At 51.3% G+C, this 44,372-nt stretch carries 21 protein-coding genes (1 of these 21 only partly in view); 10 read left to right on the forward strand and 11 right to left on the reverse strand.

From position 1 onward, the window contains the following. The 4 genes from F5984_RS23490 to F5984_RS23505 form a co-directional block, all read right to left on the reverse strand. Positions 1-314, reverse strand: partial view of a kelch repeat-containing protein gene (locus F5984_RS23490; protein WP_152126662.1) — the 5' portion only. Its footprint begins 832 nt before the window's first position; 314 of the gene's 1,146 nt are visible here — the first part of the coding sequence; the start codon lies at positions 312-314; its stop codon lies off the left edge, out of view. After that, complete coding sequence (locus F5984_RS23495) at positions 271-1,218, reverse strand: dihydrodipicolinate synthase family protein (protein ID WP_152126663.1); 948 nt, start codon at positions 1,216-1,218, stop codon at positions 271-273. The genes F5984_RS23490 and F5984_RS23495 overlap by 44 nt, the downstream gene beginning before the upstream one ends. A 229-nt stretch (positions 1,219-1,447) precedes the next feature. Continuing rightward, complete coding sequence (locus tag F5984_RS23500) at positions 1,448-2,935, reverse strand: RagB/SusD family nutrient uptake outer membrane protein (RefSeq protein WP_246169332.1); 1,488 nt, start codon at positions 2,933-2,935, stop codon at positions 1,448-1,450. Between the two features lie 48 nt (positions 2,936-2,983). After that, positions 2,984-6,313 carry a SusC/RagA family TonB-linked outer membrane protein gene (locus F5984_RS23505; protein WP_246169334.1) on the reverse strand — a complete coding sequence of 1,110 codons (3,330 nt, stop codon included), beginning with the start codon at positions 6,311-6,313 and terminating at the stop codon, positions 2,984-2,986. A gap of 152 nt (positions 6,314-6,465) precedes the next feature. On the opposite strand from F5984_RS23505, the gene F5984_RS23510 reads away from it, so the two are divergent. The 5 genes from F5984_RS23510 (at position 6,466) to F5984_RS23530 (ending at position 12,741) form a co-directional block, all read left to right on the forward strand. Next, positions 6,466-7,170 carry a FadR/GntR family transcriptional regulator gene (locus F5984_RS23510; RefSeq protein ID WP_152126664.1) on the forward strand — a complete coding sequence of 235 codons (705 nt, stop codon included), beginning with the start codon at positions 6,466-6,468 and terminating at the stop codon, positions 7,168-7,170. A 100-nt stretch (positions 7,171-7,270) separates the two neighbouring features. Continuing rightward, the gene (locus tag F5984_RS23515) at positions 7,271-8,197 is read left to right on the forward strand and encodes a carboxypeptidase-like regulatory domain-containing protein (protein WP_152126665.1); all 927 of its coding nucleotides are present in this window, start codon (positions 7,271-7,273) and stop codon (positions 8,195-8,197) included. Between the two features lie 118 nt (positions 8,198-8,315). Beyond that, entirely contained in the window at positions 8,316-9,521 is a 1,206-nt protein-coding gene (locus tag F5984_RS23520) for a sialidase family protein (protein ID WP_152126666.1), read from the forward strand. A 5-nt stretch (positions 9,522-9,526) separates the two neighbouring features. Then, positions 9,527-10,723, forward strand: a complete 1,197-nt coding sequence (locus F5984_RS23525) for an AGE family epimerase/isomerase (protein WP_152126667.1) — start codon at positions 9,527-9,529, stop codon at positions 10,721-10,723. 395 nt (positions 10,724-11,118) lie between these two features. Continuing rightward, on the forward strand, positions 11,119-12,741 hold the full coding sequence (locus F5984_RS23530; RefSeq protein ID WP_152126668.1) for a hypothetical protein: 1,623 nt from the start codon (positions 11,119-11,121) through the stop codon (positions 12,739-12,741). Between the two features lie 383 nt (positions 12,742-13,124). On the opposite strand, the gene F5984_RS23535 is transcribed toward F5984_RS23530, so the two are convergent. From F5984_RS23535 to F5984_RS23550, 4 genes are all read right to left on the reverse strand, one after another. Further along, a complete protein-coding gene (locus F5984_RS23535; RefSeq protein WP_152126669.1) occupies positions 13,125-14,369 on the reverse strand; it encodes a DUF4153 domain-containing protein in 1,245 nt (414 codons plus the stop codon). A 792-nt stretch (positions 14,370-15,161) separates the two neighbouring features. After that, on the reverse strand, positions 15,162-16,667 hold the full coding sequence (locus tag F5984_RS23540) for a replication initiation protein (protein ID WP_152126670.1): 1,506 nt from the start codon (positions 16,665-16,667) through the stop codon (positions 15,162-15,164). A 773-nt stretch (positions 16,668-17,440) separates the two neighbouring features. Then, positions 17,441-17,800 carry a hypothetical protein gene (locus F5984_RS23545; protein ID WP_152126671.1) on the reverse strand — a complete coding sequence of 120 codons (360 nt, stop codon included), beginning with the start codon at positions 17,798-17,800 and terminating at the stop codon, positions 17,441-17,443. A gap of 558 nt (positions 17,801-18,358) precedes the next feature. Next, positions 18,359-31,189, reverse strand: coding sequence for an SdrD B-like domain-containing protein (locus F5984_RS23550; RefSeq protein ID WP_185155628.1), 12,831 nt, complete (start codon positions 31,187-31,189; stop codon positions 18,359-18,361). Between the two features lie 394 nt (positions 31,190-31,583). Between F5984_RS23550 and F5984_RS23555 the strand changes: the two genes are divergently transcribed. Next, entirely contained in the window at positions 31,584-32,306 is a 723-nt protein-coding gene (locus F5984_RS23555) for a LytR/AlgR family response regulator transcription factor (RefSeq protein WP_152126673.1), read from the forward strand. After that, positions 32,303-34,318, forward strand: coding sequence for a sensor histidine kinase (locus tag F5984_RS23560; protein WP_152126674.1), 2,016 nt, complete (start codon positions 32,303-32,305; stop codon positions 34,316-34,318). The genes F5984_RS23555 and F5984_RS23560 overlap by 4 nt, the downstream gene beginning before the upstream one ends. Positions 34,319-35,035: 717 nt before the next feature. Here the strand turns inward: F5984_RS23560 and F5984_RS23565 are convergent. Next, entirely contained in the window at positions 35,036-35,239 is a 204-nt protein-coding gene (locus F5984_RS23565; protein ID WP_152126675.1) for a hypothetical protein, read from the reverse strand. Positions 35,240-36,134: 895 nt separating this feature from the next. Between F5984_RS23565 and F5984_RS23570 the strand changes: the two genes are divergently transcribed. Next, complete coding sequence (locus F5984_RS23570) at positions 36,135-36,518, forward strand: helix-turn-helix domain-containing protein (RefSeq protein WP_152126676.1); 384 nt, start codon at positions 36,135-36,137, stop codon at positions 36,516-36,518. A 2,091-nt stretch (positions 36,519-38,609) separates the two neighbouring features. On the opposite strand, the gene F5984_RS23575 is transcribed toward F5984_RS23570, so the two are convergent. Continuing rightward, positions 38,610-39,095, reverse strand: a complete 486-nt coding sequence (locus tag F5984_RS23575) for a DUF3408 domain-containing protein (protein WP_152126677.1) — start codon at positions 39,093-39,095, stop codon at positions 38,610-38,612. A gap of 1 nt (position 39,096) precedes the next feature. Further along, positions 39,097-39,792 carry a ParA family protein gene (locus F5984_RS23580; RefSeq protein ID WP_152126678.1) on the reverse strand — a complete coding sequence of 232 codons (696 nt, stop codon included), beginning with the start codon at positions 39,790-39,792 and terminating at the stop codon, positions 39,097-39,099. Positions 39,793-40,899: 1,107 nt separating this feature from the next. Here F5984_RS23580 and F5984_RS23585 point away from each other — a divergent pair. Continuing rightward, positions 40,900-41,373: a hypothetical protein gene (locus F5984_RS23585; RefSeq protein WP_152126679.1), complete on the forward strand. Its 474-nt coding sequence runs from the start codon at positions 40,900-40,902 to the stop codon at positions 41,371-41,373. A gap of 10 nt (positions 41,374-41,383) precedes the next feature. Further along, a complete protein-coding gene (locus F5984_RS23590) occupies positions 41,384-44,266 on the forward strand; it encodes a relaxase/mobilization nuclease domain-containing protein (protein ID WP_152126680.1) in 2,883 nt (960 codons plus the stop codon). Positions 44,267-44,372 lie beyond the last annotated feature (106 nt).

Genomic DNA, 44,372 nt, shown 5'->3' on the forward strand with positions numbered 1-44,372 from the left:
CCTACTACCTGCCAGCGTTGCGGAGTACCGTTTATGGGTAAAGCATAGATGGTTCGGTGCCAAACCTTTTGACCGCCCTCCCAGGGGTAGCCATTCGGGAAGTTGGCCCCGCCCGCCAGCAACAACATGCCGCCACTCAGGCCCGCAAAGCCGCCAGCCACCCCCGGATTGGTTTTACCCAAAAGCGGGGGTAGGGCGGGCAGAGCTGTCAACGTCGGGCGGGGCTGAGCCAGCGCCAAAGCAGGGAGCAGCAGGGCCAACAGCCCCACTTTAGCGACTAACCGCGCCCTCCGTAAGAGCCGAACGCGAAGCATACCGGTTAAATTGAATGCGTTCCAGATCCTCTAAAAACTCCGTATAACGCTCGGCCGACATGTTCTGAACGGGTGACCGGAACGCTCCGCAATCCAGACCCACCGCCCGCATGTACGCTTTACCCGTAGCAATACCGCCGTATTTGCCGAGCAACCGGACAATCGCAATGGATTGGTCCTGCATGGCCCGCGCCCGGTCCAGATCACCCGCATCAAACGCCCGCATCAGCTCATGATAAACCGGAGCGGCATAGTTGAAGGTACTGCCCACGGCCCCACGCGCGCCCATAGCCATAGCGGCCAGGAAAATTTCGTCCCAACCCCACAGCAGATCGTACTTACGATCGGCAAAGAGCAGGCACTGCCGGTACTCCATCAGGTCGTTGTGGGTGTATTTGATGCCCCGGAAATTCGGCAGCCGCCCGTCGATGGCTTCGAGAAACGCCAGCATCGACACCGAAACCCCCGTAAGCGCCGGAATGTGGTAAAAATACACGCCAACCTCCGGCGCGGCCTCCCCTACGGCAATGCAGAAATCGGCCAGTACGGTTGCGCTTGTGGGTTTGAAATAGAACGGAGCCAAAACGGCCACGGCATCGTAGTGGTTCTCGGCAGCCAGTTTGGCGAGTTCACAGCTTTCGGCCAGCGACGTACCGCCAACGAGCATAATTTTTTGGAGCGACGGAGCCTCGACCTGACCCCAGGCCCGGAGAAGCTCCGTTTTTTCGGTAAAAGAGAGCGAAACCCCCTCCCCCGTCGATCCGCCGACAAAGGCGCCTTTCACCTCGTTCTGTTCCAAAAATTGGGCATACGCCGGAATCAGGTCCAGATTGAGCGACCCGTCGGGGTGCATGGGGGTAAACGGGGCTGCAACAAGCCCATCAATTTTATGGATGTGTGTCATGTCGAATGTGATAAAGGGTGCCCCCGTTCAACTGCCGGGGACACTTCTAATCCCAACCTATAATTTTTTTAGGGAAATGGAGAATGGATTCATCAAAAGAACTACCGTCAGGGTTTGGGTTGCTTATACCCTGTCAGTGGTCGTAGACCCTGACAGTGGTATGCACGATGCCTTCACCCTGACAGTGGTGAAAAGATCAACAAATACATAACCACCCCAAGTGGCCTACTCAATACCCCGGTGTTTGGGTCAGCTTAGGGTCGGCGTTGAGCATACCGACCGAGATGGGCAGCACCAGTTTATACACCTGATTTTGTTGCAGATACTGCGGACTGACGGCCCGGAACACGTAGGCGTCGCCCGCCCGGCGGAGGGCAAACCACCGCTTCCCTTCGCCAATAAACTCGCGCAGGTTTTCGTCCAGAATAGCTTCCATGTTCGCTTGCTGACTTCCGTTGGTAAAGGCCGGGGCCGCAGCGCCGTAGGCCCGCGTCCGAAGGGCCATAATGTCGGCCGAGGGATCGTTACCCAGCTTGGTATTGGCTTCGGCCAGCATCAGCAACACGTCAGCGTAGCGGTAAATGGGAAAATCGTTGTCGTAGAGTTGCACACCAGCATCTACCCGACCAATAAACTTGGTCAGCATCACCCCGGCCACCGGGTTTCCGGCGGTGGTCCGATGCATGGTACGGAACGTAGCCCGCGGCCGACGGTCGGCGGCATTGGCCGTGAGTCGGGTAATCATCGCTTGCGACAAGCCCACCCGGCTCGCTCCACCCACAAGTGGAAACACCGTACTCACCGGAACCGCCGGACCCGGCTGCGGGTCAAACACAAGCGTACCGGCCTGCGTGGTATTCACCAGAAAACTACCGTAGGCCGACTGGGTGGCCTCGTTCTTTTCGAAGCTCAGGGCAAAAATGATTTCGCGGTTGTTGACCTCTTTGGTCGCGTCGAAAATGTCGGCGTATGTAGCCTGTAAGCCCAGCGTCGGAATGGCTTTTACCTCTTCCAAAGCCGCTTTGGCCACGGCAAAATCGGCCGAGCCTCCACCCATGAGCGTCCCCGACCACAGAAACACATCGCCTTTGAGCGTCAGCGTAGCAGCCCGGTTCCAGTACACCCGCTTGGTTGTGAAGGCATTGCTGCCGCCAAACAAGGTCAGCGATTGCTCGAGGTCGCTTTTGATGAGCTTCATGACGTCTTCGGCCTTGGCCCGCTCCCGATACAGGTCGGTGAGGTTATCAACCGACGAAACCGGCTCGGTGGTGATGGGTACCCCGCCCCAGGTACGGAGCAAGGTAAAATACACGAACGCCCGCAGGCCGTGCATTTCGGCCAGGGCCGATTTGCGCTGTGCCTCGGTCAGCGGAGCCTGCGGAAACAGCTTGATGACCGTGTTGATCCGGTCGATGAGGTTGTAGAATCCGCCCCAGTTAGCCGCCGGTACGTTGGTTGCGCTGATGTTGTGCGACCAGTACTGCTTCAGGCCCGTGTCTTCCGACTCGGTAAAAAGACCGTCGGCCCAAAGGTCGGAGCGCATTTCGCCCAAGTTCAGGAGCGTGCCGTGATAGTTTCGGAGCGAGGCATACACACCCGTGTAGAGGGTCGTGGCCGCGTTAGGGTCCGACAGGGCCAATTGCTGGTTCAGCGACGTTTGAGGCACCACTTCTTCCAGCTGATTCTGGCACGAGAACAAGCCTGCGCACAGGCTCATTCCAGAGAGTATGAGGAGTTTACGGAGTGTCATGGTTGTTTCGACGGATTAAAGAGACAACGTAGCACCCATGGTCACGACGCGCGGCAGCGGGAACCGGCCAACGTCGTTGCCGCCCGTTTCGGGGAATGTTCCGTTGTAGCGGGTGAAATACGCCAAGTTCGAGCCGGTCAGGAATACGCGGAGGCTCTTCACTCGGTCGCGGGTGAGCCGGGTTGTCAGGGCGGGCGACATATCGTAGCTGAGGGTCAACTCGCGCATGGCCAGGTAGTTGCCTTTCTGCCAGAAGTTGGCCGGTGCCGTGGTTCCGCCCCCCGCATCGAGGAAGTAGTTGCGGCCGTAGTTGGCCCAGTAGTAGCGGGGCAAGGTGCCGTTTGGCGTATCGGGCGACCAGGTTTGGGTAACATCCACCGGTCCGTTTTGCGAACCCTGCACCTGCGACATACCCCGCAGATACATCTGATTCGCAATCACAAAGCCGAGTGAGTAATCAAACTGCCCGAACAACGTGAACCCTTTCCACTGCACCGTTGAGGAGAAACCACCCTGAATAGTCGGCGTGGTGCGGCCTACAAAGACAAAGTCGCGGTAGTCGAGGGTATCGTTGCGGTCTACGTCGCGCCAGCGGGCGTCGCCCAGCAGTTTAATCCGCTTGTTGGTGTACGGCAGATACGTGTTTACGAAGTTGGCGCGGGCGTCAATTTCAGCCTGGGTTGTGTAGATACCGTCGTAAGCCGGGGCCCACACTTCGTCGAGACCAATGCGCTTGCCCTCCTGCAAACCGGCTACCCACGCCAGCTTACCCGTAGCGGGATCGAAGGCCTGAATGGCGCTTTGACGGTTCCGCTCCAGCCCGTTGTTTGGGAGTTTTACGGCGTAGTTCTTCACATGGAAGAGATTGGCCCCTACTGTCCACGACAAGCCTCCGGCCCCTTCCGGCTTCAGGATGTTGGCCCGTACTTCCAGCTCGATACCCCGGTTTTGCAACTGCCCGTTGTTGGTCAGGTAGGCACTGTAACCCGTCCACGACGGAATGGGCAGCGTGCTCAGTTTGTCGTACACATTCCGGATAAAATAGTCGGTCAGAATAGTTACCCGGTTGTTCAGCAAGCCGAGGTCCAGACCAAAGTTGAGCGTGTTGGCCCGCTCCCAGCGCAGGTTGGTATTGGCAATGCTGCCAGCGGCAAAGCCCGGCTGCCCGTTGTAAATACCCACGCTGCCGTACTGCGGAATGGTGGCATAATCACCCAGCGGGGTAATGCTGCCGTTTTCGCCCCAACTGATGCGGGGTTTTACCGTAGACACATACCGGTTCAGGCCCGACTTGGCGAAGAAATCTTCGAAATGCAGGTTCCAACCGAGCGACAGACCGGGGAAGAAACCGTACCGGTTGGTGGTTAGCTTGGAGGTACCATCGTAGCGGGCGTTGAGGGTCAGCAGGTAGCGGTTGTCGTAGTTGTAGTTGACCCGACCAATACCCGATGCCAGCCGTTGCCAGCCCGAAAAGGCCGAAAAGGGAATCCCGACGGCATTGGTCGAAGCCGAGAGCCAGGGAATAAAATCGGTAGCGGCTAAGCTCGCCGATGCGCCATACTCGTACTGCCGAAATTCGTAGAATTCAGCTCCGCCCAGCACCGACACATTGTGTTTGCCCAGCGTTTTGTCGTATTGCAAAAATCCGTTGTACTGGTACTGACTCGTGCGCACATTGCTGAACGACGCGTTACGGTTGTTGATGAGCGCCCCGCCCGTTCCCGATATGTATGCTTTGGTGAAGCTGTCGTTGCCGGTGTATCGGTAAAAACCCGATGCCGATCCGAGCAGTTTCAGGCCCGGCATAATCCGGTATTCGAGGTTCAGCCCCCCGCTGTAGCGTTGTTCGCCGGTATTGTTGATGAATTTATCACGCAGATATAGCGGATTGCCCAGGGTGCTGCCATCCACACCGGGCAGAATTGCGCCCGTGAGGTCGTGCGTGAAACGGGCCGTTGGGGCAATGCCCGTAAACCGTTGCACCACGCCCCCGTTTACGCCCCCACCGCCATCGGCCGAGAGGTACGAGGGTGTCGATTGGGTGCTGTAGCCCGCGAGGTTGAGCGACACCGTCAGGTTTTTACCGACGTTAAGCCCCCCGTTGAAGTTCATATTCAGGCGTTTGAAACCCGACCCGATCAACATCCCCACGTCTGACAGGCTCCCGACACCCAGGGCAAAATTGCCCATGTCGTTGCCGCCCGAAACGTTCAGGTAGTGTTCGTTCAGATTGCTTTGCTGCAAAATCATGTCTTCCAGCTCCCGCTGACTCACCGAGCGGTAAATCAGACTATCCATCTGCGCCGGGTTGAACGGGTTTTTGTCCACCAGCAGTTTGTATAGCGGATTGCTCAGCAGGCCCCGGTTGGCATTGTTTACCTGTTGGGTCGAGTAGCGGCCGTCGGGGGCGGTCCAGCCTGAGTTGGTACCCCAGCCCCAGGCCCCGGCCAATTGGTTGCGGGCGTTGTTCATCTCGGCCGTGTTGTTGTCGGCACGGGCGGCTTCAAAGCGGGCTCCCAAACCGCGCCGGTTCCAGCGGATATAATCCTCGGCACTCATGTATTCGAGCGGGTTGCGCCGGATGTAGTTCGTGGCACGTTTGTAGCTATACGTTACCTGCGTACGGCCTTTTTTGCCTTTGCGGGTCGATACGAGCACCACACCGTTGGAAGCCCGCGCCCCGTATATGGCCGTTGAGGCTGCATCCTTGAGCAGGTCCATCGACTCCACGTCTTCCATGTTAATACCAAACAGAGACGGCACAATCACCCCATCGACCACAAACAAGGGCGAACCCGCCCCGCTGAAGTCGGTGCCACCCCGGAACGAAATAGCCGGGGTTGAGCCGGGTTGTCCGGTTGTTTGCTGCACCCGCAAACCGGGCACCGCACCTTGCAAAGCGGTGGCAACGTTGGTGCGGGGTACCGATTTAAACACGGCCGGGTCGACGGTAGCAACCGAGCCTGTGAGTGTCCGGCGGCTTTGTTGCCCGTAGCCCACCACCACTACTTCGTCGAGGCTTTTACTGCTCTCGGCCATCAGAACGGTGAGGGTGGTTTGGTTGCCCACGGCTACCTCCTGCGTGGTCATGCCGATCATCGAAAACACCAGCACATCGGTTGATCCGGCACTGATCGAAAACCGGCCTTCAGCGCCCGTCACGGTGCCGCGCGCCGTTCCTTTCACGGTTACGTTCACGCCCGGCAGCGGTTCCGATAGTCGGGCATCTTTTACAAGGCCCTCCACCTGCCGGACTTGTGCCCCTGCCAGGAAGCTCCCCAACAGAGCTATAATAAGTATGACATAACGCCCCAAGTGCGCTCGTCTGGTAAAGATTGTGTCCATAAACATTCGTACCAATTGATTATGTATTACCTGACAAAGGTATTATGTATGATTTAATACTTCAAAATAGTCGTAGAAATTTTATTTAAGCCGGTTATTTTTGAATTTTACATATTCATTCTACTTTTGCCATAAATCAAGTAATACATAATATGGATTACGCAACCATGAATGACGATCTGCGGCTTGGCGAACAGACATCACTGGTCGACAAAGCCGAGACTGATTTGCTCGACTTTTTTCAGGATAGGCAATACAAAATCGGAGATGTGATTCCGAAGGAGGTGGAATTGGCCACGCAATTGGGCGTTAGCCGGACGGTGGTACGGGAGGCCCTGCAACGCCTACGGATGCGGGGGATGGTCGATACCAAAAAGAAGCGCGGTACCGTGATTACCAATCCCGACCTGCTGTCGTTGCTCGAAAAAACGATGTACCCCGGTATTCTGGACGACGAAACGCTGCGCGACATTTTTGAGCTGCGCATGGTTCTCGAAATTGGCATGGGCGACCTGCTGTTTGAGCGCATCACCCAACGCGACATTGACGAGCTGTACGCCATTGTGGCCAACGAGCCCACCAATACCGAAGAAACCCTGTTCAACGCCGAGCAGGAGATTCTGTTTCATGGCAAATTGTACGAGATTACGGGCAACCGAACCCTCAAGCGGTTTCAGCGGATGTTGCTACCCGCCTTCGAATACGTTCAGCAAAGTGGGCTTCTGAAGAAACAGGTGCAGCGCAAGAAGTTCGTCTCGCACCGGGGCCTCGTCGATGTACTGCAACACGGCACGCCCGAGACGTTCCGCAACGCCATGCGCAACCATTTCGAAAATCATTTCCAACGCCTGTTCTGACATTCGCCATGATCCGTCCCCTACTGTTTGCTTCGGTTCGATCCGGCGACTTGACGGGTAAGCCGTAGAGCGGGGACCAAAACCCGTTGGGTCTTTTCGGATGAACTACGTTTTTCTTTTGGTTTTCAGTTGGGTGTCACTGGGAAGCTGTTTAGCCCAATACACTCTCAAAGGGGTTGTTCTCGACAGTGCCAACAGTCGGCCTTTAGAGTACGCCAGTGTGGTCAATCTTTCGCTAAACAAGATTGCTTTCACAGACGAAGAAGGCCAGTTCCAGCTGGTAGTCAACTCGAAATCTGATAGAATCCAGATTACGAACATGGGGTATAATCCTCGTACCGTGATGGGATTAACAGAAGGTCAGTCTGTTAGAGTCCTCCTAACCGAAGCCCCAATTCTGATCGAGGAGGTATCTGTCCGCAAACGAAACGTACAGAAGCGATCTGTAGAATTAGGTTTCCATAACGAGGAAACCTACAGTACGAACCCGGGGCCGGGTGGCGAAATATCCACTACGTATGCCGTGTTTATCAAAAACGCCCAAAGTATCGATGGCCTAATCGACAGAGCCTATTTCAAATTGGGCAAATACGTAATTGGACGAAATGGTTTCTCTAAAGCACGTGTCCGAATATTTAGTGTCAATCGAAACACGGGTTTACCGGAAACTGACTTACTCCGTGAGAATACGATAGTTCGCATCAATCCATTTAGTCAATCATTTTCTATTGATTTAGAGAAACTTCGCATTCCATTTCCCAACGAAGGCGTCTTTGTCGGGCTCGAATTTTTCTGCTACACTGAGCGTAAACCCACGGGAAAGGGTCGTTACGCGATCAAAACCAATTGTCCGCACATAGCCGTCACAAAAATGAAAAATTACAAAGAAGTCGGCGGGTGTTTTTATCACGTGTACGACTTCGCCAAACGAACCTGGCAATGGGTTGATATCTCGGCTGGTGACTATTCCAAAGCGTTTGTAAACCAGGTCTGGAAATTTGGAATCAAGGTCAGCTATTATGATTAGCGTTGGTCAAGAGCGTTGAAAGCGATTAGTACTGACGGCTTTCCAATTACGGTCCACGGTCTGGTTTTGACGCTTTCCACCCCATGTCTTGAATTCCCCATGTTTAATTTCTTCAACTATGATCCGTCCCCTACTGTTTGCTTCACTCCTGTTGATCAACTGCCGACCTCCGCAGCCCGCAGCAGTTAGCCAAACAAACCTCCCTGTTTCAATCAGCACAACGCCACCCGACGAGGTCGCTGTGTTCCGCAATGGCGACGAAGGCTACGGCTGTTACCGGATTCCGGCCGTTGTGAAAGCCCCCGATGGCGCTCTGCTGGCTTTTGCCGAGGGTCGGCGTACCGATTGTGGCGACTTTGGCGATGTGGATATTGTCTTGCGCATTAGCCGCGACAACGGCAAAACCTGGGGTCCACAAACCCTCGTGGCCGACTACGGCACCGCGCAGGCAGGCAACCCCGCCCCGGTGTTCGACCTCACCGACCCGCGCTACCCGGCCGGGCGGCTATTTCTGGTGTATAACACGGGCGTAGCTTCGGAATCGGACGTGCGCAATGGGAAAGCCATTCGGGAGGTTTGGTACAAAACAAGCACCGACGGTGGCAAAACCTGGTCGGCCCCGGTGAATATCACCACGCAGGTGAACCGCCCTAACAAACCAGCCGTGAATCCGGCGTATGCGTTTGCCGACGACTGGCGTTCGTACGCCAATACGCCCGGCCACGCCCTCCAACTGGCCAAAGGTAGCTACCGGGGCCGCCTGTTTGTGGCTGCTAACCACTCGGCCGGGGCTCCACAAAGTGCCTTCCGCGATTACCGCGCCCATGCGTTCTACTCCGACGACCACGGCCAAACCTGGAAACTCTCGCCCGATGTCGACTACGCGGGGGGCAACGAGAGCACAGCCGCCGAAACATCGGACGGGGGCGTGTTGATGAATATTCGGAATCAATCGGGCGATGTGAAAAGCCGGCTGATGGCCTGGTCGCCCACGGCGGGTGCGGCCTGGAACCCGGTGGTGGTTTCGAGCGACCTCCCCGACCCCGTTTGTCAGGGTTCGATGGTCAACTACCAAACCACCGAAGGTCGTTCGGTGCTGCTGTTTAGCAACCCCAATAGCCAAACCAAACGCGAGAAACTAACCGTGCGCTACAGCACCGACGACGGAAAAAGCTGGTCGCGGGGCCGGGAGGTGTACAGCGGCTCGGCGGCCTATTCCGACCTGGTTGTACAGGCCGATGGTCAGATTGGGGTTTTGTACGAACGCGACAATTACACCCTCATCACCTACGCCCATTTCCCCTACACCTGGCTGACGCAATAACCCTCATGACCAACGATCTTTCTTCATACGCCCCACTCTACCGCGATGCGCTGCTGAACGATGTGATCCCGTTCTGGCAGACCCACTCCATCGACCGGACGCATGGCGGGTTCTTTACCTGCCTCAACCGGGATGGCAGCGTGTTCGACACCGATAAGTTTATCTGGCTGCAAGCCAGGCAGGTCTGGACGTTCGCCATGTTGTACAATCGACTCCCCCACTTCCCGGCCGAACAACGGGAAAGCTGGCTGGCTACGGCGCAGCATGGTGCCGATTTTCTCCAGAAATTTGGGCAGGCAAAGGGAGCGAACCTGGCCGATAACCCCTGGTACTTTTCGCTCACGCAGGATGGCCGCCCACTCGTGCAGCCGTACAACATTTTTTCGGATTGTTTTGCGACGATGGCCTTTGGGCAACTGTCGCTCGCAACGGGCAATGAGCAGCAGGCCCAGCTGGCTGAGGGTACCTTCCGGCAGATTCTGGCCCGGCAAAACAACCCCAAAGGCCAATGGAGCAAAGCCGTTGACGGCACGCGCCCATTGAAGAACTTCGCTCTGCCGATGATTCTGTGCAACCTGGCCCTTGAAATCGAGCATCTGCTCGACCAATCGCTGGTGGAGCAAACCATTGACCAATGCATCCACGAGGTGATGGATGTTTTCTACGACCCGACGTTGGGTCTGATTCGGGAAAACGTTACGCCCGAGGGGCAGGTCTCCGACTCGTTTGAGGGACGTTTGCTCAACCCCGGCCACGCGATTGAAGCCATGTGGTTCATCATGGATCTGGCCCGTCGACGCAACGACCGGAGCCTGATGGAACGTGCCGTCAAGATTACCCTCGATACGCTCAACTACGCCTGGGACAACGAATTCGGCGGGATTCTGTATTTCATGGACGCGAAGGGCTACCCGCCCCAGCAACTCGAATGGGATCAGAAACTCTGGTGGGTACACGTCGAAACGCTCATCAGCCTGCTCAAAGGTTATCGACTCACGGGCAATACCGACTGCCTTACGTGGTTTGGTCGGGTACACGACTACACCTGGGCGCACTTCCCCGACCCGGAACATGGCGAGTGGTTTGGCTATCTCAACCGCCGGGGCGAGGTATTGTTGCCCCTCAAAGGCGGTAAGTGGAAAGGCTGCTACCACATACCCCGCGCATTATTTCAATGCTGGCAGTTGCTGGAGGAGAAATGAGCGTACGGGCAGTACGGGCAGTTGTGAAAACATAAGCACGCTGATGATAAAAGGGGCCGTTTTAGCGGCCCCTTTTTTATTGAATTCACCCAAAGAAATTACCTAAAATTAGCGTGAGTTATGGATAATACGCACTACAAAATCCCTGTTCTACAAGTAGTTGCTGACGCAAGGGCCTTCGACAGGCTCAGGCTGACGGGCAGCTCACAAATTTGCGGTCAGCCCGGACCGCGTGCGGTTGAGCCTGTCGAAGGCCCTTGCGTCAGCCATTATGCATAATTCACGTTAAAATTACTGCTAAACAAAAATTTAAGACATGGATAAGACGGGTTTGTTTGCGCAACGGTCCGGCTTTTCGACTAACGGGTAAATCACCTTTAAACCACCCGATAACCATGTCAACACAAGCCTTTTTTACCGAAAATACCCATCTGGTCGAAGCCATCAACATGCGGGATAAACTGCTTACGCTTTCGCCCGAAAAACTCTACCCGTGGTGGCGCCGACCCTGCACCGTTAAACTCCTGCTGCTCACTGATGGGATCCTCGATTTCGGGCTGGGCGACTTCGGCCTGGCTACGTTTGTATCCATCCTGGCTAATGACGGCCGGGCGTATGTCGATTTTCAGATTACGATTGCCCACCGGGGAAACAACGTGGGCAACCCCAACGTGGCGGTTCACCGAAGTATTCCGAATTTCCGCTTTACAGATGGAAACCACTTCAACGACACGATGTACGATCAGGTCTGGCTGTTTGGCATTGACTCGTCGGCGCAGGGCCTCTCCGACGCGGAACTGGTTATTCTGAGTACGTTTATGAACAAAGGCGGGGGTGTGTTTGCCACAGGCGATCACGGCGAGCTGGGTCGGGCCTTGTGCGGATCGGTGCCCCGAGTGCGTAAAATGCGGCTTTGGACTAACTCAGCCGGTAACGTAGGGATGCAGGACGCCAACCGAAACGATACCAACCGCATCGGCCACGATGCGGGCTCTCAATTTGATGATCAGTCTGACGATGTTCCGCAGGAAATTCAGCCCCGCCTGTACTCCAGCGCATTGGGCGGCTTTCTGCGCGAAACCTACCCCCACCCTATTTTGTGCAGCCCGCTGGGCCGTATTCGGGTACTGCCCGACCATCCGCACGAGGGTCAATGCGTTGAACCGACTGACCTGAGCGGCAATTATGAGAAAGATGGCACTCCGGAGTTTCCGATGGGTATAGGCCCCGAAATTATCGCCTACTCCACCGTTTTGGCCGGTAGCACCGCTGGTACCAAACAGGCTACGCAGGCGCAAACATTTGGGGCTATTTGCGCCTACGACGGCCACCTGGCTAATATCGGTCGTGTCGTGACCGATTCTACCTGGCACCATTACGTAAACGTCAACCTGATTGGGGAGGTCTCCGAACCTGATACCAACATCAAAGGGCGCGGTTTTCTGGCTTCAGCAACCGGGCAACAACACCTGGCTCAAATCAAGCACTACTACATTAACACAGCCGTTTGGCTTTCGCGTCCCGGCAACCACAGCTGCTTTCGGTCGCGGCTGATCTGGCAATTGTTGTTTGAGCACCGGGTCATGGAAGCCACCATGGATAACCCTGCCCTGCGCTTCGAACGAATCAGCCCGTCGTTGCTCTACAGCATTGGTACGCACGCAACGGATGTTCTGGGAAAGAAAGCGAGTCAGTGCCGGCGATTGCAACTCTTGATCGATATTATTCAGCCCATTTTGCCCGACCTTATTCCGCATATTGACCCGTGGCAGAACGCGCGCAAGCAGGAGGTCAATCCTCCACTTCCATTTTTCGACGTTAACCCGTTACTGGCCATGGCCATGGGCGGTGGATTGGTGCGCCTGCGCGACAAATACATAAACGACAATCTGGGTGATCCGAATCGAATTGAATCCAAGGAGATTTTGGCCCATTTTGAGGAAGGGGCCAAACGGGGGCTTGAGGTGGGGCTCAAAGAACTAAACACCGAGATTCGTAAGTTCAGCGCCCTACGTTAAACGAATGCAGTTTGTTCTTGGCCGTTAACCTGTTCGGGGTTAGCGGCTTTTTTATATTTCATTAGTCTATATAGTCTATTAATTTAAATAAATGCTTTGTCTGAAATACTTTAGAGTATGCATTTTGTCATGCTTCCTTCGTCAGCATGACAAAATGCACGCCAACATATAACCTAAACTACTTTAGGCGACCTACTTAAATAGTACAAAGATTAAAGAAAGAGCACGCAGATAGCCGTACCAATTCACTTACATTTGGGCGTTTTTTGAGTTTTAAAATTTCCCTTTAAAACCAAAACAGGCATCCTCACTTGTAGAAGATGCCTGCCTTTTTTTATGCACATCGACCTCCGGTCAGGGACCATGGCCAATCACTCACGAAACTATTTAAACCCGAATAGTACCGGAAAAATAAACACAACCACCGCACTCCACAGGCTGTAAACCGGCAGGAATAACGCAATAGAACGGCCTACCAACGATACGTCAGATTTTCGGGTGAGCGCCCTAAACAAATGGAAAGCCACAATAAACAGGTGTATGAGCATCAATAGATTGGCTCCTAATACCGCGGCCCGGTTTGGTGTGATTCCCCACTCAGAAATTCGAAACAACACCGCCGATAAAACCACCCCATTTACCAAAATGGTAACGGCTGAAAGCAGGAAGAGAATAAGAACCTGCGTTGCATTTTTGTTCTCCGTGTGGCTTCCTGTGACCGAAAAGAAAATAAGCGCCATTACGCCAACTAATAATGCATTGAACAGCAACAGGAACTCCCGATCGTGGTATGGATCTTTACCCGAAAACAACGTAGCAACCAGATAAACCACCAGCATGACCAGCACAACGGGGCTAAACAGATTTGCAATCAAAGGCGAGACCTTGTTGACAATTGCAGGCTGAGTTTGGGTGAAAAAGGTAGCGACTAAAGGGAGCGCCGATGCACCAAAGACCACTACATACCCGAAGTACACTTCCTCAATGTTTACCCCAATCAGCCTGAACAGGTTAATCGTAATAGCCGTAACCAGTACACCCGATATAACCAGCAGGGCTGTCATAACTACCAGATTCCCGTTGTATTGCAAAAATCCGAGACGGCTCTGCCAATCCGTTGGTCGACCCTCCCCAAACGTAAAGCCGAGTATAGACCATAGCCAGAACGGCAGGTGAATACAAGCCAAAACGAGTGTATCGCTCACCTTATTCTGGGGCAAGTAGTTGATGTAAATGAGGGAAAGCAGAAAAATACCCGCCACCATCGCAATTACTTTAGCCGATACCCCCTTTTTCCAGGCGAAATAGGCCGTCAATGCCGGAAACACAATGAACCCTATGTTACGCGTGTAAAAGAATTCCTCGTCTAGCGAAAAGAGATCAGGAAACTTGGCAAGCGTTCCTGCCAGTAAAGCGGCAATGATCACAAACAGCCGTTCGGCAGGCGTCCCCCAGGTTGTGTCTTCACCTTCAAAGTTCAAGCGCTGATACCAACCTTCGGTTAGGGGGTTGTTGGCTAACTGCGGATATAACTCGTTAAAGGCAACCTTAAATGAAGGACGGTTTTCACGGTATAGCCTTTCTAATTGCCGCGGATTGTTCTGGTTTAAAATTATTTCGTCGCGCATAGCATAATGGGTAAAAGTTGTGTAATACGGTTAGTTACAAGTTTACAGTGGTACTTACTTTCTTCATGTACTCAGATATGCAGCCGGTCACCTGCCGATTGATACGTAATCAAGCAATACTATACCGGCAAATATAAAAGTACTTTGTAATGCAAAGCTACAAGTCGTTTTGATAATTCCATGACATCGTAAAAAAATATTTGGCTTGCCACAGCCGACAAAACCGACTGGGGTTCCGTCATAGCTCCCCCCCTGCGCAACTGTCAGTACTCACCGGTTTAACACAGCATTTGTGGCATACGCACTCCCGATAGGACAGGCTGTCCTATCGGCTCTTTGAAGTTCATTCAATTATGTTGAACATGTATTTGCATCGATAGGACAGGCTGTCCTATCGCATCGAGATCTTACTTAAGTTTCAGTATATATTTTTTTCAGCTGAGCGCATACAGTAGTTAATCTACTTAATACATTTACCATAAATACTATTTTATAATCCTTCACAATCGCCCTATCATTATGGTTAAACCTATTAAGGTTTTTTGTATTGCTACTAAGGATAGATTATGCTCAAAAACCCCAAAAAGTATTTAATAAGTACTTTTTGGGGTTTTTGTAAAACTTTTCAAGAGAAATCGTAGTAACTCATCCCAATCTACTTACTATTACTGGCTACGATATAGAGCCCATATTAGGTCCCTCCTACTCTATTTTCTAATAAGCATTCTGGTGATCATGCGCAGCATTTGTCCAGCGGATACGTCATGCGCGACAGCTGAATTAAACCCAGCGCTATTTCACAAAATACGGGTTGTTCTTATCATCAAACTCGATGCGGGTATTGTAATCTCGCTCGGCAATCCGCTGCAGGGTCATGCGTCGGTTATAGGCAGTGAAATTATTGACCCAGTAACTACCGATTTCATATTTGGCAACCTCAGTCGGTTCACCGTCGGCACTAAAGAATACTTCGTTGCCTTCGTGCGTGTCCCAGAGTTGCTTTAACAACGGATTCCGTTGTTCGTCAGAGATTTGTTCGTACACCTGCAAAAAGTACTGGTATTCCCGACTTTCGAAATAGGTCAGAATTTCCTGCATTCGCTCTTTGTCCTGTTGCTCCTGCTTCTTACTGTTGAGCTGCTCCAGTTCACGTTGCCGCTTCTCTTCCTTACGGCTTTCGTAACCAGCATAACGCCCAAACACTTCGGGCGTAAAAAAAGCGACACTCCGAACCCGGGCCTTCGTGTCGATTACCCCATGAAATGCATCAATCACCGCTTGCTTACCATAAGCAGCCACGTACCCTTCAATCAGCAACTTACTGGCAATGGCATCGGGACGGTCATCAATGTTTATTTTCTTAAACAACTCAAAAAGCTGCGTAAACTCTGCCGACGTCAACTCAACCGAGACCGGCTCATTCTTGACTGGTTTATCGTCAACTACTTCGTACTCGGTGTCAATCTCCAGCTCCTGAATAAGTGGTGCACCGGGCAGTGCCGGTGCTTTACCCTTCCCTTTTACCTTTGACTTGATAAAAAAGATCAACCCGGTAACTCGTGGTTTAGCCCCATCCAGATTTTGCCCGGTTTTCTGGTACGACAGCTGAATATCAGTCTTGTTGTTGATCTCGTCCAGGGCCGGCATGAGCACGTATTTTTCGAGTGCTGCAAATCGCTGATAACCCGAGGTGTTATAACCAAAGTTTTCTTTGAAACGAATCAGGGTGGTTTCGTAGCGACCATAATTCGACCAGGCCTTGAAAAAAGGATACAGCTTCAACGCCTGCGCATTCTGGAGCTTGTGCACATTGCGCTTGAAAAAACCAAAGTTCCCTTTTTCTTTAACGTCCAGAATTACCTTGACCAGTTTCTCATGTACTTGCACCTGAATGGTGCTGCTGTTACGATCATGCGTTGAGAAGGCAACTATAGGGCTTCGATGTTCGCCTTTTTCGTCGCGCCATTTCAGGATAGTCGTCTGTAGGGTCTCAATGGACGTAATCAGATGCTGATAATTACGCGTCTTCTCCGCCCCTATTTCTTTCAGGAAATCCTTGATGACAATATCAATCGTGATATTTTGGTTATTGGCCACCCCAAGCAAGTGTTCTGGCTTCAGCTGCGACACAATCTCGTAGAACACTTTGGGCGTGTAAATTTCTGTGATTGTCTTTTGCTCTGACTTTGAGATGTTCCGTACAAACTTGGGACTCGCCAGCGGATTATTCATAATGATATAATCCGGGTTTTGCTGAAGAGCCTCTATCTCTTTACGGTTGTCGGGGGTCTCGCTCATATCTAAAACAGCTGGGCCAAGCGGGCACTACGCAAATCTTAATGTAAGAATAGCGAAATTTCTTACATTATGTTCTGTTTTGTTAGGCAAAGTGCAATAAACCGCCTTAAAATTCTTATTTAGAGTAGGCGAGATTGCAAATTCGGGCAGAAATTGTTGTACCAATGGACTTACATTACCCATAATAGTATTTATATAGCACTATTAACGTATTTTTTACGTACTATTATTTTAAGCTTTATCCTTTGTCGTAATAAGTTTTGGTGGTTCAATTTAATTAAGTCTACCATATCCTTGCCACTCTACTATTACTCCGGCCCTATTTTTCATTTCCCAAAGTACTTACATTACGTCCCAATGTACTTACACTGTGTCCCAAAGTACTTACATTTCTGTACCAATAGACTTACATTCTTGTACCAATGGACTTACATTACGTACCAATAGACTTACATTCTTGTACCAATGGACTTACATTTCTGTACCAATAGACTTACATAATATGCTTGTAATAAATTGATTATCAAGGTGTTTGGAGGGGTCTAAAAAGCTTTATTAAAAAGCTTATCTAAAAACGTTTTTAAAAAACTTAATAAAAAACACACACTAAAAAATGAATCGTGTGTGTGTGTTCTTCTAAATAATAGAAGAGGAAATACTTTTCCTCTTTTCCTTTCCCCCCGTTGCGCGGCCCCCCCAATGGTTTTTCTCCTTTTCAATTAGTACTACTTAGGTATGAAACGTTGAGTGGGCAAATTTGAAGGAAGCAGTCATCAAATGATGGGCGGAAAATCAGCATCGATAATGATGGGAGTAGCCGGTGGCGGTGTGCCCGCACCTGTGTCTGTACCTGTATGTGGGGTGGTGTCGGCTAACCGGCGCATATACGTCATTTGACAAAGGGCAAAGACTTTTTCTGGTGGGAGATTATAGGTCATCGCGAATTTATTAATATTCTCGATGGTAAGGCCGTACATGTGTTCCCGCTTCAGTTTAAACCAGTGCGAGCGACTCACCCCGAAGGCTTCCATTGCTTTCACCTGTTTGATGCCCATAGCGTCGATGAATTCGAGGATATCCTGATACAAAGGCGGAGCGGGAAAGCCAGGTTTTGTACTGAAGTTCGTTCGCATGGCAGACATTGAAAATAACTTTTAGAATGAAAAACGGCCGAATTAGTTGCGGTCCGGATGCCCGTATACAAACTCGGCTGTGCATGTAAAATAAGCAAAAATGGGCCTGACATGAAAGATTAGCCGGTATTATGCCGCTTTATATTGACACGTACACCACTATAATATAGGGAAAGTAAGCTGATTAGGCCTGGTAAAGCTAGCCCGTTTTTTTTAGCCCCATTCAGACACGGTAAAGGAGTTAGAGATTACGTATGGGGTATATGAAGAACGTAAGTTCACGATAGGACAGCCTGTCCTATCGTGAAATCTTGCGGTAGAAGTAGTTAGACACTGTAAAAATTATCCGATAGGACAGCCTGTCCTATCGGAGGCTCAGGTGCGTTGCTTGCCTGCACAGAGGGGCTTTGCAACGAAATGGAGAACGTGTTGGGGATTGAAGAAGATATAGAGTCGAGTCAACTTTGTATCGACCAAGTAAATGATTGAAACCAGAACCTGACCCGATGCATCGGTGATTCGAGCAGGTTCTGGTCAACTTTCAAAGTTAGCTATGTCCTAGCGCTTTACTTTTCGTACGGTTATGGGAACACATAACCCTGCCGGACAGCTACAGTTATCAACCAATGCCAGGGACAGATCTCTTGGACACGATGCCTCCCCATTGATCAGCAACCATACGCGAACGGTGTAGTTACCCGGTAAAAGGCCTGTTCCGACCACACCATTCATCGGAACCGCTGCGGCCGCCGTTAACGCCTCGCTTGCACTAAACGAAGTTCCGCGAGACACCTGATACACGTACGGATCAGTTCCCAAATTCGCCAGACGAATCTCACCGTTACCCTGCGGGGTACTGCCTACGCACGAGGGTTGCTTCACCAACGCCGTGTAAGAAGGGACTTCTGTCTCCTCGATAACCACCGGGCAACAAGACCCATTCGGGCATTGGCCGTTATCGACCTGCACATGGTATTCACCCAAAGCGGTAGCCGTGAAACTTTCCTGCCCACTGTCCGAAACTAACGTTGAGCTACTGGCTCCCGGGGCCGTCAGGTACCACTGGTATCGACTGAAACCAACCGGTGCAAGCAGACGCAGTGCAAACGGGAGCCCTTTGCACACCCGAATAGGTACACTCAGGCAAACCGAAACTTCCTGACCCGGAATACTCGCCGTATTGTAGAGAACACCTTCCGCTACCACACTCGCACTATAAGTCAGCGTAGCGGTTGCCCCTGCCGGAATGCTTGTCAGCAGCCATTGGCCTCCGTTTATCCCGGTAGTAAATGTTCCCGAAGCCGTGAACGCAGAGCCCGGAACAAGCGACAGGCCGGCCGAGAACGTATCACTTACCACAATACTTGTGGCGGAAGTGCCACCGCTGTTGGTTAGCGTAATCGTGAACGAAACCACCTCACCTATTTTCGAACGGGTTTTACTTGCCACTTTCTGGAGAAGTACATTCGGTTGAACATCAGTGATTCCCACCACAACCACACTGGCTGAACTCACACAGCCAACTCCACTCACGCACGTCACTGAATAAGTAGCACTGCCCAGAGTTGGCGTCACGACCACCAGAGACTTTCCACTGTCTCCCATTCCGGTTGACCAGTTCAACGTACCACTCGTACAGCCGGATGCAACCAGACTCACCGAACTGCCCACAGGTACCGTTTCACCAGGGATAGCCGCCACCGTTACACTGGAGGCACTCACTGCCGAAACACTCCCTACCGCAATTAGCTGCCCTTTATTATCCGTACAAGTCACCGTGTAACTGGCCGTTTGGCCAGCCACGGAGATACTGCTCGTCTGCACGTTGGTGCTCCATAGGAGATTGCCCTGCGAACAGCCCGTCGCCGTCAATACGGCCGGACTACCCTGACAAACCAAGGCATTGCTCACCTGTAGGTTGTCCTCACCTCCCGGCGTCGTATTGAACGAAATGACCGCGTTAGCCGTACACCCCGTACCCATTGTACAGGTAGCGGCATAGACTGTGGTGGTATTGGTGGGCACCGGTACGGTAATACTGGCGGTATTGGTGGCTCCGGTCGACCAGTTGATACGTCCGCCCACACAGCCGGTGGCGGTCAACAGGGCCGTACTCGTCGTCGTCAGCCAGCGACGGGTAATGCCCAGTGTAGGCGTCGGAGATATGGTCAGCGTGCCGCTGGCTACGTTTGAACAGCCCTGAGCTGATACGCCCGTTACCGAGTAAATTCCTGCCACCGAGACCGAAATTGCGGCCGTTGTTGCACCATTGCTCCAGCGGAAGGTGCTCGCTCCACTTGCGTTCAGGGTAGCTACCCCGCCCGCACAGATGCTTGCTGAGGTGGCCGACACACTCGGTAATGAATTGATCGTCAGAGTCCGAACTATCTGATCTGCCACACAACTGCCCGACCCATCGGGATCGGCACTCATCAGGGTCAAGGTCACGCTGCCCGCCGTGGCATCCGCCAGCGATGGAGTATAGGTAATCAGTTGTACCCCATTGTTTACCAGCACGTTCTGGCTAAAGATACCCGTGCCGCTGCTAGTGAGGGTAGCTGAAGTGGCCCCCGCCACGCCCGCCGTGAAGCTAACCGGCGTGGTGGCGCAAGTTTGCAGGGTTGTGGGTACAAACGTCAGGCTCACCGGCGTCTGGCAGGCACAGTTCACCACCACTGACTCGGTGACTGAACAACTACTGCCCTGGGTCCGTACCACGATCACGGCCGTGACGGTCGTGGGTGCACTCAACGTAAAACTGTTGTTCGTCTGGAAAGCGCCCCCATTGAGACTGTATTCCAGCACTCCTGCACCCGTGTTAATCGCATCTACCGTCAGGCTGGCCACATTGCCCACGCAGGCCGTGCTTTGCCGAATACCGTTGATCTGCGGTTGCCCATTGACTACGACTGTACCGCTGGACACTGCTGAGCAGCCCGCTGTTGTAGTGCCTGTCACCGAGTAAACCGTCGTTGCTGTCGGAGCGACAACCAGCAACGGCCCAGTGACACCGCTGCTCCACCTGTAAGTTGAAGCTCCGCCGACCGTCAGCGTCGCCGTTTGACCCGCACAGATCGTCGCCGATGTCACCGTCAACACAGGCAGCGGATTGACGGTTATCGAAGTGCTGGCCGTATGATTACAGCCGGCTGACGAGGTGGCCGTAACCGAGTAGGACCCCGCTACGCTCACTGAAATAGTGGCTGTGGTTTCGTTGGTATTCCAGCGATAGGTTGTACCGGCCCCACCCGAGGCTGCCAGGGTGGTAGATTGGCCGGTGCAAATGCTTAAGTTACCTGTTATGCTGACGGTAACGGCGGGGCTTACTGTCACCGTGCCTGAAGCCGTATGGGTACAACCTGCATTGGTCGTTCCTGTTACTGAATAGACGGTGGTTTGCGTAGGACTCACCACGTACTGATTCCCTGTCTGGATACTGCCCGCTGAGATAAAGCTATAGCTGCTGGCACCACTCGCTGCCAGCGTAGCTGTTTGACCCGCGCAAATCGTGGCGGAAGTAAGCGAGACCGTTGGAAGGGGGTTGATCGTTAGTACCCGGCTTTGAGTCGCTACAGAACATAACCCAACCCCATCCGGATCATTGGAGATGATGGTCAGCGTGACGCTACCCGCCGACACGTCGGCTGCCGAGGGTGTGTACGTTGGCGTAACCGAGCCCATCACTACCGCATTACTGAAGATACCCGTGCCGCTACTGGTGAGGGTAGCTGAAGTGGCCCCCGCTACACCCGCCGTGAAGGAGACGGGCGAGCCTGCACAGGTTTGAAGGGTGGTGGGCAGCAAACTCACCGTGGCCGGGGTTTGACAGGCGCAGTTCACCGGAATCGACTGGCTGACCGTGCAACTGGTCCCAACCGTGCGAACGACCACCGTCACGGTTGTGGGCGCAGGAGCCGTCAGGGTGAAGGTATTGGCTGGCGTAAAGGCTCCGCCATTGAAGCTGTATTCGAGCGATCCACTGGTAGCAGACGCACTAACGCTGACGCTGGCGGTGTTGCCTACACAGATGCCCGCCGACATGCTGTTGATAACGGGCTGGCCATTGACCGTCACCGTGGCTGTTGTCCAGCCAACACATCCGTTAACGGAACAACTCACGCTGTAGGTCGTGGTGGTGGTGGGTGAAACCGTGATAGACTGGGAGGTGGCGTTGTTGGCACTGGCCGACCACTGTACCGCCCCGGCGCAGTTTTGCACGGTCAGTACGGCTGGTTGACCCGCACAAATCGTTTGTGAGACGACCGTAGGTACGGGCAGGGCTGTTACGGTCACGCTGACCGTTGTTGTTGTCAGACAAACAGGCGAACTACTCACGGTGAGGGTGAACGTGTTCGTGCCGGTAGTCAGGTTGGTAGCTGTAACGGTGGCCGAGCTGGTGCCGGTTAGCGTTACGCCTTGTGGAGCCGCCCACGAGTAGGTATAACTACCGGCTGGGCTGACGTTGGCATAAGCGGTCACGCTGTTATCCTGGCAGAGCGTGGTGGCATTGGCCAGAACCGTGACCGAAGGCGGTACGCAGGTACTCTTGACGATACCGAAATCATACGTATGGTTGGTTTCGCCCGGCCCCCCGGTGGTGAGCCTGATGCAGGGGCTGCTGATGCCACCCACCACATCGACTTTCGCATCGTTGTTGATCTGGGTCAGGCCCGTGTTAACCGTGCCGATCTCGCCCGGCGTGAGGGGCGAAACATCGGTCAGGGCCAGAGCCTGGCTCGAAACCACCGTGCTGGTTCCCAAACTGCTAATGACCAGCGCATAGGTTGTATTGTAAGTGAGGGCCGTCGTGGTGACGGCCGAAGTCGATGTCCCGGCTACTACTGTACCCGACTGAAAGTAGTACTCCCCGGCGGCATTGGTCGTAGCACTGGCCAGAATCGTGGTTTTAGCCGCATCGTAGAGCCGTACCACCGCACTGGGAATAGCCGGCTCACAAGGGTCCTGAATACCGTTGGCGTTGTCGTCGCGCCAGACGCGATTACCGATCTGAATCGGAGCCAGATCGCAGAGCACCTCCAGATCACCCAGGCCATTGGCCTTATTTTGGGTTCCTCCTGTTGTACCGCTATAGAGAGTAATTCCATTTTGTTTGGCCCCGGTCGTGTTATTAAAGCCCGTTAGACCACCACTGTTATAAGCGAGCGGATCACCTACAGACATACGAATTTCCCCGGAGCCGGGCTTGAAGGCAATTCCACCGACACTAATTTCATGATGTCCAAGGAAATTATCGATATAAAACTCCCCTCCGCCAATACCATCTCCGTTGTTTTGTCCCGACGTGGTTGGTTTTGGGCTGCTGGAGCCTTCTTTCCCATTATATTCGAGTTCATAAGAACTACCATTGAAATAAGCCCGCAACAGATCACCTCCAACTACCCCACCTTCCACGCGCCCGTTGCTGGGAGTATAGTCCGGTGCATATTGACCAATATTTGCTCCTGTTTGGTGTTGAAACCGGTCGAAGAAACCCATAATCAGGCTACTATCCGCATCAAAGACGATGTCCGACATCGTTGGCTGAACATATAGAAAACCGCCAGAACAACCAATGCCATTAGGGTAAATACTCGTCCACGGATGCCATTGAAAAAGATCAAGATTACTACAACCATCATAGCTTGGGCCATGGGTATAGGTAAGAGGAAAGCTCAGTATGGGGGTTGGATTATAGCTCCCTGCCACCGGATCAAATTCCAGCACACTCGCCTGCAAATCGGCCCGGCTTTGTGAATGGCTGGCATCACAAACCGCCCCCACGTACACCTTGCCGTTATGCACCGCCAGCGCGAAAGGGCGGGTCTCGCCCGTCGGGGTGCCATTGAGCGTGGTCAGCTCAAAGCCCGACACCATCGCCTGCCCTCCGCCCGTATTAGCGGTGATGGCAATGGTCAGCACGCCATCGGTAACGGTGGTGGTAAACGAGCGGATAATGCCCACGTTGATCTGATTGCCTGCCGCGGCATACACATCGAAGCCCGATAAGACGGTTGTACTTTCCAGAGCCACGCTTGTGTTGCGGCCATTCGATGTGGCGTTGGTGGCCATATGCAGTTTAACCCCAAAGGTGCCGTTGCCCACTGGAAAACTGTAGGTCATCGTCGAACCGGCGTTTACGAACGCCGAGTTGGTATACAGAGCCGCATCGCCAGTACCCGCTGTCACACTGTTGGGGTTCGTAATGGTTTGGTTATAATTGCCCGAACTGCCATAGATGTCGAATAGATACCCTTTCTGCCATTGCTTGCCATCGTTAGCGGTAAAGGTAGCGTTGTTAGAACCCGCCGAGAAATAACCCGTAGAGGGAGTCGTAGAACAGAGTTCTGGTACAGGATATTTACCCGTCAGGGTTTTGCTGGCAATGTCGATGGCCAACAGTTGTTTGTTGGTCAAGTCCATCACATAGAGTGTTTTCTCATCTTCGCTGATGTCGATGTCACCCAGGCCAATGCCTGCCACCAGGCTAAACGACTGGGCGTCCAGGCTGGGCGTTCCTGCATTGGTTAGCCCCCGCTGGGCATCGGTGGCAAACTGCCAGTTCCCGGCAACACCCGCCAACGAGGACACATTGAGCCAGGGTGTGATGGTGGCACTGGCGCTGGTCGGATTGGTCATATCCAGTATATAGATCTGGCCTAAATTCCCATCCTTGAGGCCCACATGCCGCTTGAGAAAAGCAGCTGTGTAGAGTTTTTTAGCGGTTTTGGCATAGGCTACTCCCCAGGTCGAACCAATCTGAGTCCGCATGGCCAGGTGGTAGATGCTGCCCGACAGGTCGTAATTGACACCTACCAGCACATCGTCGAAGGCGGTGGTGTTAGGCGTCACGGCTCCGTCGAGGTAACAGGGCGTCACCAGCATCGGATTGGTCTGGCAAAAATCAGCGGGCTGATTGATCCCTAAGCTGGTGGTACAGGAACCGGGCTGGGTGAACTGAACGGTCGTGCCGTTGTTAAGGCCTCGGTAGGTGGGTTCGTAGCCCGCTGGCAGATTGCTAAACTCCACCCGGTAGGTTGTGCCCGCCGTTAGCCCCGTAAAGCTATAGGCTCCATTGAGGTCTGTCTGCATTTGTGCCACCTGAGTACTTTGATTAGTAGCATCGCAGCGAAACAGCGTGACCGTAATACCCGACATATTCGGGTCGTTGGCATCTGCCGTACCATCACTGTCGAAATCGCGATACACTTTCCCGCCCAGGCTGGTAGCGCTGGCCGTACAGGAGGTACACGGCACGGGCGTTACGGTAAAACTGGCCTCATCGGAGACACAACTGGCCAGGGTTAGCCGCACCCGATAGGTGGTCGTTGCGCTGATGGCGGGCGTTGTGTACGGGTTCGTGGAGCCTACCACGGCCGTTCCGCTTCCGGCGTACCACTGATAGGTAGCGCCATTGAAGGCATTGGCGGATAGCGTGGCTGTGCTGCCCGTACAGACCTGGGTTGGTCCGCCAATTACGGTATTAGGGCGGGGCTTAAGCGTGATGATCAGACTGGCCTGGGGTGGCTGACAGGCACTCGTGGTGGGCGACACCAGTACCGCATAGACGAACAGGCCCATGTTGGCTCCTGTAAGATTGTCGGGCAGTTGGACATTGCTGAACGTTAGGGTTTTGGTACCTGTTGCCGTGCTGGAAGCTACGGAGGTGACAAAGGCGGGCGTAATCGTGGTTGAGTAGGGGTCGGTGGCTGTGGTGAACGCCAAGAGTTTGATACCGGCGGGGGCGGTGGCATTGGTCGATACCGTAAAGGTAGCTGTACCATTGCCGCAATACTGGGTATTGGCCGCTGGCGAGTTGAAGGCCACCGTGACAATAGGGTCAATTTGCAGCGTCACGAATGCCGTGGCGGCACAAGAAGTACTCAGTCCATTCTGACCCATGATGGCGTAATAACGAACCCCGCCCGTGGCCGTTGGTAGCTGAGCCGTTGTGGGGCTAAAGGTTAGGCTGGTAGCTCCGCTAATAGCGGTGAACGAACTGCCGCTGGCATCGGTAAAGTACCATTGCAACCCACTCGTCACCGTGTTGCTGATGATCGTTGCTGAAAGCGGTAAGCTAAAGCTGCCGCCCTGACAAATCGTTTGGGATTTACTAACGGCTATCTCAGGTTTGGCACACTCGGGAATGGTAATACCGAAGTCGTAGGTATGGTTGTTGCTGCCGGGTTCACCGGTGGTCACCCCAATGCAGGGCTTGCCATTGACTAGTATCGCATCGTTGTTGACTTGTGAGCTACCCGAGTTGGCCGTACCGCTTTCGCTGGGTGTGACCGGCGACACATTGGTCAGCGATAAACCCGTTACAACCGTACTGGTGCCCAGGCTGGTGAGGACGACGGCATAACCCGTGTTGTAAGTCAAGGCTGTGGTTGCTACCGATGAGGTTGAATTACCAACCGTAATCGTCGTACTTGAGAAATAGTATTCTCCGGCGGCACTGGTGGTTACTGAAGCATAGGCAGTTGTTTTGGTGGCATCGTATAGCGTGACCACCGCGCCCGGAATGGGTGGCTCGCAGGGGTCCTGAATACCGTTGGCGTTGTCGTCGCGCCAGACGCGATTACCGATCTGAATCGGGGCCAGATCGCAGAGCACCTCCAGATCGCCCAGGCTCGTGCCTTTGGCAAAGTTACCCGTAGCATTATCCATGTTAGGATAAACTTCATACGTCCGGTTCTTTGCTCCAGTGCGGTTGTTAAGCCAGTAAACGCCCCCATCCCGTACAGTTTCTACGTCATATCCATTTGTAGCAACCTCATTCCGACCCGGCAACAAGGCCAGCCCCCCCTGGGTAGCTTCCTGAGCAAGGTCAGCTGCGACATCTCCAGCGTAAAATTCACCCCCGGTGGGACCCTGATTATTGGCGGCATTATTTGGACAGTTGGGACTTCCTGGCTGATGAAACACGCCATTGACATAACATGCCCTGAGAATATCGCCACCGCTTGCACTGTAGATCAGATTTGTTCCGGTTGGCGGATAATTGGCATTCCCTATCTGATGCGTAAATCGATCAAAATACCCCAGAATCATCGAACCATCCACGTCGAATTCAATGTCCGATAAGACAGGTTCCTCGTAACTAAATATATATATACACGTTCCCGGCATGACAGGAAGCCAGGGGTGCCATTTATTCCCATTGCAGCTAGCCCCGGATGTAGCTCCTTTGGCATAGTTAAGCGGCAATGTCAGCACGGGAGTAAACGTGGTTGAGCCATTATCGACTAATTCATAGACCGTACTGCTCAAATGTGCAAAGTCCTGCGATACTTCGGCTGGACAGGTAGTACCCACATACACTTTACCGTTGTGATACTTTAGGGCAAACGGATACGAGCGGTCGGCTAATTGGTTTCCGGTGGCCGACCAGATTTTAATGCCACTCAAGTATGCATTACTTCCTGCATTCCCTGCAGCGACAATATCCAGCAGACCATTGGTCACAATTGCGTTGCTCACCAGCACGGACTGTCTCGAATTAGCTGTGGCCGTAAAACTCTGGGTAGTGCCCGCAACGGTGAAGTTCTGATTCACAGACACTTGAGTGCCGACATATAATTGGATATTATACGTGCCATTAGGTAGTGGAATCCGATAGCTAAAACTGGTCCCTGAACGCGCCTGCGCGTAGGGCACACCCGACTGACCGGTCGTTGTCGGTGAACCGCCAACATAGAAATTATCGCCGACGAAGCCTCCGTTTACCCGGCTGAAATTGGTTCCCCCAGCCTGCACATACAGCGTATCGAAGGCATTGCTACAGGCATTTGGGAGGTTGAAGGTAGTCATACCTCCGGCTGAACCGTCGGCGTTAATGGCGATTTTGTGCAACTGATTCTGCTTCGGATTCACTACCCAAAGAGCCGAATTGTCATCTGAGATGTCAAGATCGCCTAAACCCACCTTGCCTACCAATGGGAAAGAGGTGGGGTCGTTATTGGGCTGGCTGGTGGCTCCTAAGCCCCGGCTGGCATCGTTGCCAATCGTACCCAGATCCAGGTTGTAGGGAGCAGCCGTCAGGTCAGCCCATACAGTATTGATCGAGGTGGTAGAGGTCGGATTGGACGTTTGCCAAATCAGTCCCAGGTCGCCTTTCCCATCATTATTGATGTCGCGCAGTCCCACATGCCTTTTTAGGAAGGTAGCCGTGTAGAGTTGCTTTGTCTGTCGGCCATAAGCCACGCCCCATACCGAGGCTACTTCAGAGGCATGGGCTAATTCAGTCGGTTTGGGTGTTATACCTGTGTTATTATAATCAAACTTGACCAGCGCATCCGCATTGGAATTTGAAGCGCCATTCAGGTAACACGGAATGACCATAAAGGGATTGGTCTGGCAGTAGTCAATCGGTTGATTAATGCCTAAACTGGTGGTACAGCTTCCCGGCTGGGTAAACTGAACCGTCGTGCCGTTGTTGGTGCCCCGGTAGGTGGGTTTGTAGCCAGCGGGCAGGTTGCTGAACTCCACCCGGTAGGTAGTGCCAGCGGTCAGCCCCGTAAAGCTATAAGCCCCATTGAGATCGGATTGCATCGTGGCTACTTGCGAACTCTGGTTCGTGGCATCGCACCGGAACAACGTAACCGTAATGCCCGACATAGTCAGGTCGTTGGCATCTGCCGTACCATCACTGTCGAAATCGCGGTACACTTTTCCGCCCAGGCTGGTAGCACTGGCCGTGCAGGGCGTACACGGCACGGGCGTTACGGTGATGCTGGCATCGTCTGACACGCAACCATCGAGAGTGAGTCGTACCCGGTAAGTTGTGGTAGCGTTGATGGCAGTGGTGGTGTAGGGGTTATTGCCGCTGACTAAGACAGTGCCACTTTCAACAAACCACTGGTAGCTAGCTCTTCCGTTGTAGGTATCGGCCAAAAGAGTGGCGGTGCTGCCTGTACAGACTTGCTGAGGGCCGCCAATAACGGTATTAGGGCGGGGCTTAAGCGTAATGGTCAGACTGCTAACGGGTTTGCAGAGTCCGTCTGCCGAAACCAGTATAGCATACACAAACAGGCTCGTATTGGTGCCACTCAGATTGTCCGGCAACTGAACGTTGCTGAAGGTAAGCGTTTTAGTGCCCAAGACGGTACTGGAAGCCACGGAGGTGACAAAGGCGGGGGTAATCGTGGTTGAATAGGGATCCACAGCTACCGGATAAGCCACCAGCCGAATCCCGTCAGGAGACAGGGCATTGGTGGAGACGGTAAACGTAGCTGTCCCTTTGCCGCAGTACTGGGTGTTGGCTCCTGGCGAGGTAAATGTTATGGTTGGGCACACGTACACACCGGCATCAAACGTATGGTCGTTCTGCCCGGTAACACCCAACGTTACGTTGGCCACTGCCGTAGTTGAGCCCACCGCACTGGGTGCAAAATCGCTGTCTATGGCATCACTTGTTCCCTGGTCGGCGGCCGTCAGCGAGAAGCTGGCAAGAGCTGTCTGTGTCTGAGCGATTCGCAACTGAACGGAAGTCCCTGGAGTCAGGGCCGTTAAATTGTAAATCGCTGAGGTTGTATTGGTGCCCGAAGCCGATGAGAAATAGTATCCTCCATTGGTATTTGTCGTGGCAGAGGCAATCAGCGTGTTGCTTTTATACAACGTGACCACCACATTCGGAATGCCGGGTTCGTTGGGGTCCTGAATCCCATCGCGGTCATAATCCTGCCAGATGCGATTACCAATTTCGATGGGTGCTACATCACAGAGAGCCTCCAGGTCGCCTAAGCCCGTGGCTTTGCCAAAAAAAGGATTTTCACCACTAAAAACTTGGAAGTTACCGGTTTGCGTACCCGTCGTGTTGCTTAATTTGATAATTCCACCCGTACGAACCACGGTGGGGTCCATGGCAATCGTAACAACTTCTCCTTTTCCTTTGACGAGTGCAAGGCCGCCCTGGGCCGTTTCGTAGTGGTCGGTCGAATAAAACTCGCCACTATAAAACTCCAGGGGTGTACCCGTTGTGGTGTAATTCAGCGGTTCAATAGTCCAGGTAGTACCCGATACGGTTGCCCGTAAAATATCTCCGCCTGAAATGTTATTCTCCTGTAGGTTATTGGACGAGTTGCCCGTTGGTTGATAGTTAATGGCTCCAATCTGATGCGACGTGCGGTCAATGAAGCCCAAAATCATACTCCCATCGGTATCGAAGACCATATCGGAAAGGAGTGGTGTCGGATGTGAACTCCAATCGGCTGCCGTAACAGGTGCCCCACTCAACGTCGTTGTATTGTAGGTGCTAACCCAGGGATGCCAGTAGCGAGATTGTTCCTGTGCAGTGAGGAAAGTAGTGTTCCAGGCTTGTGTTCGTCGATAATTCAGGTTGAATTGCAGAACAGGCGTAGTGGAGAAGGTGTTGGTGGCCCCGTCCATTTCGTATACGAACGCTTTCAGATCATCCCGGCTGTTGGAGATGGAAGCATCACAGGTAACTCCCACATAGAGATTCCCATTCCGGTAGGCCAGCCCAAAGGGCCGGAAATCCCCACCCGTACAGCCGGGATCAGGTACGGCCACACTGGTGACAATCGTCTGCGTATCGATATTGATAATGTAGATTCTCTTGTCGTTCAGATTGGTTACGTATAAGTATTGTTCATCCTCCGAAATATCCAGGTCACCCAGACCGATGGCTCCCACTAAAGAGAAGGCGGTCGGGTCAGCATTTAGGGCCGAAGGGGCACCTAACCCCCGATTGGCGTTACTGGCAATAGTACCGGCATTGGGAACGGTAATGAATACAGACGCATTGGTTGAAGTTGCATTGGGGTCTGAGATGTAAATAGCGCCTAACCCTCCAGGGCCTACACCCACGTGACGTTTTAAAAAGGCTGCCGTGTAGATTCGCTTCCGTGTTTTACTATAAGCAACCCCCCAGGCCGAGCCAATCTGGGATTTATTGGCTACGGTTTTTTTGTTAGTTGTCGTTGTGCCAGAATCGGTATAGTTCCAACTGACCATCGCATCGACGGGTGCTGTGGTGTTATTATCCCCATTGATGTAACAGGTGGTTACGAGCCTGGGATTAGCCTGGCAATAGTCGTTGGGCAGATTAACTCCAAAATTGATGGATGCGGCTGCGGCCCCCGCTGTGACAAACTGGACCGACGTACCATTGCCTGCCGAATTGCTCGAAAATGGTCCGCTATAATCACCCGTTGGGAATCCCGTGAATTCGAGTCGAACGGATGTGCCGGACGGGATAGTAGCGGCTGCAAAACTGTACGATCCGGCTGTTGTGCTAATCGCCGACGTCAATGTTGCGTTGAAGTAAGCCGTGACCGTAACGCCGGAAACCCCTCCTTCGCCGGCGTCCTTAATGCCGTTTCCGTTGTAGTCCCGGAACACGGTTCCAGATACCTGCGCGTTAGCCATAAAGGAATAACTAATGCCCAGTATCAGCCATAGGGTGCATGACCAAAGGTTAACGTGAGGAAAGCGTTGGGATAGAGTACACAAATGAGCCATATTATTTTGGTCTGCGGAGAGGTCGCACGCAGGCTCATTGGCCTTAATCAATCTTATGCCCAAAAAATATCTCTATCCAATGATTAGGGAATAAAGCGACGGCTTGAGTACATAACTTGTCGTTTTAATAGCACCAAATATGCTTTTTACATTGTTACATAAGTTCTATTATATCCAAAATAGGGGCATTCGGCATTTCATTTGCTCCGTATAAATGAATGCATATAATTGCTAAGTATATAATTGCTAATTTTCGGCTTAACAGTATACCGGCTTCCTCTTATACTCTCGGACCAAACGTATGATAAACTACTCCTACCTGATAGTCGATGACTCACCATCAGACGCAACCATACTCCAACGGCAATTAGCCCAAATCACCACCCTTAAACAGGTTACTACCTGTGGCTCCATTGAGGAAGCTCTGGCATTTTTGCTCACGCAACCCTGCCACCTACTTTTTTTGGACATTAAGTTGTCAGGGCAGTCAGGCATTGAGTGGTTACGGGAGTCTCCTAATCGACCGCCCGTTATTATCACGACTAATTACCCGGAATACGCTCTTGATTGTTACGACCTCGACGTCGTCGATTTCTTAGTTAAACCGTACACGACAGACCGACTGGCGCGGTCTATACATCGTGCTTTAGCACGCCCTACGGCCGAACGGACCATCCAGTCGCAGAGTATTTTTCTGTACGTGAACCGGAAACTACAGCGGTTCAATTTCAACGATATTACCCATCTGGAAGCCATTGGTGCCTACACCAAAATCCATACAGTCGATGGTACTTATTCGACCAGTGAATCGATCTCCATGGTTGAGGCTCGCCTGCCCCAGAGTCAGTTTCTGCGGATTCAGAAGTCGTTTTTGATTAATCTGGACAAATTAACCATGTTCGAGCATCGGGCCGTCTGGATTGGGTCGGTTAAATTATCGATTGGGCAACAGTACCGCGAAACATTTAGCCAGTTGTTGCGGGGTCGGTCGAAAAAAGGAAATCACAGCGAGATCGAGGGATGACACGGAATTGCTGGGTAATTCTAGGGATTATCCTGATCATCCATGTCTGTTGTCCGGCGTGGGTAGGTGCCCAACCAGCCGATTCACTAACGACCCGGCTGTTGGCTTATGCCGACTCCGCTAAACGGCTGCGAGACACGAATCGGGATACGGAAGCATTCGCGCTGCTTCGGGCAGCGCTGCATAACGCCAGGCATCAGTCATCGAAACGGGGGCTTGTGTCCCTGTATTTTCAGCTTGGTTTAAGCGAACGCAAACGAAATCAGTACGAAGCGGGTACGTTAGCCCTGCTCCAGGCCAACCGATTAGCACGCCAACTAAACGATACCGTGCAGCTCTTTCGGGTAGGGTATGCCCTGGGCATGGTCTATAACGATCAGGGGCTCTACACCGAATCGGCCCGCCACTGCCATGCCACGTTTGGGTATTGTACGCCCGCCTATCCGAAGAACGATTCGCTTCGGGTCTCGATTATGCTGGCTTCGATTTACCGAAATATGGGCAACAAAGCGCTCTACCAGCAATACCTGGATTTAGCGATCCATCTGGGCCGTCGTTCAAAAAATCTTCTTGAACAATTGTTTGCTGAATTCCAGCAGGGTACCCGGTGGGAAGAAGAGGGTAAGTATCAGGCGGCATTGAATACCCGACAGCATGCGATGCAACTGATTCGGAGGCTCCCCACTGCCGACCAGGCCGAGTACATGACCAACAACCTGACGGGTTTGGCCCGAATGTATCGAAAATTACGCCAGTGGCAACCCGCTGAAAATGCTCTGAAGGAAGCGTTGCAGTGGGAGCTTCGCTACAGATCAGTCGCGACACAGGCATTGGTTTACACGGAATTGGCTTATCTGCAAGCCGATCAGGGGCGACAGCAGGCGGCTCTTCAGACGGGTGCCCAGGCTCTGCTCCTGGCCCGGAAAACCAACCGGCCCGATTTAGTACAACCGGCTCTTGAGGGACTGCTTCAGCTACAAAAAAAATACGGTCGGTTTGAAGACGCGCTATCTACCACTCAGGAATTGCACAAATTGACCGATAGTCTGGCTACCGTTGCCAAAATGAAAGCGGTTGCTCAGGTAGAAGCCCGGTATAAGGTGGCGGCTAAGGAGGGGACTATACAACTCCTGAGGCAGGAGGCCCGTATTAAGCAGTTAGAGGCCGAAACCCGGCAGCGCGAATTAGCTACCGTGCGACGGCAACAATATGGGTTTATTGGGTTGACAATCGTTCTGCTGACTGGGTTGGGAGTAATTGGTTATCTGTTCTTTCGCACCCGCCGGCTCCAGCGGCAAGCCGAAGAACAGGGTCAGCTTCTGGCGATGCAAGCGGATGAGCTACAGCAAATTAACGCTACGAAAGATCGACTCTTTGCGATTATCGGTCATGATCTTCGTTCACCGGTAACAAATCTTCAATTTGCTCTGGGTGAACTTGCGCTATACGCTACCCATACGCCCGCTCAGGCATCGTTGATGGGGCAGGTAAGTGATCAGATTGGTCACCTGGGTCGGCTGATCAACAACTTGTTGTATTGGTCGCTCGCTCAACAGGGTATGCTCCGCGACCGGATGGAGTGGCTTTGTCCTGACAGCCTGCTTTCGGATTGTCAGACCCTTTTTGCCGATCGAATCCAGCGCCGGAAACTGACTATAGCTACGGTTGAAACGGCTGATGAAATCTGGGCCGATGAAGTGCAGATGCAAATTATCATTCGAAATCTGTTCGATAATGCCACTAAGTTTTCCCCGGTTGGCAGCACAATCTTCGTCAACTGGGAACGAAGCGGTGCAACCTATTCGGTAACATTTATAAACACGGTAGACGAGTCACATTCAGCCGCAGCCGGGTCAAATTTGGGGTTGAATGTAGTCGATGAGTTAGTCAAGCGGCACAATGGATCGATGACGGCCCAAATACTGCCGGATAAGCAATGGCAAACGCGCATTGTCTGGCCGTTATTAAATGAGGAGTTGCTACGGAAGACCACTATTGTAGAAATGGCTTAACAAAATAGCCATTGAATTTCATTTGCTTAGCGTAAGGCTGTGCTTCTGTCTGCCCACTCTTATTTTCTGAGATACCCGTTCAGCGTTTCTTTAGGCGAATGCTGGTAGCTTTCCTATCAAGAGGGAATAGACCTCTCTTCTATTGTAATATGCCATTAAAAGTGGCGATAAAACTCAAAAGTGTACCGGTAAGTACCACTAAAAGTGCATAAGTCAACTCTCGATTTGTTAACCTGTCCTGCTTGGCGGCAGGACACCTATTTACCAGATAGATATGAGCTGCGGATCGTAGGGGCCGATAATAGGGGGCGGTCCCTTTACCATCGGCTTTCCGGCCGCTGCGGTGAGTTCCCTGCTGGATTGTGATACAAAGATGCGCCCATTTTGAGGGGGGGGGTAATTTTAATTATCTGTCAATGTTTTTTTCTGCAAAAGCAATTTGTTTTTAAAAGCGTGTCTAACGTTTTATAGTTGGCCTGTCAGTATGAGCATAATTAGACAAAAAGCTAACCAATGAATACCCAGCCAGTTCTGAACTTTGGTCTCAAAGCGAATCAGTAGTGTCTTGAATCCATCCAGCCAGGCATGACTCCGCTCCTTCAGCCTACGCCGACGATACAGCTCCTCATCGAAGTACACATACTCATCGCCCCCAGACCCACGGCGAGGATTGGGGCGGATGTTTGCCTGGATGTCTTGTTGAAATCAGACCGTCCGTCACTGACTCGAAGCAAAGCCCGCGTCAGCCTTCAAAAACAGTCCACCCACTCGCAGGCTCACTACTTGAGGTTGTGCACAGAGGTCGCCAAACTGCTCCTCAATGGCAAACAAGTCATTGTGCTGCCCGGCTTTGGGCCTACTACAGGCTAAGGGAATACCCTGATTGTCATTTACAGAGAGAATATTCGTAGTCTTAGCCATCATGCGTCCCTGATAGCCCGTAACCTCTCCCCCATTCTTAGCCGATATTTGGGATGACCTCAACCTTTCAGATAACATTCGTCCAGCCTATCCAGGAATAGGACTGGGCACTATTTTACGTGCACTATTCTTCCCTCTAAAGGGTTTGAGCATGCCATAACTATGGTTCCGTTAACTACGACAAGATCCTCGTAAAAGTACACGTTGACAGTATTTTTATTGGCAGTTTATACTGTAAATAAATGACTACATGTACACCTACCCTGTTATTGAGTTGTTGTATATTTTATTTTATTGTATGCTCAGTAGTAGGCTTTATGACAATCTAAAATATAAATTATTGAAATAGCGATAAATATATTAGTCCATCCATGATCTAAAATTAATTTAGGGAAAATATTCATTCGTTACAGTCTGATATGACAGTAAAATATTCTAAATTATTAATAATTCTTTTATCGAATTAGCATTAGTTTACTCGGCAGGATGTCTCTAGCTATTGTTATAGTTTGACGCATATTTGATTTTAAAAATCAATAATTATAAATTAAAAAATCTACAAATTAGATCGAGAATGAAAGAAGATTCACTTCTATAAAATTGTATATTTCTAAGTTTGTGTAACCTTTCATCAGCCATTTCTTTTATATCTAATTTTTGGTTGTAAACCAGCGCGCATAGCCTGACAAGGATTTTGTCGTAGTTAGGATAGAGATTCGTAATACTTGCATTAAAGCTCTTAAGTGTCTAAATGTCAGATATATAAAGGTGAATTGGGTACAAATTGAAAATCGGGTTTAAGGGATGATAAAATCCGTTAATCTAAATTTTATATCAAGTTCACAGTTGGATTTTAGAAAACGCTAAATTGCATTGACGATAATTTTGAAAACTAATGGTACAAAAAATAGACTTGGGTGAAGTCGAAAATTTAAAAGATAAAATCGGACAACGCTTTGAAATATTAAGACGCGATCTTAACCTTTCACAAGCTGAATTAGCCGAGGAGATGGGAACGACTCAAAACCTGATTTTTCGACTTGAGAACGGGCTTAAGGTATCACAGACATCGCTTTTCTCTGCTTTTCTCTACTTCTATAAAAACAAACAGTTAAATCCTGAGTGGTTATTTTCGCCCGAAAATGAATATGTGCCCCAATATCACGATGAGAAACTCTTGAATATACAACATAATATAGCCAAAAGCAGGAAGAAGCTTGACTTGATAAATGATTTAATCCGCCAATTCAAGGATAATGACCTGATGCCTGATTTGTAAACAGCCACCGGATTTAGACCTTGCCGAAGAGAGACCGGCCTGTGGAGCGATCACCTATTCTATTTACGAAGTATAGTAAATATGGATTCTACATCACTGGTTCTTTATAGATTACCGAGCGGCAGGCTTAAGTGAACCCTTCCCGGTCCTGGCTATCTTGTGCGCTAAAAGGGTTCACCAGACCTTCGACCTGGCCGTTAGTCCATTCCAAAGAGAACGCTTGCCTTTGGGTCGTACAGTCCTATTGCAGACTACATACAATTTGATGGCTTCCTAAGCCAGAGCCGCGCAGCCCTCTACCAGTCGTTCGTTGAGCTTGTCTACTTACTTAGCTTTCATCAGCGCCTTAAAAGACAAGGCTAACGTACGAACCTGTTTTGCATCGGACAGATGTTAAACAGACGTTGCATATACTCTTTAACGGGTTGAGTAGGTCATCTATTCGTAGGCCGCGCCAATCAGCCATTTACTTACCGGGTAGTCAACTCGACGTATAGTGAACTTCGTAGATTTTGCTTCGCGCAGAAAACAACTGACGACCCGGTGTAGGCTCTGAAAACTTCCTTTATAGCCTGGTGTCTGTAGTGCCTGGTGAAGCGTTTTAATATGCCGTTGACCCTCACTCCACCGTCGGCGGAGGTATTTCCTTACAGCGCAGTACAGGCCACCAGCGATGGAAGGTTTAGGGGGATAAGGGGGATAGCGCTCATATATGCCGCGAGAAGTCCAACTTAGTGGTGAATCAGCAGATACACTTGATGACCACCTGATACTCCTTGTCCTTTTAATAGATTTGTTGTGCTAATGCAGCAGGTAGCTCAACAGGCTGAAATTGCTCTTTGGCGCCTATTTCGCTAAGAGCCTGTTTCATAGTAGGACAGTAGGTTTCCACTACTTCGTTGTATGGCATCGCCAAAGTTCTCGAGTGAATACCGTTGATCGGCCCCTGAGGATCGACTTGGGCTGCGGGAAAGGCATAGGTACTGGCCAGATCCCAATTGATAATTTTGGCACCGGGGTGTTTGTTAAGTCATGTCTTCAGAGGGGGCTAGGGCGGGCAACAGGTCAATAGCCTACTTCTTTCCAGATCGACCAAGATGGTGCAATACCGCTCTCATTTTCTACACACCCAGTCGTCTACGCCCAGCAAACGTGGTATCGTAGCTATAGGTAACGTCTATATCCGCGCCTAGCGCAACAGCGTTAAACCGCTGAAGAGGAGTCCAAACAAACAGCCAACTAGACAGTCACACTGGTCACCAGCGACTAAACCTAACTGGCGTAGCTATCCTTGATTATTCGATAGCCACCGTGAGTAAGGTCGTATGTAGTGGTTGAAGTGATCGGTGAAGATACGCCGATCACAGGTCTGGTTATCACAAAAGAACTTACGCACTTGTAGCAACCAGAAAAAGGGTTGGCCAGCCACCGGTAGGTATGTTAACCACCGGTGATACCGCGAATGAAGGCGGGCACTGGTATGGCCGTATAGCGGACAATTAGCATAAACTGACATACTAGTAATGTAAGTCATGATACGTCGGTTTGCTGTTCAATGGCCTGACAAGTCAAAGAGCAGATAGGCGGAGTGAAATTGGCGAACACCCCACATAGCTACTCCGTTCACAAAATTGACGAAGAACAATCACAACTTACAGACCTTAATGGGTCAGGTACAGGCTCTTTCAGCCATTGTGCGTTGATCGCGGGAATGAATGTGAACACTGGCCTGTCCGCAATGTGGGCAGTGATTTTGAATTACCAAAGAGGTTAAAGTAATGACGAGCCGTAGGTCAAAGCAATCAACCTGCTGGATAGTCATTGTGGACAATGGGGATGCAAAGTCAGAGAACATCCCATAGAATTGGTTGATAACCAAAAGTGTGGGTGAAACTCTTTTATTGGCAATTAGCAATATCTCTCAACCAACAGATAAATTACTTTAGAAAGGCTAATAAAAACCATTTTTCATAAGCAGGATATGTCTATTATAGATGATTGACTAGCAGTTTGCTAAGCGCCATTGCAATTACTTGCATATGCAAGTAATTGCAATGGTTCGGTCGTGTTTGCAAGGGTAGTTTGTAAAAATTACAAATCTAGATCCGTTTCCGCGGCCTGAATATTTATGCGAACTATCGTTCGCATAATCTTTCTATGTGACTCAAAATGCGCTACTAATATGTTGTCCAGGATCTGCTGAAGGCTGGTATTTATCCCTTCACGCTCACAGTAAACCTTGATTGCATGTAATCGCTTGTGAGCGAGTGATGAAATCAATATGTGCTTTACTGTATTCTTTTGCTTGTTCGGAATAGCGTATATCCCAATATATTGATCAATCGAAGTAACGGAAGTAACATTCGTCTCCTTGTCGCCTTTGCCAGAAGACTTCTCTGTAATGACTTCCTGATGACCTTCGCTTTGAACAGATCCGATACTCGTAGCTGATGGGTCAACTTTTTCTTCTTTATTGACACCCAGCTTTGCGATAAACGAGTCCAAAGACGGGGACGAACCATCCCCAATGAGTGCATTTATGTCAGGGACGCCTATCCCATTCTTAGACTTTGCCATATTACCCCTTTATCGTTTCGTTTAAATGCTCTTCCAACTTGGCAAACTCCTCCATAAAACTTTCCACCATTCCTTCCGTCGAGGGGAACAACGTTGAGCTATCCCGCTTCATAAAAACCCGATCATACAGGATCGTCTTGAAACGGTACGCATAGTTCATCTTGTCCAGATAGTCACTGATCGACTCCATGAATACTGGCGATTCTCCTTTCTTGACCCGGTTATAAACCACCGCTAACGGTAATGACGGGTTCATTCGCTTGTGGAACGTTAGTGTTTCCACACCGGAAGCAAATACCTTAGCTTCCATCTCAAAGGGGACGATCAACAGATCAAGTAGCTCACTCAATCCCTCCACACCAGCCACGTTCAGCGTACCCGGCAGATCAACGAAAATGTAATCGGCCGTGCCACTTTCCTTCAACAGACGCAACAAGCCGACGGCTTGCATAACATTCGACGCAGCTATCTCATAGGGCTTTAGTCCTTGTGAGTTAAACTCCTGTGCCAACAGAGGTTCTTTACGTAATTTGTCGAGGTCGTTATGCCCCTGACGGTGAAGTGAGTGCTGAGGATCATCGCAATCTAACACCATCACTTTTTTACCACTTGCCCATAAATGAGTGGCCACCAACGCTGTAAGTGTTGTTTTCCCAACACCCCCCTTTTGGGAGCTGAAACACAGAATTTTTGTCATACCCGTTTTGATATATAAAAGCTATTAAAGAACGCTAATTTATATTGAAATGGACAGTACAAACCAATACAGCTATGGATTATTTATACCCCAAAATCTACATGGTTTTTTAACCTACTAATAATCAGCTTTCTAAATATACAAACAAACAAACTGAGCAAGCAACAAACCAACCAACTAAGCAACAAACAAACTGAGCAAGCAACAATCAAACTGAGTGAGCAACAAATAAACCAAGTGAGTGAGTGAGTGAGCAATTAAGTAATTGAGCAATTGGGGGTTTGAGTAATTGAGTAATTAAGCAATTGAGTAATTGAGCAATTGAGTAATTGAGCAATTAGAAGACCAGCTCTTTAACTCATTGTATATAAAAATGTTAAGGGTCAAATTTTTGTAAACGCATTTATAAAAGTTACATAATTTTTTGCCCATTTCCTACCCTAAATTTTCAATGACGAAAGCATCATGCTCAAACCAAATCCAAAAATTATGTACAACACTTTTTGTAATTCGACTTCCCATTTTTCACCCAAAATTCATCTAAAACATACCCTCAAACCACTACATTTTTTCGCCTTGAGTACCCCTTGCTCAATACCAATCCATAACATAAAACCCGCCTTTACATCGGCACGTCGAACCCATACTACTCTGCCTCATCAACAGGCACTACCAGGCAACCACCTGGACATAGGCCCGGATAAGCCCGACCCTATCAATGCACCAGCACCGATACAAAAACACCCCGGACTCGACTGAAATACTCCGAAAACAGCCAAAATAGCAATTGGCTGATTAACAGCACTTTATATAATTACACAGCTACGCTCGTTAGGCATAAAATCAGCCAGATCAGCCAGATTCCCACAATATGCATTTTCAATCGGTGCTTGCAAATACAAATCAGGATGCCTAACTTCACCCAGCCCAATGCCTTCTTTAACAGAAGGAGCAAGAGCAATTTTGTAAACAAACTTCCTGACCCTTCGCTTCGCTCGGTTCAGTCGTTCGTCTCCAAAATTGCTCTTGCTCTGCGAGGCCACACCCGACCCAGCCCTCCGCTAACGCATCCGGGCCTAAAACACGAAACCGTAAAAGCAAAAACAAATGGAAGAACACGAACTTGAGTTAGGGGAGAAGCCCCGTCCGAATTACCGCAAGAAAAGTGGGCCTAAGCCGAGAGAAGTCGGAAAGAATAGCGACTACGTTTTATCATTTCGAGTAACAGAAAGCGAACAAGAACAACTCATTCACGAGCACGAAATCGCGTCAGCACAGTCCAAAATTTCGTTTGCCAATTTTCTAAAAGGGAAGGTTATGCAGACGAATGGTGTACGCAAGACTCGCAAGAGAAACCAAAATCAAAACCAGTCCGATGCTCAGTTATCAGCAAGTATCATGACCTATCTGGGGCTTATAAATAGACACCTTCATACCCTATGCGAAAGCCTTGCAGAGATCAATCAAAAGGCAAATCATTTAGAAGTAGAATCATCGGAAACTCTTCGAAATAGCTTGAACAAACAACGTGCTGACCTTGATGCCTTGATAGCAAAAATTGAAGCGTGGTACCAAGATTAACTCCTAAAAGATGATCGTAAAATTAACAACCAGCATCAGTGTAAAGGGTACCGCTCGTTACAACGATCAGAAGGTAGACAACGGTGAAGCCTCCGTTCTGTTAACCAAAAATTTTGTCTCTGAAAAGCTGGCAGCAAGGGAAAGTTTTCGTTCGCATGTTTTAGAACTTTACGCCAGTTTCAATCCCCGTATCAGCAAACCGGGGGTTCATTTCGTACTCGCTTTCAGTCCACAGGAAACCGTCAGCGACGAGAAGCTATCCCAGATTGGGCAAGAGTTCATGGACAAGATGGGATTCGGTAAGCAGCCCTATGTTATCTATCGCCATCACGATACCGCCCATCCTCATGCCCATATTGTATCTGTACTTGTTGACGGAAACGGCAATAAGGTATCAGAAGACTTTATCAAGCATCGGTGCAACACCGCCCGCAAGGAGCTTGAGATAGCCCATAACCTCATCAAGGCCGAAGAGCAAAATCAAATCCTGACCATTTCCTCTACACTGCCCGAACACGCTATCCACTACGGCCAGCAGGAAACCAAGAAGGCCATCGGCAACGTCGTACAGACGGCCATGCGCGATTACAGTTTCTCCCGGCTCGAAGAGTTCAGCGCCTTCATCGGTGCCTATAACGTGCAAATGAACGTGCTGGGGCAGAAACTAGGAAGTACATGGAAAGGGATCACCTTCCAGCTCACTGACGAGGAGAAGACGCCCCTGAGTCCATCGGTCAAAGCCAGCTCCTACCATTTCGCGCCGACCCTTGACCGACTCGAAAACCGGTTTCGTAGCGGGAGCCAGAAGAAAGCCGCCAACCGGCCCGCCCTGCTCAAGCGGATCGAGCGTAGTATGCGCGACTTCCAGCACGTCTCCGAGGTCGACTTCAAAGCCGCCTTACGCGATGCCGGCATTCAGGTACTCGAACAGAACGATAGCTACGTTTACGTTGACCACCAGAAACGAGCCGTGTACAGCGAAAACGAGCTGGGGCCGATGTACACCTACCGGCACCTGCACCGGAACTTCGTGGAGGAAAGCGTAATCCGGGAAAGCCGTATCTATCCGCTGCAAACCCCTACCAACACACCGGTTCGGGCCCCGGCCCCGACACAGGCTCCGCAGCCTACGCTCTCTGTGGTTCCTCCCCCTGAGTCACCCGCCAGCAATGTACGCCCCCCAGCCCCGGTAAACCCACCCAACCCCACGACACCCGAAGAACGTCGACGGTTAGGAAAACTGGTTTCCGAATCCTACCAGGACTATAAAAAGGAAACGAACATCTTTTTTGAAAGCAGCCTGATTAACGCTTTCCCCTTCGAGCATCTCCGGGATCAACTGATCCGAAAGGGTCATTCGCCAGCCGTGGCCACCGGGGCCGTATCGGAATTTGAACGCTACAAGCGCGAACAGTTCCCCCAGATCATCAGCCGGGAAATAAGCTACTTTGAGCAACAGGCCGGGCAGTTTCTCAAACTGGCTATGGCTATGCCCATTCCCGCCGAGAGCCGGATCACCTTTCTGGAACGAATGGGGTTTGTCCTCACCGATACCGGAACCGAGGGAAAAGCTCTGACGCATCCCTCCTCATCGGTACACCGAATGCCCATTGCCCCGGCTGATTACGGCAAACTCGTCGCCCGTAGCGGGGCTCCGGTTCCCATACCGCAAACCTTTAGCCGGGAAGAGAAGGCCGCTCTGCTGGCCGCAGCCACCGGCAAATCCATCGAAGGGGTTTCGCCCTATACCGTGCGGGTAGTCATCCTGAAAAGCCTGCTGCCACCGGCCACCTTTGAAACGTTGAGTAAAGACCTCAATCGGGCCTACCTCCAGCAGTTGCCCGACCTGAGCGGATCGGCCGGTACAGGTGGTATCGTCGAAGCCCTCTACACCCGTGGCATCGTCCTCAACACGGCACCGGGAAGCCCGCCCACGGCTGGATTTTACAATACCCCCCCGAGTAGCTTCGTGGTCCTAAGCGAAACCCTCCAACGTCAGTTGGAACAGACCGCCCTGCCTGCCGATTATACTGACCGTATTCAAGCTCTGAACACGCCCGTAGGCCGGACGATGGTGCTCTATCAGCAAGCCCTCGACAGCAAGCGGGAGGACCGCCAGCGGCAACTCGAAAAACAGCTTGTCGAACGAGCCCCCGAATTGCAGGGACAGAACGGGGCCGTTCTGTTGCAAACCTTGTTCACAACCACAGTGGGCATCAAGCAGCCGCAACAACGCCCCATTGAGAAAAAGGAAGAACGCAGAAACGCCCGCAGCAACTACCTCCAAAGCTTACTCTGGAAAGACTACCCCGCAGCCCGGATGCAGAAAGGCTACTTCTACGAAAGCAGCCTGCTTCGTAACCCGGCCGACTTTCCCACCTCCCGGCTGGTCTCTTACCTGAACGCCCCCCCGCATTCGGTTGGCCGCGCCGAGGCCGAAGCCGTAGTCGCCAACTTCAAAGCCGGACGCCTGAAAGAGGCATTCGCCATTGAACAGAAAGACACCGAGCATTTTGCCAGAGGTGCCAAGAATATGCTCAACCTCTTGGCCGACGCACCCCTCCAACCCGCCGACCGGCTGGCATTGCTCAGGACAATGGGATACCCCCTTGAGCCGTCAGCCGAGGGAACCTTGCGGTTTACCTATCCGGGCGATTCATTTATCCGCTACTCGCCCAACGCCCATGAGCTGAAACGACTCCAGGCCGAGCCCGCCATAGGGCTACCAATCAAACTGCCGGGAAATGGACTACCAGCCGCCGAACGAACCCTCTATGAGAAACTCGCCAACGGTGAACCCATGATGCCCGTCAAAAACAGGGAAGTTGCGCCTACCTTTTATAATATGGACATCGAACGAGTCCGAGCCGTATTAGAGTGTGTGGACAATTAGGATAAACTTACCCAATCCTACGATCTTTGTGGCATGAGACGCTATGAGATCACCGAGCAGGAATGGACTAAAATCACCCCTCTTCTACCAGGACAGGCAGGCTCAG

The organism is Rudanella paleaurantiibacter, from assembly GCF_009184635.1.
Lineage (GTDB): Bacteria > Bacteroidota > Bacteroidia > Cytophagales > Spirosomataceae > Rudanella > Rudanella paleaurantiibacter.

Bases quoted from the DNA above. Each gene is read 5' to 3' on its own strand.
- F5984_RS23555 (WP_152126673.1), top strand. From the start codon at position 31,584: ATGATAAACTACTCCTACCTGATAGTCGATGACTCACCATCAGACGCA.
- F5984_RS23510 (WP_152126664.1), top strand. From the start codon at position 6,466: ATGGATTACGCAACCATGAATGACGATCTGCGGCTTGGCGAACAGACA.
- F5984_RS23515 (WP_152126665.1), top strand. From the start codon at position 7,271: ATGAACTACGTTTTTCTTTTGGTTTTCAGTTGGGTGTCACTGGGAAGC.
- F5984_RS23590 (WP_152126680.1), top strand. From the start codon at position 41,384: ATGATCGTAAAATTAACAACCAGCATCAGTGTAAAGGGTACCGCTCGT.
- F5984_RS23570 (WP_152126676.1), top strand. From the start codon at position 36,135: ATGGTACAAAAAATAGACTTGGGTGAAGTCGAAAATTTAAAAGATAAA.
- F5984_RS23520 (WP_152126666.1), top strand. From the start codon at position 8,316: ATGATCCGTCCCCTACTGTTTGCTTCACTCCTGTTGATCAACTGCCGA.
- F5984_RS23545 (WP_152126671.1), bottom strand. From the start codon at position 17,800: ATGCGAACGAACTTCAGTACAAAACCTGGCTTTCCCGCTCCGCCTTTG.
- F5984_RS23560 (WP_152126674.1), top strand. From the start codon at position 32,303: ATGACACGGAATTGCTGGGTAATTCTAGGGATTATCCTGATCATCCAT.
- F5984_RS23495 (WP_152126663.1), bottom strand. From the start codon at position 1,218: ATGACACACATCCATAAAATTGATGGGCTTGTTGCAGCCCCGTTTACC.
- F5984_RS23530 (WP_152126668.1), top strand. From the start codon at position 11,119: ATGTCAACACAAGCCTTTTTTACCGAAAATACCCATCTGGTCGAAGCC.
- F5984_RS23585 (WP_152126679.1), top strand. From the start codon at position 40,900: ATGGAAGAACACGAACTTGAGTTAGGGGAGAAGCCCCGTCCGAATTAC.
- F5984_RS23505 (WP_246169334.1), bottom strand. From the start codon at position 6,313: ATGGACACAATCTTTACCAGACGAGCGCACTTGGGGCGTTATGTCATA.
- F5984_RS23580 (WP_152126678.1), bottom strand. From the start codon at position 39,792: ATGACAAAAATTCTGTGTTTCAGCTCCCAAAAGGGGGGTGTTGGGAAA.
- F5984_RS23535 (WP_152126669.1), bottom strand. From the start codon at position 14,369: ATGCGCGACGAAATAATTTTAAACCAGAACAATCCGCGGCAATTAGAA.
- F5984_RS23575 (WP_152126677.1), bottom strand. From the start codon at position 39,095: ATGGCAAAGTCTAAGAATGGGATAGGCGTCCCTGACATAAATGCACTC.
- F5984_RS23550 (WP_185155628.1), bottom strand. From the start codon at position 31,189: ATGGCTAACGCGCAGGTATCTGGAACCGTGTTCCGGGACTACAACGGA.
- F5984_RS23565 (WP_152126675.1), bottom strand. From the start codon at position 35,239: ATGGCTAAGACTACGAATATTCTCTCTGTAAATGACAATCAGGGTATT.
- F5984_RS23540 (WP_152126670.1), bottom strand. From the start codon at position 16,667: ATGAGCGAGACCCCCGACAACCGTAAAGAGATAGAGGCTCTTCAGCAA.
- F5984_RS23500 (WP_246169332.1), bottom strand. From the start codon at position 2,935: ATGAGCCTGTGCGCAGGCTTGTTCTCGTGCCAGAATCAGCTGGAAGAA.
- F5984_RS23525 (WP_152126667.1), top strand. From the start codon at position 9,527: ATGACCAACGATCTTTCTTCATACGCCCCACTCTACCGCGATGCGCTG.